General features: G+C 52.7%; 58 protein-coding genes, 1 tRNA gene and 1 other RNA gene (2 of these 60 only partly in view). 17 read left to right on the plus strand and 43 right to left on the minus strand.

Going from position 1 to position 56,530, the window contains the following annotated elements:
* From V6942_RS02350 to V6942_RS02385, 8 genes are all read right to left on the minus strand, one after another.
* Positions 1-582, minus strand: the 5' portion of a protein-coding gene (locus V6942_RS02350) for a major capsid protein E (RefSeq protein ID WP_333500776.1). It extends 456 nt beyond the left edge of the window; only the first 582 of its 1,038 coding nucleotides appear in the window; it begins with the start codon at positions 580-582; its stop codon lies off the left edge, out of view.
* 18 nt (positions 583-600) lie between these two features.
* Complete coding sequence (locus V6942_RS02355) at positions 601-978, minus strand: hypothetical protein (RefSeq protein WP_063857745.1); 378 nt, start codon at positions 976-978, stop codon at positions 601-603.
* A gap of 3 nt (positions 979-981) precedes the next feature.
* Positions 982-1,206 carry a hypothetical protein gene (locus tag V6942_RS02360; RefSeq protein ID WP_149384604.1) on the minus strand — a complete coding sequence of 75 codons (225 nt, stop codon included), beginning with the start codon at positions 1,204-1,206 and terminating at the stop codon, positions 982-984.
* A gap of 667 nt (positions 1,207-1,873) precedes the next feature.
* Complete coding sequence (locus tag V6942_RS02365; protein ID WP_149384603.1) at positions 1,874-2,212, minus strand: hypothetical protein; 339 nt, start codon at positions 2,210-2,212, stop codon at positions 1,874-1,876.
* On the minus strand, positions 2,205-2,594 hold the full coding sequence (locus V6942_RS02370) for a hypothetical protein (protein ID WP_149384602.1): 390 nt from the start codon (positions 2,592-2,594) through the stop codon (positions 2,205-2,207). The genes V6942_RS02365 and V6942_RS02370 overlap by 8 nt, the downstream gene beginning before the upstream one ends.
* A 112-nt stretch (positions 2,595-2,706) precedes the next feature.
* Entirely contained in the window at positions 2,707-2,985 is a 279-nt protein-coding gene (locus tag V6942_RS02375) for a hypothetical protein (protein WP_047054422.1), read from the minus strand.
* Between the two features lie 11 nt (positions 2,986-2,996).
* Entirely contained in the window at positions 2,997-3,776 is a 780-nt protein-coding gene (locus V6942_RS02380; protein WP_333500777.1) for a MarR family winged helix-turn-helix transcriptional regulator, read from the minus strand.
* A 102-nt stretch (positions 3,777-3,878) separates the two neighbouring features.
* Complete coding sequence (locus V6942_RS02385) at positions 3,879-4,046, minus strand: hypothetical protein (RefSeq protein WP_164530024.1); 168 nt, start codon at positions 4,044-4,046, stop codon at positions 3,879-3,881.
* A 564-nt stretch (positions 4,047-4,610) separates the two neighbouring features.
* Between V6942_RS02385 and V6942_RS02390 the strand changes: the two genes are divergently transcribed.
* The 4 genes from V6942_RS02390 (at position 4,611) to V6942_RS02405 (ending at position 8,045) form a co-directional block, all read left to right on the plus strand.
* On the plus strand, positions 4,611-5,072 hold the full coding sequence (locus tag V6942_RS02390) for a hypothetical protein (RefSeq protein WP_085016858.1): 462 nt from the start codon (positions 4,611-4,613) through the stop codon (positions 5,070-5,072).
* A gap of 1,518 nt (positions 5,073-6,590) precedes the next feature.
* Positions 6,591-7,169 (plus strand): tyrosine-type recombinase/integrase, encoded by a 579-nt coding sequence (locus V6942_RS02395; RefSeq protein WP_050863218.1) that lies wholly within the window; start codon positions 6,591-6,593, stop codon positions 7,167-7,169.
* Positions 7,163-7,381, plus strand: coding sequence for a hypothetical protein (locus V6942_RS02400; RefSeq protein ID WP_050863217.1), 219 nt, complete (start codon positions 7,163-7,165; stop codon positions 7,379-7,381). Before V6942_RS02395 ends, V6942_RS02400 begins: the two co-directional genes overlap by 7 nt.
* A 364-nt stretch (positions 7,382-7,745) precedes the next feature.
* The gene (locus V6942_RS02405; protein WP_062773082.1) at positions 7,746-8,045 is read left to right on the plus strand and encodes a hypothetical protein; all 300 of its coding nucleotides are present in this window, start codon (positions 7,746-7,748) and stop codon (positions 8,043-8,045) included.
* A gap of 1,080 nt (positions 8,046-9,125) precedes the next feature.
* Here the strand turns inward: V6942_RS02405 and V6942_RS02410 are convergent.
* The 9 genes from V6942_RS02410 to V6942_RS02450 all read right to left on the minus strand — a co-directional run bounded on the left by V6942_RS02410 (position 9,126) and on the right by V6942_RS02450 (position 17,015).
* Positions 9,126-9,416, minus strand: coding sequence for a hypothetical protein (locus tag V6942_RS02410; RefSeq protein ID WP_016154338.1), 291 nt, complete (start codon positions 9,414-9,416; stop codon positions 9,126-9,128).
* Positions 9,417-9,634: 218 nt separating this feature from the next.
* A complete protein-coding gene (locus V6942_RS02415) occupies positions 9,635-10,756 on the minus strand; it encodes a hypothetical protein (protein ID WP_063940921.1) in 1,122 nt (373 codons plus the stop codon).
* Between the two features lie 102 nt (positions 10,757-10,858).
* On the minus strand, positions 10,859-11,269 hold the full coding sequence (locus tag V6942_RS02420) for a DUF6971 family protein (RefSeq protein WP_063940920.1): 411 nt from the start codon (positions 11,267-11,269) through the stop codon (positions 10,859-10,861).
* A gap of 329 nt (positions 11,270-11,598) precedes the next feature.
* Positions 11,599-12,162 (minus strand): hypothetical protein, encoded by a 564-nt coding sequence (locus tag V6942_RS02425; protein ID WP_063940919.1) that lies wholly within the window; start codon positions 12,160-12,162, stop codon positions 11,599-11,601.
* A gap of 632 nt (positions 12,163-12,794) precedes the next feature.
* Positions 12,795-13,436, minus strand: coding sequence for a DUF4145 domain-containing protein (locus tag V6942_RS02430; RefSeq protein WP_333500778.1), 642 nt, complete (start codon positions 13,434-13,436; stop codon positions 12,795-12,797).
* Complete coding sequence (locus tag V6942_RS02435) at positions 13,429-15,042, minus strand: site-specific integrase (RefSeq protein ID WP_074170590.1); 1,614 nt, start codon at positions 15,040-15,042, stop codon at positions 13,429-13,431. Before V6942_RS02435 ends, V6942_RS02430 begins: the two co-directional genes overlap by 8 nt.
* Before the next feature lie 114 nt (positions 15,043-15,156).
* Positions 15,157-15,230, minus strand: a tRNA-Gly gene (locus V6942_RS02440).
* A gap of 80 nt (positions 15,231-15,310) precedes the next feature.
* Positions 15,311-16,003 carry an amidase activator ActS gene (gene actS / locus V6942_RS02445; protein ID WP_106925806.1) on the minus strand — a complete coding sequence of 231 codons (693 nt, stop codon included), beginning with the start codon at positions 16,001-16,003 and terminating at the stop codon, positions 15,311-15,313.
* Positions 16,004-16,112: 109 nt separating this feature from the next.
* Positions 16,113-17,015 carry a LysR family transcriptional regulator gene (locus V6942_RS02450; protein WP_106925804.1) on the minus strand — a complete coding sequence of 301 codons (903 nt, stop codon included), beginning with the start codon at positions 17,013-17,015 and terminating at the stop codon, positions 16,113-16,115.
* Between the two features lie 169 nt (positions 17,016-17,184).
* Here V6942_RS02450 and V6942_RS02455 point away from each other — a divergent pair, with 169 nt between their 5' ends.
* The 4 genes from V6942_RS02455 to idi are packed head-to-tail and all read left to right on the plus strand — an operon-like array spanning position 17,185 to position 20,595.
* Positions 17,185-18,663, plus strand: coding sequence for a UbiD family decarboxylase (locus V6942_RS02455; RefSeq protein ID WP_333500779.1), 1,479 nt, complete (start codon positions 17,185-17,187; stop codon positions 18,661-18,663).
* Positions 18,664-18,675: 12 nt separating this feature from the next.
* The gene (locus V6942_RS02460; RefSeq protein ID WP_106925802.1) at positions 18,676-19,257 is read left to right on the plus strand and encodes a UbiX family flavin prenyltransferase; all 582 of its coding nucleotides are present in this window, start codon (positions 18,676-18,678) and stop codon (positions 19,255-19,257) included.
* 22 nt (positions 19,258-19,279) lie between these two features.
* Complete coding sequence (locus V6942_RS02465; protein ID WP_106925800.1) at positions 19,280-19,996, plus strand: DUF554 domain-containing protein; 717 nt, start codon at positions 19,280-19,282, stop codon at positions 19,994-19,996.
* A gap of 53 nt (positions 19,997-20,049) precedes the next feature.
* Positions 20,050-20,595, plus strand: a complete 546-nt coding sequence (idi, locus tag V6942_RS02470) for an isopentenyl-diphosphate Delta-isomerase (protein WP_106925798.1) — start codon at positions 20,050-20,052, stop codon at positions 20,593-20,595.
* A gap of 161 nt (positions 20,596-20,756) precedes the next feature.
* On the opposite strand, the gene lysS is transcribed toward idi, so the two are convergent.
* The 5 genes from lysS to xerD all read right to left on the minus strand — a co-directional run bounded on the left by lysS (position 20,757) and on the right by xerD (position 26,843).
* Positions 20,757-22,274 carry a lysine--tRNA ligase gene (gene lysS, locus V6942_RS02475; RefSeq protein WP_182930058.1) on the minus strand — a complete coding sequence of 506 codons (1,518 nt, stop codon included), beginning with the start codon at positions 22,272-22,274 and terminating at the stop codon, positions 20,757-20,759.
* A 9-nt stretch (positions 22,275-22,283) separates the two neighbouring features.
* Positions 22,284-23,382, minus strand: a protein-coding gene (prfB, locus tag V6942_RS02480; RefSeq protein ID WP_106925794.1) for a peptide chain release factor 2 whose coding sequence is annotated in 2 segments (ribosomal slippage) — positions 22,284-23,306 and positions 23,308-23,382 — 1,098 coding nt in all. Because the reading frame shifts where the segments join, the coding sequence is not laid out codon by codon here.
* Positions 23,383-23,471: 89 nt separating this feature from the next.
* The gene (recJ, locus tag V6942_RS02485; RefSeq protein ID WP_333500780.1) at positions 23,472-25,205 is read right to left on the minus strand and encodes a single-stranded-DNA-specific exonuclease RecJ; all 1,734 of its coding nucleotides are present in this window, start codon (positions 25,203-25,205) and stop codon (positions 23,472-23,474) included.
* A 5-nt stretch (positions 25,206-25,210) separates the two neighbouring features.
* Positions 25,211-25,924, minus strand: a complete 714-nt coding sequence (dsbC, locus tag V6942_RS02490; protein ID WP_106925789.1) for a bifunctional protein-disulfide isomerase/oxidoreductase DsbC — start codon at positions 25,922-25,924, stop codon at positions 25,211-25,213.
* Positions 25,925-25,946: 22 nt separating this feature from the next.
* Complete coding sequence (xerD, locus tag V6942_RS02495) at positions 25,947-26,843, minus strand: site-specific tyrosine recombinase XerD (protein ID WP_106925787.1); 897 nt, start codon at positions 26,841-26,843, stop codon at positions 25,947-25,949.
* Positions 26,844-26,945: 102 nt separating this feature from the next.
* Here xerD and fldB point away from each other — a divergent pair, with 102 nt between their 5' ends.
* A complete protein-coding gene (fldB, locus tag V6942_RS02500) occupies positions 26,946-27,467 on the plus strand; it encodes a flavodoxin FldB (protein WP_333500781.1) in 522 nt (173 codons plus the stop codon).
* A gap of 2 nt (positions 27,468-27,469) precedes the next feature.
* Here fldB and V6942_RS02505 read toward each other — a convergent pair whose 3' ends face one another.
* On the minus strand, positions 27,470-27,883 hold the full coding sequence (locus V6942_RS02505) for a protein YgfX (RefSeq protein WP_106925783.1): 414 nt from the start codon (positions 27,881-27,883) through the stop codon (positions 27,470-27,472).
* Positions 27,864-28,130, minus strand: coding sequence for an FAD assembly factor SdhE (gene sdhE / locus V6942_RS02510; protein WP_106925781.1), 267 nt, complete (start codon positions 28,128-28,130; stop codon positions 27,864-27,866). The genes V6942_RS02505 and sdhE overlap by 20 nt, the downstream gene beginning before the upstream one ends.
* Positions 28,131-28,373: 243 nt before the next feature.
* Between sdhE and ygfZ the strand changes: the two genes are divergently transcribed.
* Positions 28,374-29,357: a tRNA-modifying protein YgfZ gene (gene ygfZ / locus V6942_RS02515; protein WP_106925779.1), complete on the plus strand. Its 984-nt coding sequence runs from the start codon at positions 28,374-28,376 to the stop codon at positions 29,355-29,357.
* Between the two features lie 163 nt (positions 29,358-29,520).
* Here ygfZ and trhA read toward each other — a convergent pair whose 3' ends face one another.
* Both trhA and yqfB read right to left on the minus strand, forming a co-directional pair.
* Positions 29,521-30,183, minus strand: coding sequence for a PAQR family membrane homeostasis protein TrhA (trhA, locus tag V6942_RS02520; protein WP_333500782.1), 663 nt, complete (start codon positions 30,181-30,183; stop codon positions 29,521-29,523).
* 158 nt (positions 30,184-30,341) lie between these two features.
* On the minus strand, positions 30,342-30,656 hold the full coding sequence (gene yqfB / locus V6942_RS02525) for a N(4)-acetylcytidine aminohydrolase (protein ID WP_106925775.1): 315 nt from the start codon (positions 30,654-30,656) through the stop codon (positions 30,342-30,344).
* Between the two features lie 51 nt (positions 30,657-30,707).
* Between yqfB and V6942_RS02530 the strand changes: the two genes are divergently transcribed.
* A complete protein-coding gene (locus V6942_RS02530; protein ID WP_106925773.1) occupies positions 30,708-31,436 on the plus strand; it encodes a MurR/RpiR family transcriptional regulator in 729 nt (242 codons plus the stop codon).
* Positions 31,437-31,556: 120 nt separating this feature from the next.
* The gene (gene bglA / locus V6942_RS02535; protein ID WP_106925771.1) at positions 31,557-32,990 is read left to right on the plus strand and encodes a 6-phospho-beta-glucosidase BglA; all 1,434 of its coding nucleotides are present in this window, start codon (positions 31,557-31,559) and stop codon (positions 32,988-32,990) included.
* A gap of 114 nt (positions 32,991-33,104) precedes the next feature.
* Here bglA and V6942_RS02540 read toward each other — a convergent pair whose 3' ends face one another.
* The 8 genes from V6942_RS02540 to V6942_RS02575 all read right to left on the minus strand — a co-directional run bounded on the left by V6942_RS02540 (position 33,105) and on the right by V6942_RS02575 (position 43,149).
* Positions 33,105-33,848, minus strand: coding sequence for an SDR family oxidoreductase (locus V6942_RS02540; RefSeq protein WP_106925769.1), 744 nt, complete (start codon positions 33,846-33,848; stop codon positions 33,105-33,107).
* Positions 33,849-33,908: 60 nt separating this feature from the next.
* Positions 33,909-36,782, minus strand: a complete 2,874-nt coding sequence (gcvP, locus tag V6942_RS02545; protein WP_333500783.1) for an aminomethyl-transferring glycine dehydrogenase — start codon at positions 36,780-36,782, stop codon at positions 33,909-33,911.
* A 120-nt stretch (positions 36,783-36,902) separates the two neighbouring features.
* Positions 36,903-37,292: a glycine cleavage system protein GcvH gene (gcvH, locus tag V6942_RS02550; protein WP_052281990.1), complete on the minus strand. Its 390-nt coding sequence runs from the start codon at positions 37,290-37,292 to the stop codon at positions 36,903-36,905.
* Positions 37,293-37,318: 26 nt separating this feature from the next.
* Entirely contained in the window at positions 37,319-38,413 is a 1,095-nt protein-coding gene (gene gcvT / locus V6942_RS02555) for a glycine cleavage system aminomethyltransferase GcvT (protein WP_333500784.1), read from the minus strand.
* Positions 38,414-38,805: 392 nt separating this feature from the next.
* Positions 38,806-40,008, minus strand: a complete 1,203-nt coding sequence (gene ubiI / locus V6942_RS02560) for an FAD-dependent 2-octaprenylphenol hydroxylase (protein WP_333500785.1) — start codon at positions 40,006-40,008, stop codon at positions 38,806-38,808.
* 18 nt (positions 40,009-40,026) lie between these two features.
* Positions 40,027-41,205, minus strand: coding sequence for a 2-octaprenyl-6-methoxyphenyl hydroxylase (gene ubiH / locus V6942_RS02565; protein WP_106925761.1), 1,179 nt, complete (start codon positions 41,203-41,205; stop codon positions 40,027-40,029).
* Complete coding sequence (pepP, locus tag V6942_RS02570) at positions 41,202-42,518, minus strand: Xaa-Pro aminopeptidase (protein ID WP_106925759.1); 1,317 nt, start codon at positions 42,516-42,518, stop codon at positions 41,202-41,204. The genes ubiH and pepP overlap by 4 nt, the downstream gene beginning before the upstream one ends.
* A 52-nt stretch (positions 42,519-42,570) precedes the next feature.
* Positions 42,571-43,149: a YecA family protein gene (locus tag V6942_RS02575; RefSeq protein WP_106925757.1), complete on the minus strand. Its 579-nt coding sequence runs from the start codon at positions 43,147-43,149 to the stop codon at positions 42,571-42,573.
* A 158-nt stretch (positions 43,150-43,307) separates the two neighbouring features.
* Between V6942_RS02575 and zapA the strand changes: the two genes are divergently transcribed.
* The 3 genes from zapA to V6942_RS02590 all read left to right on the plus strand — a co-directional run bounded on the left by zapA (position 43,308) and on the right by V6942_RS02590 (position 44,479).
* Complete coding sequence (gene zapA, locus V6942_RS02580; protein WP_064542733.1) at positions 43,308-43,637, plus strand: cell division protein ZapA; 330 nt, start codon at positions 43,308-43,310, stop codon at positions 43,635-43,637.
* Between the two features lie 41 nt (positions 43,638-43,678).
* Positions 43,679-43,862: non-coding RNA, 6S RNA (gene ssrS / locus V6942_RS02585), on the plus strand.
* A 20-nt stretch (positions 43,863-43,882) separates the two neighbouring features.
* Positions 43,883-44,479, plus strand: a complete 597-nt coding sequence (locus V6942_RS02590; protein WP_106925755.1) for a 5-formyltetrahydrofolate cyclo-ligase — start codon at positions 43,883-43,885, stop codon at positions 44,477-44,479.
* Between the two features lie 91 nt (positions 44,480-44,570).
* Here V6942_RS02590 and V6942_RS23390 read toward each other — a convergent pair whose 3' ends face one another.
* From V6942_RS23390 to rpiA, 3 genes are all read right to left on the minus strand, one after another.
* Positions 44,571-44,687, minus strand: coding sequence for a type I toxin-antitoxin system Ibs family toxin (locus V6942_RS23390; protein WP_106925753.1), 117 nt, complete (start codon positions 44,685-44,687; stop codon positions 44,571-44,573).
* A gap of 159 nt (positions 44,688-44,846) precedes the next feature.
* A complete protein-coding gene (gene serA, locus V6942_RS02595) occupies positions 44,847-46,079 on the minus strand; it encodes a phosphoglycerate dehydrogenase (protein ID WP_106925751.1) in 1,233 nt (410 codons plus the stop codon).
* A gap of 264 nt (positions 46,080-46,343) precedes the next feature.
* Complete coding sequence (gene rpiA / locus V6942_RS02600; RefSeq protein WP_333500786.1) at positions 46,344-47,003, minus strand: ribose-5-phosphate isomerase RpiA; 660 nt, start codon at positions 47,001-47,003, stop codon at positions 46,344-46,346.
* 214 nt (positions 47,004-47,217) lie between these two features.
* Here rpiA and argP point away from each other — a divergent pair, with 214 nt between their 5' ends.
* The gene (gene argP, locus V6942_RS02605; RefSeq protein WP_106925749.1) at positions 47,218-48,111 is read left to right on the plus strand and encodes a DNA-binding transcriptional regulator ArgP; all 894 of its coding nucleotides are present in this window, start codon (positions 47,218-47,220) and stop codon (positions 48,109-48,111) included.
* Between the two features lie 41 nt (positions 48,112-48,152).
* On the opposite strand, the gene V6942_RS02610 is transcribed toward argP, so the two are convergent.
* The 6 genes from V6942_RS02610 to epd all read right to left on the minus strand — a co-directional run bounded on the left by V6942_RS02610 (position 48,153) and on the right by epd (position 54,347).
* Entirely contained in the window at positions 48,153-48,905 is a 753-nt protein-coding gene (locus V6942_RS02610) for an oxidative stress defense protein (protein ID WP_106925747.1), read from the minus strand.
* 85 nt (positions 48,906-48,990) lie between these two features.
* Positions 48,991-49,626, minus strand: coding sequence for an arginine exporter ArgO (gene argO / locus V6942_RS02615; protein WP_106925745.1), 636 nt, complete (start codon positions 49,624-49,626; stop codon positions 48,991-48,993).
* Between the two features lie 270 nt (positions 49,627-49,896).
* On the minus strand, positions 49,897-50,754 hold the full coding sequence (mscS, locus tag V6942_RS02620) for a small-conductance mechanosensitive channel MscS (RefSeq protein ID WP_106925743.1): 858 nt from the start codon (positions 50,752-50,754) through the stop codon (positions 49,897-49,899).
* A 189-nt stretch (positions 50,755-50,943) separates the two neighbouring features.
* Entirely contained in the window at positions 50,944-52,023 is a 1,080-nt protein-coding gene (gene fbaA, locus V6942_RS02625; protein ID WP_106925741.1) for a class II fructose-bisphosphate aldolase, read from the minus strand.
* A 92-nt stretch (positions 52,024-52,115) separates the two neighbouring features.
* On the minus strand, positions 52,116-53,279 hold the full coding sequence (pgk, locus tag V6942_RS02630; RefSeq protein WP_106925739.1) for a phosphoglycerate kinase: 1,164 nt from the start codon (positions 53,277-53,279) through the stop codon (positions 52,116-52,118).
* A gap of 39 nt (positions 53,280-53,318) precedes the next feature.
* Positions 53,319-54,347, minus strand: a complete 1,029-nt coding sequence (gene epd / locus V6942_RS02635; protein ID WP_106925737.1) for an erythrose-4-phosphate dehydrogenase — start codon at positions 54,345-54,347, stop codon at positions 53,319-53,321.
* Between the two features lie 556 nt (positions 54,348-54,903).
* Between epd and V6942_RS02640 the strand changes: the two genes are divergently transcribed.
* Positions 54,904-56,530 carry the 5' portion of a PTS transporter subunit EIIC gene (locus V6942_RS02640; protein ID WP_333500787.1) on the plus strand. 11 nt of this gene lie beyond the right edge of the window, so only the first 1,627 of its 1,638 coding nucleotides appear in the window; its start codon is at positions 54,904-54,906; the stop codon falls past the right edge of the window.

The following is a 56,530-nucleotide window of genomic DNA, read 5'->3' on the forward strand; positions in this document are numbered from 1 at the left end:
CAGCCCTGATCCAAGTTTCACATTCTGAATGCGTCCGATCTCACTTAGTTGCTGGAACACGTTAGCGTCTGCGCTAATGTCCATCGTGTATGTGGTTTTGCTACCGCCAGCAAGGAAATCAAGATCGCCCTGTCCGGCGAATTGAGAATTAACACAAAGCCCTAACAGCGCCTCTACAAGGTCAACCTCTACCGTGTTACTCACCTGTGCATACTGTGCATCGCTGAAATCGTTAATAGCGAGGGTAATTTGATCAGCAGTGTCAACCACGCCTCTCGCTTTAAACTGTGCCAGATCAAGACTTGAAACACTGTTCAAAGAATTCGTATACTTGAGTTGGTAAAGAGAATTGGTAAATTCTGGACGTTCTGCACTGTTCCAATCGCTTTGGGCGTAAGGCATCTTTTCAGGAGCAACGAGATTTTTCACATCGGTGATTTTCTCAAGAGCGATAGAGTTTACATCGTGATGTTCAACACGGAATAACCCAAGATTAGTTACAATCTGGTTTAGTTGAGTAGAGAATGTAAATGGGCTGGCAAAATCGTACATGTTGCCAGAAAATAGATCTGAATAAGCCATTATTATTATTATCCTCGATTAGGTTGTGCGTAGGGCTACTGTGTCGTAGTCAGTGAAAGTAAAGCCAAGAGTTGCTAATTGCGCTTGAGCCAGAGATTTATTCAGGCTTCCAAATTCAACACCAATCAGGGCTAAAATAGTATGTTCTGGAGAAGCTACAATAAACGCTTTATCGCCAGCGTTTGCAGGTTCTACGACAACATACGCAATGTCACCAGGGGCGGCAGCTTTCGCGCCTGTAGCGTCTACAAGGTCGCCAACAATAAGATCGGCAGGAATACCGGATTCCACACGGATCAGCTTATCCTGCATAATTGCATCAGAAGCATGGGCGATAATTTTATAACGGGCGTGGCTGTTATTCCCGTTCAGAGTTTGAAATGTTCCAAATTGCATTGGTTATTTTCCTTTTGCTATTAGTTTTAATCGTGTCTCAAGCCCTGATGAAGGGTGAGGGGTATTTGATTTTGTGATCGTGGCTGTAGGCCAGAATTTCTCTGTAGCCTGTCGAATCTCTTCGACACTTACGCCTAATACATGCGCCGCCTGTTTCATCATCTTTTCAGAGAGAATAAGAGAAGTGCCTTTGTGAGTAATCACACGGTCATAGTTCATAAGAAACATGAAGAAGTTTCCTTATTGTAACTTTTTTGTTTACAGCAGATAAATAGAAGGGCTACCTAAGTAGCCCTGGAGAGAATGCCCCTTGCTAAAGAAAGCATTATTAACGTCATTTTTCAGGAGAAATGAAGTTAAGAATACAATCTAATAAAAAGACCCCCGTTTTATTATCTTAGGAGATTTAAAAAGATCGGGGGTACTTTGCATCTGTTAAACGTGAAGCCCTTCACGCTGGCAATAACAGATCTTGATTTCATTATCTATTAGCTGACACTTTCGGGAGTGTTATTAATAGAAGATTGCCAGCTTAACGTAATTCCTGAACCTCTCACAATTCAAGGGTAGTTAAGTCTGACTACATTCATCCTAACGGAATGAATGAGGGGTAAAGAGCGAACGCCCTTTCTGAAAAAGTCGGAGATGCGCGGGTGATTGCATGTAAAGCCAACACAACGAGACATTACATCCCACGCATTCCTTCGGAACTAAACAAAAAAGAAGAAGAAAGAACCAACACTTTCAAAAAAAGCATTCAAAAGAGAGTGCCGCTATGGGAAACGGCATTCAGGAGGGAGAAGTGATTCGAATACTATCCCTACTTCTTATTCTATAACATTTCTGTTAATTTGTCAATACCTAAACCGACATTTTATTCACTTTACTTGCATTTTCATTCACCCTCGCTTACAGCGTATTTCTCTGCAATGCTAACGGCAAGCTCTCCCAGCTCAAGCGTGATGTATTGCAGGGAGCAAGCAAGCTCTTCAAGGGTATTTGCTACTCGCCACGCCTGATCAGCGGTGATGGTGCTGCCGTCACGCTCCACCAAACGAGCTACAGAGGTTTGAAGGTGCTCAAGGGCTGTGATGGCTTGCTCAGTATGTCTGACAGCGTTCAGGAGGCTCTCAGGCGTTACTGTAATGTATGTTTTATTCACTTCCTGTAGTAGCGGGAGATGATAATTATCTTCGAAACTAAGAAGTAGAGATTGAATTGTGTCGTTAGTCATTATAATTTTCCCTATCGTCATTAAATAAAAAATCTAAATCGGCAGTGTGACCACTCAGGCCGTTAGTTTGTGAATACCCGACATAATCGGAGTAATGTTCAAATCCGATAATTTGCCAGGGTTTAAGCTGGCTACTATCAATTATGTATTCTTTTCTTTTTCGAGGTTTCCAGAATACGCCAGGCGTAGTGCTAATTATTTCTTGCAAGGCGTTGTATTCATCACCGCAAGGTACAGAGGGAGGGTGTTCTAAAATAGTTGTTTTTAGTGAGCCTGGAATAGATTCTCTTGAATAATCTTTTAGCTTATGGCTGTATTTACGTTTTGTTGCTCTTACTGCTTTTTCAATTCTGACAATGTTACTGCGTTCTCTTTTTCCCATTCATTCCTCGTAAAGGGGGAAACTCTGTGTTTTCTCGTTAATGTCCATACTGCGTAAAATGCAAATAGCCAATAGATAGCGATGATCATAAAAGTTTCCCATTGATTGTTATTTAGTCATTTGAATAAATGATCTCATAATCCGAGATCATAGATTTAACTGTTACGTCGAAATAGCCAGCTTCTTTAAAATCGATAACACCGAATGATTTTAAAGCGTGAAGCCAGAACATCACGCCGCCTTGCGAACATCCAGATCGTTCGATAATGTCACCAAGTTGGATTTTTGTCGGTTTGGATTTATAGAAGTAATGCAGGGTTTCTAACACACGCTTTCCAGCGTCATTAATCTGAATACGGTCAACACCGTATTTCACTAAGTATTGGATCATAATCCTCCTGGTTAAAATGGTAGATCTTCGAATTCGCCGCAGGTTTCATTCGTTGATACGGTTAAAATAATCTCACGTCCAAGATGTTTGGTCGCTGTCTGTGAAATAAGTTGGTAGGCTGCTTCCTCATCGCCCATTGTCTCTGTTAGCGCCCATTTCAAAGCGGCATCAATGGGATCGCCATTCGGTTTGAAGATAGCTACACCGCCCCAGGGAAGGTCTGGCTTGTCCTGCTGAGTGGGGATCGTTGGTGTTGGTGCTGGCGGCTCCAGGTATTCTGGAGCATCCCAGACAAACGGAAGATCATCAAAATCAGGAACTGAATGCTCCTCTGCGGCCTTCACTGGCTCAGGGGCTGGCACTTCGTCAGACGCTGCTACAGGCTGCGCTGTCGGCGCTTCTGGTGGGGTAATGTGAGCATCAGTTAGCGGAAGTGCTCGTAATTCCTTATTCCTCCTACCAGGTATTTTAGTTCTCGTAATGAGTCCTATTAATTCCATCTGTTCGATCAGATCGTTTGTTTTTCCACGAGATAAATCACAAACCTTTGCAAGCTCGGATTGCTCTTCATAACAAACACCACCGGATTTCTCCCAGTCTGCTACGTAACAATACAACTTTTGCATCCTGGCGCTGAACTTCACTCTTCCTTTTTCAAGGTGTGGGGAGTAGATAAAAGGGATTTCTTTGAAGTAGTGGGGAATGTTGAGAGTGCGCTCTCTCGTTACACCATCTTTATCGGTGTATTGGTATTTTGGATCTGCCTTAATCTGGGCGAGGGTTTTTGCCATTGTTGTTTGCTCCTATGTATGCTCAGTAAATTACGAATGCTCCTCATTTGGTTTTCTCCGCTTCTCATTCGTGGGGTGGGTTTTGACGCTGAAACGTGGTTATTACGCGCCAGCTTTCGAGTATTTGACCGCCAGACTTTGGCATTCTTCAAGAAGGAGTGCGCTTACGCTCATTTTTCGGCGCTTCGCTTCTCTGAACAGAATCTGAAATGTCTCATCCGGTATCATTAACGATGTGGACGGTGGTAGTTTGGTTTTCTTCTCGATCATTCTTGTTCTCCTTCTGGGTTATTTAGTGGTCGAAGTGCGGATTTCATCCCAGCGCTTCAATACTTCTGTGAGAAAGGCTTCCCTTTCGTGGTATCCACGAGCGCGGCAAGCGTTGCGTAGTGCTCGGATGCGGTAACGGTTGGTGGTTCCGTCTTTCAATTGTTGAAGTGTGTCTTCAACGTCAAAGTATCTCAGTGTGGCCTCCTATGGTTGGCGTATATAAAAAACACCTTGCAGCCTGACGGCTCAAAGTGCGTTGATGGGTAAACAAAGTTTTGTGCTATAAGACTACTTTAACATTTTTATAAACTTTTGTCAACCCCTCAACGGTGATTTCTCAAAATAATTTTGATCTTTTTCAACGCGTTGCATTTTTGCTTTGCGATTAGTGCTCTTTATACACAAAATCAACGATGGAAATCAATCTGTTTTTGTGGTAGTTTTGCCAACCAGAACGGAATGCTTGGGAAAACCCAAGACACCACATTAACAAGTGATTAAAAAATGAACGATAACAACTCAACCAAGAGGACTTATTGACTAAAAAACAGACAGGAGGACTTAATGAATCATTCTCAGCCACACCTCAGCACATCTCACACGCCACATACAATTGAACTCACCACCGAACAGATGTTTGACAGCCTGGTGCCCTATTTCACCGAAGTAACGCATCCACAAAAGCGCGGTAAGCACCCCAAAGTACTGACCATTACCACCGATCATAAACGAGTGTGGGCGTATCTCAGAGAGTGTGAGGACGATACAGCCGGATGTGTGATGTTCGATCTGAGTTGTACAGCCCGTAATCTCGGCATGACTCAGAAACGAGTGATGACCGTCATTGGCGATCTGGATAATGCTGGCTGGATACTCTGCCGAGACATTGGCTCGCCCGGTGCTGGAACCTATCAGATCACCATCCAGGACATTGAAACCATCGTTTCATTATGTAGCACCATCACGTATGCCCAGCCAACTATACTAACGATGGATGTGCTGAGAGGCTCACGCCTGGTTCATTAACTACAATAGTCCTAAAACGCTCTGTAAAGCATTCTAAGAGCTTTTATTGCATAGGTAGTCATCTTGCATTTCTTACCCTCTTTAAATCGATTACAGCACCTCTGAGGCGTTCTGTTTGCACTTATGCCGCCCTCTGGCACTTACTCCCGAAACCAATAGCACAACTACAGAGGGATAACGGTAGTTATCAGGATAGTAGGTGTTGGTATTGGATTGAGGCTGGATGAACTGGAGCCATCAGCGAACAGTGAAGCCTTAGCCACTGACTTACTGAAACCTTGCATGGGTGAACGTTAGTTCATGAATGGATGGTTGAAGTTAGTCAGCTTATCAGATGGACAATCAACGGTAGTTGGTTGGTCAGATGGTAATTCCGCGCACAGCGCAATGGTATTCGCCCACGGCGAAAGCGATCTCTTGCCGATGGCAAATAATCGTTCGTGCCTGACTCTCGTCAGAAACGAAGTTTGCACGAGTCCAGAAGGTAAAGAGTACGCTTGCGCTTGTTCCATGAGCGGTACGAGGCTGACCGAGGAGCCAACCAAAGGCGAAACAGGTCACTTGCCCGGAGAGTACCGAGCAGGGACAACAGCAAAAGTATTAAAAGATAGTCTTATTAATTAGTAGTCTTATTTAATCTTATAGTGTGCCGTTTCGTTACTTTAAAAGTACCAAAACGTTACTTTCGTTGTGATCTCGAGTACCAAAACGTTACTTTCAGCCCTTCACCCAACGGCAGACCGTCGCCCTGCTCACTCCGAATCGCACATGCAACAATCCTAAGAACAGCCAGAGGCAAATCTTAGATTATTCCTATCAAACCCCTACATTAATAACGTCAAAACCTATCTTAAATGACAGGTAAAGATCCAGGGTAAATGTAAGCTAAAGTAGATTGTTCACTTTCATTGTCAGAATGATCAGTTTAGCCAAACCGTTGTGTAGTGCTGAATACAGCGCCATTTGTCATGAAAACTACTTTGCACCCGTGCCAGATTCGTTGAACGAGTCTTCTCGCCTTATTGTTATAATGTAACAATTCTTTTTTCATGCCAAAACCCCCATTATTGAGAACCATTCTCAAAAACTCAATTCACATCACCACAGATGAGAATAGCTCTCACTTACAGTGCGAATCCCTCACGATTCGATACACTTTAGTAAAGTGTATTCTGTAACTCATTGATTTAAATGAATCAGAACACTTTTCCATCACTTCACGGTGCAAACAGGGGTAACTCCCCGTCATCGAAAATAAATCTCTTGACAGAACCACTGTTTCATGAACCATGAGGTGATGTGTGTTTTTATTTATTTTTCAATCACTTACCGATATTCGAGCGGGACGGCTGACAGAATTGGGTGGCCTTCGATCAGGTCGTTCAATTGCTCTCGCAACCGCGCACACCTTTTGATCATTTTGTGCTCTTCTTAAACTCACGTATCGTACAACCTATTGAAAATGATCAATTTATGATCAATGATGATTTCAACGAAACGAGCATAAGGAGGGTAAAGATGAAAGGTATTAGCCAGGCGCTAAAGAGTGCAGATGAAGTTAAGGCAGTGGCGGCAGAGCTACAGCGCAACACCACCACCAACCTGTTTTATTGCCTGTGGGTGTTTATGTATGAATCAGGCTTGCGTATCTCTGACGTGCTCAAACTTCGGTACGAAGATGTAGAAGGGCAATCTCACCTCAAGGTGAAGCAGGAGAAAACCGGAAACGTGGTGAGACCAAAGGTGACAGCCGCGATGCTGTCAGTGGTGGCACAACGCAAGGCAGAGCAAGCCGATATGCCAGTGAAGACGGATTTCATCTTTAGCAAGGGCGATCTCCGTAGCAAAGGCAACGCCGTAACCCGTAACACGGTATTCACTGAATTTGGGAAGATGGGACGTAGAGCAGGATTCTCTAACGTTGGATGCCATACGCCGAGAAAAAGTCGGGGGCGAATTCTTCATCAAGCTGGGGTGCCGATTGAAACTATCGCCCATTTCCTGGGGCAGACAGATCCACGTTCAACCATGTATTACATCGGGTATGGTCAGGACGTGCAGGACGATTTAACAGAGGAGTTTTCTTTAGAATGGTGATCAACATGAAAGGCTTAATTGTGCTCACGCTGGCGCTATTGCCTGCCCTCGCACATGCCGGACAAATTACGATGACCAACCCAGAGGAGGAACAGACGGAGAACGGAAAAACGCTTTGCACGTATCAGAACAGCAATTACCTGTTCACCTACGTAACTAAGGGGAAATGTCCCTATACGAAAACCTTCAATACAGAGGATTCGGAAGAGTGAAAAAGGAAGAAGAGCTAATCACCAGCTTTATCTGGTGTGGTGCTACGGTGTGCGTTTATACGCAGGTAGTAAAGTTTGCAGGGACGACGATACAGCGTCACCTGTTACCAACAAACCTTAGAAGAGCAGTTGATCAGCAAGTGGCAGGGGCCGCCAACCACCAAGAAGCCAGCCCCCGCCGTATTCAACAATCCCAACGGAGAGTTAGAGATGCCGAATCAGCACATTATGGCGTTAGCGCTCGCGCTGTGCAACGTAAGCAACGGTAAAACCGTCCGAATCCCTGCCATGACAGGAAGCCAGCTTCATTTGCTTATGATGTGGCTACGGGCTTTGAAATAACCATAACGAACGAGGAGATAAAATGGCGACATACAATTCTTATTCAATCAAGCAAGACATTGAACTCTATCAAGAAGAGTTGCAGGAAAAACACCCACGGCTATCTGAGAAACGGTTAGATGCGATCCTTGAGGTGAAAAGTGCAATAGCGCTACGTTTTAAAGACATTGCCGACAAGGACGAAGCAGCGAAAGAGCACATTGCTGTATGCAACATTATCCGAGCCAACAAAGAACTAAGTAAGGCTGATTTCTCGAAGTTTATGGACTTTGCGCAAATGTACTGGCGACAGTATCAAAGCGAATGTGCTCAAGAAGCCTAACCAATTTCTTGCCGGGGGCGCAATGCCCCTTTTTCTTTAGGGTATTACTCCCCGTTGGTTTTATCCCCGTCCTCTTGCCGCATAGATTCGATAAACTCCCGTTGCGCCTGTGTGAGTTCAAGCTCATCCAGCAAGCGATCTAACTCGTCTTTGGGTGATTCCTCTTGATTCTGTCTCTTCCCGATAGCCATACTCACCCTTGATTTATTCAGATTAATCTTAGGTTAACCAGGGTGCAGAAAATGCGCAACTCACAGATTTTAGAGAATAGAAGCCATAATGCCCGTTGGTGGTAAGACAACGTGCGGAGCCGTTAGGCGACTTCATCAGGGAGTGTCAGACAGTGAAGTTTATCAGGATGACCATGTACCCGAAGGAGCGAGGCCGAACCGCTGGCAGAGCCGGATCTGTAGCTACCGGAGCATCACCACCATAAAACCTGTTTATTCCCTGCAACGTCATCTCGACGTGTGGCATGTGGGAGCATCGGCAAAAAATGCGCTTCACTGTAAGGTTATGAGAAGTGCGATCCGTCGCTGCCTGGTGTAGGCTTTGCGTTCATTGTTGGACTATCGCGGTAAGAACTTGAAACCACCGCCGACGATTGGCTAAACTCTCATTTCACCGAGTAACCATTCGTGACAAGTGTCAAAGTAGTGAACTATGGTAGAACGCCTCAGCATGTTAGTAAGCACTACTGCGTAACATGCTGGCAGAGCAGCATTTTAGAATGCTTGCTCCACAAGGGGAGATTCTGGAGCGGGCGAAGGGAATCGAAGCATCGAAGACAATCACTCACTAACCATTTGTTTCATAAAGAATCATGAATCCTTTTGGTTACAGTAATGGTTACACATTGAGTGATCTCTGGTCAAGGCTGAATGAACGTAATGTTCCCCTCGGAGGAATAGAACCAAGCTGAGAAGTGCTGTAATGTCCTAATGTTTAAACATCAAGAGATGGTAGCCCCCACTGCTCAGGGAACAACTTTGAGAGGGCTACAGGGGGAAGTCGTTAAACTTTATATATTAGATACCTGCGGAGATTTTTGTGAGGAATTTTAAGCACAAGAACCATCTGCTAGTGCCACCAGCCCCCACCGACCGCAAAGTGAAGACCAGTTAGCACCAGAGCAATGGCGATTGCGGCAGTAAAGAGAACGCCACAAACCGACGATAATCTATTGAAGACAATACGGTACACGATGCCCAGCAAGAACAAAGCCCCGGAGGCCCACCAAAAGGCACTCACTGCCCTAGCAAGCGCCCGATATGTTGACCACTGTACCCCACCATAGATGTAACCAGCCATACAACCAGCAGCCAGTAATAGTAAAGCCATCCCGATAAATGACCCGATACCTTTCAACATGTTGATATTCCTTTAAATAACCATAAAAACGGAGTCTAAAGGATAGCCCGGATGCGGGCATACTGATGATCGTTTGTCTCGATCGGTAAACTGAAATTGATCGCTAGTATCTATCAATCACTTTAGAGTATCTGGCAGACCAAGTGGACGCAGAGGACGAACACATACAACTCCTGTAAGTTCATGGGGTCCTCCGTATGTTCACTCAGGGTTTATAGCTACTCTACGGCAGTAAAACGAATAACATGGACCAACGGGAAAGAGGCGTCTGTCTCAACGTCGAATGCTCCAGTTTTCACCTTAACGGAACCGGTAGCCAACACATCGACCACGCTGATTAACTCAAGGTCATACCCAGCGGTATTGCTATTACGAGTCACTTTTACATCCACGGTCTTAGCGCCTTTAGTTGACCTGAAAGAGATAGAAGCGAACCGCTTAGGCAGGAGATAGACACCTGTATCATCACCCGCATAGCCGCATACTGTGCAGCCCAGCAGGTCGCTAATATCTTCATGGCCTGCGCGTTGAGCGGCTCGGTCCAAAACTGCCTCTAGTTTCTCAGGGACCAATACAGCGTAATCGCTCAGTGTATTACCTAACTCAACCGGAAGATTCAGCGCTAAGATGTCCAGAAGGTCCTCAGCTTGATCAGACGGTTTACCACCTAGCGGGACTGCTTCGATGACTTGTAGGTCTGGCGTATCTTTCAGGACATCGACAACAGCGGCAAACATCTGGCGGCAGTATTGAACCTGCATATCACCTACCGTCTGGATTAATGCCCCTTCGGTCCAACCGCCCATCATATCGAAGTCAGATACATGAGTAGCAGCAGAGCACAGAATGCCTGTCTTATTGGTCTCAGGGTTCAACACTGGGGTGACAGTTACACTTGCCCCGGTGATGGCTGTAGTAGACGGAGCATCCTTAGCTGGGTTAAACGCACCATTATGCTTAAAGCGGACGGTACGATTCTGGAGAGCCTGACGGCGGATAGGCGTAGGGTCAGTACCGTATGGGCGAAACTCACAGGGGAAGACATGCTCCATTACAGCAGTGCGGAAATCACCATCATTGAAGGTCTCGTCCAAAGAGTCCTCCAGCGCCTGAACGTAATCATGTGAGTCATTCCCGAAGGCCATCGGACGACCTGAGCGGTCCGTGAAGCCTACGTTGAGAACCTGGGCGTCTTGACCGTTGGTCATCTGAACATAGTCAGTGCGTGAGGTGTCAGTACCCCATACCGACCCCCTAATGATTTGACCGTCTTTGTCTCGCTGGGGCTGACGTAAAGAGGCCAGTGATGACGCTTTGTTAATTTGATTTGTAATAGCCATGGTAAATATCTCCTTAGTATATGAATGCGTTACGTAAAAAGTAGCTGGTGACGGCCCTTGGTCTTATCTCAGAATCCAAGCAGCGTCACCGAAAGTGATCAGTTAGTACCCGAAAGCGGCCCCTTTATTGCCGAAGCGTTTAATCAGGTCTTCGTCACGTGCTCTACGCTCAGCGGCAGCTTTAGCAATCTCTGCTGGCGTTGCATGAATAGCAGCCATACGCTCTTGATGTTCCTCAGCCTCTTTACGTCGACGCTCAGCTTCTTGGCGCTCCTGTACATTACTTTCAGCCCACCAACGGGAATACTTTCCGTAATCAGAGGCATTAAGACCAATGGCATGAATATCGTTAAGAATACGATTTGATTTAGCCATGTCAGACCCGGTGGAATTGAGCATGGTTGTAACGACAATCTCAGTGAAATACTTTGTAGATAGCTCCTGACCGAATACCAACACGGTCTCTTTATCAGCACTCAGAGTGATATTTAATTTACGATATGAAATAGGCATAATATTTATCTCCTTTTGAAGTCTGAATTGATTGAACTTATCGGTCGACCACAGGGCGTAATAATCCCTACGGTGTCTCCCCGCATTTCGGTCAGTTCAAAAGGTTATTTGAGGTAGTGTTAATTAATGATGGCGATGATGAAAGTCTTTAGGGGATAATCCAGCAGCTACCGCCATGAGACATAAGGCGGCCTTTGAATAGACAGGACGCTCACCCAGAGGTGGTAGACCCAGAGCGGACACAATGGAAGCTGTATTGATTGTCATCAGTCGCAACGCCTTACGGCCCTCTATTGTCTGAGAGTCAATTTTGACGTGGTCGATAGCTATCATATATTCACCACTCTGGCGTACCAGACGCTACTACGGGGAATCATGGATAGACCTTGGGGTTTCGTCAGGTTACCGCTAAGCACAGCCCTGTAGATACGCTCAGGCTTTCTACCGTCAACACGTTTACCTATCTTGTTAAGAGTTTGCATCGCTTCTCGATAGTCGTCCTTATGGCGTTCCAATAGTTCAGCTTCAGCATGATAACCAAGTTCGACCATCTTATTAGCGACTGCCTCAGCAACTTCCGGCATCTCAAGAATAGCCTCAAAGGCTGCGTAGACCATATCCTCAAAATCTTCGGAGACCCATCCGGCATACTTTAGGGTAGCCTGTTTGTCTGCATAGGTTATGCTTTCAATACCAATCTTCTCGACGTGCATTTTTTGCATGTCGGTGAGTCTCTTAGTCACTTTACCGCGCCACTGAGAAGGTAACTTATTGTTAGGCAAGCTGAGGACCTTCCATATTTCGGTAAGATTCCACATACCTGACTCATTGGCCTTGAAGCTGTGACTTTCAATAGTGATAATATGGCCTGCATGTTTATGTCGATTACTCATTGCTTGATTACCTCATTTTAAATATGCACCCTAAGCCGCACCCTACTGACCTACTCAAAGTCCCCAAGCAATAGGGAGACCAGCAGGACAAAGGATGCACATTTAGAATGTCTTTGAGATTGATAGGGTTGTGTCTTGCGGAGACACTGTTAGTTATTAAGGAGTTAATAATGACAAGATTAATGAAGAGACGACTCTAAGTACTCTTAAAGTTAGTCTTTAAGACTCTTATTATTATCTTGTGTAAACAAGTAATATAACTTTAAGGTCTTTAAGTAATACTTTAAGTTTAGCCCCTGTAGACCAGAGACCATAATTAATATGATTTCTATTATTGGCTATTCACTTATCGACTGACCCAGAGCACACACCAAGCACTCACTTTAAGTGAACGCTTGGTGTCTGTAATTGGTCATCCCGCCCCTGAAAGGATGCGATAAGTTACGGTTAGAGCTACCTTGAAGTAGCAGTTGTCATAGAGGGAAAACTTTTTGTCTTCTCTCTCCTTATAGTGAGTCGTTATTAATTCTGTTGACTTCACAATAAGTGTATGAATGAGAGTTAAGGCATGAGTACGAGCTAATCGTCGATTCCTCAGAGGCCTTCTCTCTCTCTACAGTGAGTCGTTAACCCTAAGCGCTCTTTTTGTCCCGATTTTCGATGCCCTGCCGTGGTCCCTCAGGCATACTCTGGAACATCGCCTCGATTTCTTTTGGTCTTGTGATTCGGTCATCGACAATGATATTCAACAGCTTAAAGAGGCCATGCGTTAACTGTGGGTCATCATCAAGGTTAATCTCTCCGGGATGGACCGCCTGATTCCCTACGATACGACAGATGTCTGCTGCTTGTTGAATGCGATGAGGTAATCCTTTCTCAACTAGTGACTTAATGTCAGCGTTAATGTTGCTCCCCGGCTCACCTAAATGGACCATCAGTTTCTGAAGACACAGGCGGAGAAGTGCAGCGGCCCCTTTTGGAGATAGGTTGACGATGCTTCTGGCTTCCATGTAGTCAAGCAAACAGTCGTTAGGCATGTCTGGGTTAGGCATATCAACATTACCTGAAGCTGGAACCATCAAAGTCTGCTGATGCCAATATGCCAATTTATTACAATGTCGACATAGTGATGCTTCCATCACTGTTTCCTCAGTCTCACGCGCGTAATCATACGGCTTATATATCAGAGGATAAAAATCCTGATGAGCAAAAACACCACAATATGGACAATTAAACTCAGATTTTCCAAATGTTGCTGGATAATATTCAGCCATTTAATCCTGTCTCCTTGTAGACATCCATAAGCACACTTTTTAACCTATTCACCTCAACCTCTTTAGCGTAACGGTCGTAAGTTATAGACCCAGAGCTATGACCCATAATAGCCTGAGCATACGCTAATTCGACACCTTGTTGTTTTAACTGGGTCGCAACTGTATGCCTGAACGAATGGAAAGCCAGCCCGTCACGCTCAGCAAGAACCTTAGGTAACAGCGTACGGTTAAACCATTTACTCACCTGCTCACCGTAACCGTTCTTCATCAAGCGCAAACCATCAAAGACCATAGCGTCATCACCAGCAACGCCTCTACGGGTCTCTACAAGTGCCACAAAGTCAGCCAATGCGAAACCATAGGCCCCATCAACCAGAGGAACACAGCGATCACTGTGGGCGTTCTTGATGCTCTTACCCAGCAGGCTGCTATCGTCTTCATTGATATGGATATAGACAGCCCCAGCCTCAGTGGCCCTAACGTCTTTAACCTGAAGCTGAGCCACCTCGTTAAGCCTTGCCCCAGTGATGGCAGCCAAAGCGGTAACGTAGTAGTGATAAGGTTTACCTGAAGCCTTCTGAGAGTATGACTTAGCGGCGACCAGTAGTTGCCCTACCTGCTCCGTAGAAAAGGCGTTACGGGCCTCAGAGGCTTTACGCTGGGGAACCTTTAGCTCCAGCCCCTCAGTCATATTCTTTTTAATCAGGTCATTACGGACAGCCCACTTAAAGACAGCCGCCATTTTGATGAGATACTTATTGTTGATGGTAACGACATCCAGACAATCAGTCTTATCATCACGGCTTAGCAGGTCAGCCAATGAGGCATCCTTGAAGCGCTGCTTACGGTTCTTAGGTAACTGCTGGAGCACATCACGAACTCTGAGCATGTCTGCTCTACTGGCTTCAGCATTGAGACCCAGATGGTCGAATATTTCGATTAACGCAGCGTGTGACGCTTTGTTTTCCCTTAAGGTGGCGGGCTTCCAGTTCTGAGCGTTCTCCGCTTCGTATTGCTCAAAGAGGCACGCTACGGTGACGCTAGGCGTGACTTCTGGTTTTACTTCTGGAGCACTAACAGATAAGGACACAGAGGCTTGGTCATCTTGCCGATCAATATCATCAAAACGATCGACGTAATCTATCAGAGGCCGACTGTCTCCCGCATCGATACGCTTCATACAGGCCTTAAGCACTCCCAAAGCCTCGTGAATGTAACGATGCTGGTCAATGCTAAGGGGTTCACAGGCTAGTGCATCAACAAGGTTCCCACCAAGTTCTGAATAAAGCCCGCTATATGTTTCCCTCATGTCAGGCTCGAAGAGGTCAGAGCGGCCCGTCGATAGTTCCCACTCAGCGATGTCCTTAAGGTGGCCCCTCATCTCCTCATAGGTAGCGTTGGGTCTGTCTGCGTGTATTGCCTTGAGTGCTGCCTTGATGTGCCTTGAGTGAGCCATAGCGGTACGTCTATCCTTGGTCCGTAATGATACTGAGGTCATTCTATCATTGTTTGATTGTCTGACCCGAAGACGGAAGTAGTAGACGCCGTTACGCTGGTAGAGATAGGAGACGGCTGGAAGTTTGTGACTGCTGGATAGCTGAATCATATGTCTGTATGCCCTGAAAGGGTTACACAGTGGGTTACAGTAAGTAACTCTGCAAGGAGGCTTTAAGCCATATCCCAAGGGATTCAGTAGGTTAGAATACTTTAAGAAGTGTCATGGAGCGGGCGAAGGGAATCGAACCCTCGTATAGAGCTTGGGAAGCTCTCGTTCTACCATTGAACTACGCCCGCAAAGGTGTGCGAGGAGCATTATAAACGTTACTCCTCGTCTGGCAAGCTATCATGTTGCTAAGTGACGATAAAATAACCGCTTAGCACTTCGGCGGGCTGCCCTGTGGCGGCAAATAGCGTAGCGGATCGATAGCCGTCGCCCGGTAGCGAATCTGGAAATGCAGCCGCACCGAGTCCGCATCCGAACTGCCCATCGTGGCAATTTGCTGCCCTATCTTCACGCTCTGACCGTTATTCACCAGCAGCTTATCGTTGTGTGCGTAGGCGGTGATGTAATCCTCGTTATGCTTGATCATCACCAGGTTGCCGTAGCCGCGCAGCTGATTGCCAACGTACACGACCTTCCCGGCTCCGGCAGCATAGACCGGCTGACCGCGGCTGCCGGCGATATCAATACCTTTGTTTCCGCCTTCCGAAGTGGTATAGGTCATCACGACCTTACCGCTAGCAGGCCAGCGCCAGCAGCGTTGCCCCACCGGCGGCCATGAAGACTGGGGCACTGCGGAGGAGGGAACCACTTTCGCCGTTTTGCTGGCGGTCGATTTTTTCGCCGAGGAAGCCGCGCCGCTCACCTTCAGCTTTTGCCCGACTTCAATGGTGTACGGCGGAGAAATACCGTTCATTCGCGCCAAATCTCGCACGCTGGTGCCCGTCATACGCGAAATACGCGACAGCGTATCGCCGCGCTTTACGGTATAAACCGAACCGCTGTAGCTGCCTTCTGACGAGTTTCCGGCGCAGCCGGACAGCGCCAGGCCGATAGCCAGGCACATTGACAGTCGTAATGGGGAAGAGATTTGGCTTCCTGCTCGCAAAACGTATCCTCAGGTCATCAACGATCGGGACACCTATGATAGCAGGCTCACGCAGGATGCCAAACCATCAGGAAAGTGAATGATTGCCAAATGGGAAACCTTCCGCCACCAGCTCCATGACCTGTGGGCACCAGTTGGCTGCGGGTATTTTTACCATGGCCGGATAAAAAATCTGCGGCGCAGGGAAGACGTCTACCACGTAGCATTCATGCAGCTTCTCTGCACACACCTCGGACGACGGCAGCAGCGTCGCCGCCGCCAGCCCCGACTCCAGCCAGTCGATAATCACCCCCGGCTGGGTGATGTGCATAATCACCTTCGGGTTCACGCCCGCTTTGCGGAACAGGTCGATCAGCATCTCGTAAGTGCCAGAGTCTTTCGCGCGGTGCAGCAGTACCAACGGCAGCTCGCCCAGTGCATTGTAGTCAAACGGGTTAGCCGGCGCTTGCGGCAGGCATTTTTTGTTGATCACGGCCACCAGCTTCACCGGATCAAACGACACATAGTCGAAGCCTTCGCTGCGATAGGGGCGCTGGATAAATGCCAGATCGATCGCGCCCTCATTAAGCAACATCTCCAGGTGGCTGGAATCGGTGACGGAGATATTCACCTCGATTTCGGGGTAGCGCTGATACAGCGCCAGCAGCAGCGGTTTGAAATAGGACTGAAACAGATGGCTCATCCCAAAACGAAACTGCAGGCGATCTTTCTGAGCGATCTCCATGGTTTCACGGGCCGTATCTTCGACCTGCCGCAGAATCTCACAGGCCTTACGGTAAAGGAAAAAACCCGCTTCCGTTGGCTCTATGCGGTTGCCGTGGCGCAAAAACAGCGGCGTTTGCAGCTCGTCTTCCAGCTCCTGAATACGTTTGCTCAGCGGCGGCTGAGCCATGTTCAGAACCTTTGCCGCCTGGCTTATTGATCCCTGTTCTACCACCCGACAGAAATAGCGTAACCGTTTTAAATCCATATCGCCCCCGCGCCTGAAATGACTTGCCCTAGTGTACGCACGATGCCGCGCCGGGTGTAGCCACATCTTTTTGATCTACCGAGACCAGGCTAAACGGTATTTGCCCCTTCCCGGTGTAGGGAATAGGGTGATCGCAGCAATTCTTACCGATGATAAACAGGAATACACCGTGAAAAATAACACGACCGTACGCGATCTGCGCTCCGCGCTCGCGCTACTAAAAACGCTGCCTGGTGAATACGTTGAAACCGACACCGAGGTTGATCCACACGCTGAACTGTCCGGCGTTTACCGTTACGTTGGGGCCGGCGGCACCTGCCAGCGCCCGACGCGTAAAAACGGCCCGGTAATGATGTTCAACAAAATTAAGGGATTCGATGATATCAGCGTCGCAATTGGTATCAACGGTTCTCGTAAACGCGTCAGCCACTTCCTGAACTGCCCGCCGGAAAAACTGGGCCACCTGCTGAAAGACTCCGTCCAGAGCCCGATTCCACCGGTGCTGACCACGCAGAAAGCGGTCGCTCAGGAAGTGGTTCACCTGGCCACCGATGCCGATTTCGACCTGCGCAAACTGCTGCCTGCACCGACCAACACCGAAGAAGATGCCGGTCCTTACATCACCATGGGCCTGTGCTACGCGTCCAATCCGGAAACGCACGAATCCGATATTACCATTCACCGCCTGTGCGTACAGAGCCGCGATGAGCTCTCCATGTGGCTGACCCCGGGCCGCCACATTGACGCATTCCGCATGAAGGCCGAAGAACTTGGTCAACCGTTGCCTATTTCAATTAGCATCGGCGTTGATCCGGCAATTGAAATTGCCGCCTGCTTTGAACCACCAACCACGCCGCTGGGTTTTGATGAGCTGAGCATTGCCGGTTCCCTGCGCGGCCAGGCCGTTGAAATGGTGAAATGCCTGACCATCAATGAAAAAGCCATCGCGCATGCCGAAATCATCATTGAAGGTGAGCTGCTGCCTGACGTCCGCGTCCGCGAAGACCAGAACACCAATACCGGCCGCGCGATGCCGGAATTCCCTGGCTATACCGGCGAATCAAAAGATGCGCTGCCGGTGATTAAAGTCAAGGCGGTCACCCATCGCCACAGCCCAATCTGGCGCACTACCGTAGGTCCAGGTGAGGAACACGTCAACATGGCGGGTATCCCAACGGAAGCCAGCATTCTGGATATGGTGGGCCGTGCAATGCCGGGCAAATTGCTGAACGTCTTTGCCCACTCTGCGGGCGGCGGCAAACTGCTGGCGGTGATGCAGTTCAAAAAATTCTCACCGGCTGATGAAGGCCGCCAGCGCCAGGCCGCGCTGCTGGCATTCTCCGCCTTCCCGGAACTGAAACACGTGATTCTGGTGGATGAGGACGTGGATATTTTCGATAGCGACGATGTGCTGTGGGCAATGCAGACCCGCTACCAGGGCGATGTCGATACCATTACTATCCCTGGCGTACGCTGCCACCCGCTGGACCCGTCTCAGGTACCGGAATACAGCCCAAGTATTCTGCAGCAGGGCATGTCCTGCAAAACGATTTTCGACTGCACCGTACCGTTCCACCTGAAACATCACTTTGAACGTTCTAAATTCAAAGAAGTTGACGTGAAACGCTTCCTGCCGGACTTCGAGTAAGAGGAACAGACAATGACACCACGCATCATCATCGGCATTAGCGGCGCTTCCGGTTTTCAGTATGGAGTGAAGGCGCTGGAACTGCTTCAGCCCCTTCCGCTGGAGGTTCATCTGGTCGTCTCTAAAGGCGCGGAAAAAACCTGCGAGCTGGAAACGGACTACCGTCTGGACGAGGTGATGGCGATGGCTGACGTCGTGCACCCAATTGGCAATCTGGGGGCGGCTATCTCCAGCGGCTCCTTCAAAACGCTGGGCATGCTGGTCGCGCCCTGCTCCATGCGCACACTGGGCGCGATAGCGCATTGTCTGACCGATAACCTGCTGACACGCGCGGCCGACGTGGTGCTCAAAGAGCGCCGCCGTCTGGTACTGCTGGCACGTGAAACACCGTTAAACCTCGGCCATATTCGCAATATGGCCGCCGTGACGGAAATGGGCGGGATTATCTTCCCGCCGGTTCCGGCTCTCTATCAACGTCCGCAAACTGCGGACGACATTATTACGCATAGCGTCAACCGCGCGCTCGACCTGTTCGACATCGACGTGGATAACATCCCGCGCTGGGGCGAAGGTTCGCTGCGCCACGACGGCTAGAGCGACAAAGGAAATCCTCACCATGTTAATCGGTCCTTATGTAAACGGGTCCGCCGTGATTATCGGCGGGCTGATTGGTGCCCTTGCCGGCGGTAAGCTGCCGGATCGGGTCAAAACGGCGCTGCCGATGACCTTCGGTCTGTGCTCCGTAGGCCTGGGTATTACGCTGGTCCTGAAAGTGAAATACATGCCGGCGGTTGTGCTGGCCATGATCGTCGGCGCCCTCCTGGGCGAACTGATGCATCTGGAGAGCGGCATTGGTAAAGCCGCGGGGTCAACCCGAGGGCTTATCAATAAAGTCTTTCCCCCGGTTCAGGGCCTCAGCCATGAAGAGTTCACTGAGAAATTCGTCGCGATTCTGGTGCTGTTCTGCGCCAGCGGCACCGGCGTATTCGGGGCGATGACGGAGGGGATGAGCGGCGATCCGTCGATTCTGTACATCAAGACCATTCTCGATCTATTCACCGCCGGGATTTTTGCCACCCTGCTCGGCTTTGCGGTCATCACCATTGCGATTCCGCAGTTGATTATCCAGCTGGCGCTGGCGATGCTGGCGGTGTTCCTGATGCCAATGATTACGCCGTCGATGATGGCCGATTTTTCCTGCGCAGGCGGGCTGCTGATGGTTGCAACGGGGCTGCGTATTTGTAACATCAAGCTCTTCCCGGTTGCCAACATGTTACCAGGGCTTGTTTTGGTAATGCCTTTTTCCCATTTATGGGCTACGCTGGTTGCCTGAGTATATGACCCGGTGGGTTTATGCCGGGTCATCTTTTATTTTCAGGAGTTGTCATGGCAGGCGAACACGTCATTTTGCTCGATGAGCACGATAAACCTTCCGGTATTCTGGAGAAGTACGCCGCTCACACCCTTTCCACTCCGCTGCACCTTGCCTTCTCCTGCTGGTTATTCAACGAACGCGGCCAACTGCTGGTCACCCGCCGCTCTTTAAGCAAAGTCGCCTGGCCCGGCGTATGGACCAACTCGGTATGTGGCCATCCGCAGCAGGGCGAGACCTTTGAGCAGGCGATTATTCGCCGCTGCCGCTTTGAGGTGGGCGTTGACATTGCCGATATCACTGCTGTTGCTACCGAGTTTCGCTATCGCGCCGTCGCACCCAATGGCATCGTGGAAAACGAGGTGTGTCCGGTGTTCGCGGCGCGCGTCACCAGCCCCGTTCAGGCAAACCATGACGAAGTTATCGAATATCAGTGGGGCGAACTCGACGCTATTTTTGAAGCGCTGAAGCTGACGCCATGGGCCTTTAGCCCATGGATGGTGATGGAAGCGGCCGATGACAACGCGCGTCAGGCGCTTATTGCCTTCGCAGGCCGCTGAGTCGTTTCACAACCGTAGGCCGGACAACGCCATCCGGAAATCTGAGATGGTTCGCCTGATGGCGGCTTTGCCTTATCAGGCCTACGCAATACCGTTCATTTCGTTTCGCGCAGACATAAAAAAACCCGGCCAGGCCGGGTTTTTGCTTTTCGCTATTGCGATTATTTCACCGGACGCATCGCCGGGAACAGGATAACGTCGCGGATGGTGTGGCTGTTAGTAAACAGCATGACCATACGGTCGATACCAATACCTAAGCCCGCGGTCGGCGGCAGACCATGTTCCAGCGCGGTAACGTAGTCTTCGTCGTAGAACATCGCTTCGTCATCGCCCGCTTCTTTGGCGTTAACCTGATCCTGGAAGCGCTGCGCCTGGTCTTCGGCATCGTTCAGCTCGCTGAAACCGTTACCGATTTCGCGGCCGCCGATAAAGAATTCGAAGCGGTCGGTGATTTCCGGGTTCACGTCGTTACGGCGCGCCAGCGGAGAAACCTCTGCCGGATACTCGGTGATGAAGGTCGGCTGAATCAGATGCGCTTCTGCCACTTCTTCGAAGATCTCGGTCACGATGCGGCCCAGACCCCAGCTCTTCTCAACGTGAACGCCGATGCTTTCAGCAATCGCCTTCGCAGAGTCGAAGTTATCAAGGTCAGCCATGTCAGTTTCCGGACGGTATTTCTTGATCGCTTCGCGCATGGTCAGTTTTTCAAACGGCTTGCCGAAGTCGAAGGTCTGATCGCCGTAAGGCACTTCAGTATGGCCCAGAATATCCTGCGCCAGGGTGCGGAACAGCGATTCGGTCAGTTCGATCAGATCTTTGTAGTCCGCATACGCCATGTAGAGTTCCATCATAGTGAACTCAGGGTTATGACGAACGGAGATACCTTCGTTACGGAAGTTACGGTTGATTTCGAACACGCGTTCGAAGCCGCCAACCACCAGACGTTTCAGATACAGTTCCGGCGCAATACGCAGGTACATATCCAGATCCAGCGCATTGTGGTGGGTGATGAACGGACGGGCTGATGCGCCGCCAGGGATCACCTGCATCATTGGGGTTTCAACTTCCATAAAGCCGCGGCCAACCATGAACTGGCGAATACCGGCCAGGATACGGGAACGGACTTTAAAGGTATGGCGGGATTCATCGTTAGAGATGAGATCCAGGTAACGCTGACGATAGCGCGCTTCCTGATCCTGCAGACCGTGGAATTTGTCCGGCAGCGGGCGCAGCGCTTTGGTCAGCAGACGCAGCTCGGTGCAGTGAATAGACAGCTCGCCGGTTTTGGTTTTGAACAGCTTACCTTTAGCGCCCAGAATGTCGCCAAGGTCCCATTTTTTAAACTGTTCGTTGTACACGCCTTCCGGCAGATCGTCACGCGCAACGTACAGCTGAATGCGACCGCCGACGTCTTGCAGCGTAACAAAGGAGGCTTTACCCATAATACGGCGAGTCATCATACGACCCGCAACGGAGACTTCGATATTCAGCGCTTCGAGCTCTTCGCCTTCCTTACCATCGAATTCAGCGTGCAGTTGGTCAGAGGTACGGTCGCGACGGAAATCGTTCGGGAACGGGATGCCCTGCTGACGCAGTGCAGCCAGCTTCTCGCGGCGTGCCTTCATTTCGTTGTTAAGATCGACTACCTCGTCAGCGCCTTGTGCGTTTTGTTCAGACATGTTGGTTCCTCATAACCCTGCTTTCAAACTTGCTTCGATAAATTGATCCAGACTTCCGTCCAGTACCGCCTGCGTATTGCGGGTTTCAACCCCGGTGCGCAGGTCTTTAATGCGGGAATCGTCCAGGACATAAGAACGAATCTGGCTACCCCAGCCGATATCAGATTTGGTGTCTTCCATCGCCTGTTTTTCTGCGTTCTTTTTCTGCATTTCCAGTTCATAAAGCTTTGCTTTCATCTGCTTCATGGCCTGGTCTTTGTTTTTATGCTGGGAACGGTCGTTCTGGCACTGCGTCACAATCCCGGTCGGGATGTGGGTAATACGCACCGCAGATTCAGTACGGTTAACGTGCTGACCGCCCGCGCCGGAGGCACGGTAAACGTCGATACGCAGATCCGCCGGGTTGATGTCGATATCGATATCGTCATCCACTTCCGGGTAAACAAACGCGGAGCTAAAAGAGGTGTGGCGACGGCCGCCGGAATCGAACGGGCTCTTACGCACCAGACGGTGAACGCCGGTTTCGGTACGCAGCCAGCCGTAGGCGTAATCGCCGGAGATTTTAATGGTCACGGATTTAATCCCGGCCACTTCACCTTCGGACTCTTCGATAATTTCAGTTTTAAAGCCGCGCGCTTCTGCCCAACGCAGATACATGCGCTCAAGCATGCTTGCCCAGTCCTGCGCTTCAGTACCGCCGGAACCGGCCTGGATATCAAGGTAGCAATCGGCGTTGTCGTACTCGCCGGAGAACATACGACGGAATTCCAGCTGTGCCAGCTTATCTTCCAGCGTATCCAGCTCGGCAACGGCTTCGTTGAAGGTCTCTTCGTCGTCGGCTTCTACAGCCAGTTCCAGCAGGCCGGAAACGTCTTCCAGACCCTGCGTCATTTGATCGAGGGTATCGACAATCGCTTCAAGGGAGGAACGCTCTTTACCCAGCGCCTGCGCGCGTTCGGGTTCGTTCCAGACATCCGGCTGTTCCAGCTCGGCGTTTACTTCTTCCAGACGCTCTTTCTTAGCATCATAGTCAAAGATACCCCCTAAGAACGTTGGCACGCTCCGTGAGGTCCTGAATGCGATTATTTACCGGGTTTATTTCAAACATGGTCTATTTTCTTTTAATGGACGAGAAAAATGCGGTTATAAGAGCGGAATCTTAGCGGATTCCGGCCCTTAATTACAGTATAAGAGATGCTAAATTGGCCACAGATGTTCGATGATCAGCTGTAAGCTGCGGTTGCCACGAAACTCGTTGATGTCCAGCCTGTAGGCCAGCGTCACTTCACGCACGCCGTTATCCGGCCAGGCGGCGGTGTCAACGTTAAAAGCAATACCGTCCAACAGCGGGCCGCCGCCGACCGGTTCAACCATTACCTTCAGGTGACGTTCACCCACCAGCCGCTGTTGCAGCAGGCGGAAACGGCCGTCAAACAGCGGTTCCGGGAACATTTGCCCCCATGGCCCAGCTTCGCGCAGCGCCTGCGCCGTCTCCAGCGTCATCTCTTGCGGGCTGAGTTCTCCGTCAGAAAGAATCTCGCCTTGCAGCAGCGCCGGATCCAGCCATTCGGTTACCAGCTCGCCAAAGCAGCGCTGAAACTCTTCAAATCGCGCTTCTTCCAGCGAGAGCCCGGCCGCCATCGCGTGACCGCCAAACTTCAGCATCAGCCCCGGGTATAGCGTATCCAGACGCTCCAGCGCATCGCGCATGTGCAGCCCCTGAATGGAACGCCCGGAGCCCTTAAGCTGGCCGTTGCCAGCCGGTGCAAAGGCGATCACCGGGCGGTGGAAACGTTCTTTAATGCGCGAGGCCAGAATACCCACAACCCCCTGATGCCACTCGGGATGATACATCGCCAGCCCGCCCGGCAACTCGGCGCGGCTGCGCTCAAGCTGCTCGCACAGGGTCAGCGCTTCCGCCTGCATCCCCTGTTCAATCTCTTTACGAGTCTGGTTTAAGGCGTCCAGTTCGTTCGCCAGTACGCGCGCTTCACCGAGGTTATCGCACAGCAGCAGCGCGACCCCAACCGACATATCGTCGAGGCGCCCGGCGGCGTTCAAACGCGGCCCAAGCGCAAAGCCCAGATCGCTGGCCACCAGCTTGGCCGCGTCGCGGTTGGCTATCTCCAGCAGCGCCTTAATGCCCGGGCGACACACGCCCGCCCGAATGCGGCTCAGGCCCTGCCAGGTCAGAATACGGTTATTGACGTCCAGTGGCACCACGTCGGCCACGGTGCCCAGCGCCACCAGATCGAGAAACTCAACGATTTTCGGTACAGCAATACCGCGAGACTCAAACCACCCTTTCTCTTTCAGATGGTTGCACAGCACCAGCATCAGATAAAAAGCAACGCCTACGCCCGCCAGCGATTTAGACGGGAACGGGCAGTCCACCAGATTTGGGTTAACCATCGCATCGGCGTTGGGTAATGTTTCACCCGGCAGGTGATGATCGGTAACCAGCACGGAGATCCCCAGCTCATGGGCACGATCGACCCCCGCATGGGAAGAGATCCCGTTATCGACCGTCATGATCATTTGCGCGTCGCGCGCGTGGGCCTGATCGACCACTTCCGGGCTCAGACCGTAGCCGTCTTCAAAACGGTTCGGCACCAGATACTCGACGGCGCGACAGCCCATGGCGCGCAGCGACAGCACGCTCAGCGCGGTGCTGGTGGCGCCATCGGCATCGAAGTCGCCCACGACCATAATGCGCAGGTTGTTCTCAAACGCATCATGCAGCATTTCGACGGCCTTCTCGACGCCGGTGAGCGTACGCCAGTGCAGCATACCCTTCAGCCCGCGTTCGAGTTCGTCCGGCGATTTTACGCCACGGCTGGCGTACAGCCGACGCAGCAGCGGCGAAAGCGCGTCGGGCAACGTGATGGCATCATCCACCACCCGACGGCGAAGTTGAGTCTGTTTTTTCACGCGAATTATTTACCGCTGGTCTGTTTCTGATGTTCGTCGAGGAACGCTTTCATCTCTTTCGGACCCTGATAGCCCGGCACCATGAAGCCATCGCTCAGCACGATTGCCGGGGTACCGGTTACGCCAAACTGCACGCCCAGCGCATAGTGGTTGGCGAGGTCGATATCACAGCTTGCCGCCTGGACGCCTTTGCCGTTCATCGCGTCATCGAACGCTTTATTCCGGTCTTTGGCGCACCAGATAGATTTCATGTCCTGCTCGGCCTGGCTTTGCACACCCTGGCGCGGGAAGGCCAGATAGCGCACGGTGATCCCCAGCGCATTGTAGTCTTTCATCTCTTCATGCAGCTTGTGACAGTAGCCGCAGGTGATGTCGGTAAAGACCGTAATGACATGTTTTTGCTGCGGCGCTTTGTACACAATCATCTCTTTTTCCAGCGCCTTCAGGTGAGTCATCAGCAGGGCATTGGTCACGTTAACCGGCTGGGCGCCGCTGACGTCGTACATCGGCCCCTGGATAATATGTTTGCCGTCATCGGTGACGTACAGCACGCCACTGTTGGTCAGCACGGTTTTCATTCCTGCCACCGGCGCAGGCTGAATGTCGGTGCTCTGCACGCCAAGCTTCGCCAGCGACTGCTTGATAGCGGCATCGTCAGCGTGCGCCAGACCGGAGAACGCCGCGGCCAGCAGGGTAAACATCATTAAACCTTTTTTCATATCCAATCCTTTTAAATCAGCATCATGCACGCGGATGGTGCTGTTGATGAAGTTGACGCAGCCGCTCGGTGGCGACGTGCGTATAAATTTGAGTGGTCGATAAATCGCTGTGCCCTAATAGCATTTGCACCACGCGCAGGTCCGCGCCGTGGTTGAGCAGATGCGTGGCAAATGCATGGCGTAACACGTGCGGCGAGAGCTTTTCGCTGTCGATTCCCGCCAGTTGAGCATAGTGCTTAATACGGTGCCAGAACGTCTGTCGGGTCATCTGCTGGGCCCGCTGGCTGGGAAACAACACGTCAATCGCCACGCCGTTCAGCAGCCACGGGCGGCCATGCTCCAGCCATTGTTCAACCCAGTAAATCGCCTCTTCGCCCAGCGGTACCAGCCGTTCTTTATTGCCCTTACCAATAACCCGCACCACGCCCTGACGTAGGCTGATATCGCTCATCGTCAGGCCTACCAGCTCCGACACGCGTAGCCCGGTGGCATACAGTACCTCAAGCATAGCTTTATCGCGCAGCTCCAGCGGCTGATCGACCAGCGGTGCCTGTAGCAGGCGCTCGACCTGTGCTTCGCTCAGATCTTTTGGCAGCCGCTGGGGTAGCTTGGGCGAGGCCAGCAGCGCGCTGGGGTCGTCCGGGCGAATTTTCTCACGGTAGAGATGCTGGAAGAAACGACGCATCGCGCTTAGCAAACGCGCTGAACTGGTCGCTTTGTAGCCGCCCTGCTGCCGCTCGGCGAGAAGGTTTTGCAGATCGTCGCTTTGTGCATTCTCCAGCGTCAGGCTGCGGTGCGCTAGCCATTCTACAACCATCGTCAGATCACGACGGTAGGCGCTAAGGGTGTTTTCCGCCAGATTTCGCTCCAGCCACAGCGCATCGAGAAACTGTTCGATTCGTGCAAGATCCTTATCCACTTCGAGCCCTCTGCGTGTTAAATCAGCACCATTATGCCTGAAACAAGCCCCTTTCTGGTACACTGACGGCATCGTCATCGCAAGAATCGAGAGCAGTACGTCATGAATATCGGTCTTTTTTATGGTTCCAGCACCTGCTACACCGAGATGGCCGCGGAAAAAATTCGCGACATTATCGGCCCGGAACTGATCACATTACACAATTTGAAAGATGACTCTCCGGCCTTAATGGAGCAGTACGACGTGCTCATTTTAGGCATCCCAACGTGGGATTTCGGTGAGATTCAGGAAGACTGGGAAGCGGTCTGGGAGCAGCTTGATACGCTGAATCTGACAGGCAAAATCGTCGCGCTTTACGGCATGGGCGACCAGCTTGGCTACGGCGAGTGGTTCCTCGATGCGCTGGGCATGCTGCACGACAAGCTGGCCACGAAAGGAGTGAAGTTCGTGGGCTACTGGCCGACCGAAGGCTATGAGTTTACCAGCCCGAAACCGGTTATCGCCGACGGCCAGCTGTTCGTAGGCCTCGCGCTGGACGAAACGAACCAGTACGATCTTAGCGACGAACGCATTCAAAGCTGGTGCGAGCAGATACTCGGCGAAATGGCCGAGCAGTTCTCCTGAAGCTAGTCTTTGGTGGCCGCGGGCTGCTGCATAAGTATCCGCCGCAGGTCGCGCCACTCTTCCGGATTCATGCTGTCCGCCGCGAGCCATAAATGCTGACGCCGCCCGCCAGGACGGCGAATCCGCAACATCATGCCGGAATTCAGCATCCACGGAGCCCCCTGAATATCCCACTCCTGATTACGCCAGCGCAGCCGGGAATCCATCAGTAGCTTAATTTCCCCCTGGTGGGAATGAATGCGCCGCTGGCTGCGAACGCAGTCAAACACCACCAGCGACAGCAAAATAAGCCACAGAGGGGTATAGCTCAACGGCCAGGGCATCAGCAGCACAAAAGCCGCCACCAGGCCGTGGAGCAATAAAGAGAGCCACTGTGAGCGCCAGGAGACGCGTAAATCAGATTGCCACAGGACCACGTTCCCGATTCCGTGTCTGAATAAGTTGCACCATGCGCTGGAGGTTAGCGTCAGCCGGTTTGCCGTGATTCATCAGCCAGTTGAAGAGGTCAGGATCGTCGCATTCCAGCAGACGAATAAAGAGTGCTTTATCTTCGTCGCTCAGCGTGTCGTACTCGTGCTCAAAGAACGGCATGATGGAGATATCGAGTTCGCGCATACCGCGGCGGCATGCCCAGTGGATACGGGCTTTATTATTGATGTCCATAATTTCCTTCCAGCATTACGTTGAGTCTAGTTTAACGTGTTTTTTGCAGTTACTTTACTGGAATCTCACGTTCCGCGCGCCATATTCATAAAAAAACCATGATAAATGAAAGGGATTCATATTATTACGAGCGGCTTCGCAGAACGCGCGGACGGCACAAAACGGCCATTAAAAGCGCTTGCAATGGCGGGCATCTCTTTTACCATGAGGCAATAAGCGCGTTACTCAATTCAGGATATCAATATGGCTTTTACTCCTTTTCCTCCGCGTCAGCCTGCCGCCTCCGCGCGTTTACCGCTGACGTTAATGACGCTTGATGATTGGGCGCTGGCGACCATTTCCGGCACCGACAGCGAAAAGTACCTGCAAGGCCAGGTGACGGCGGACGTCGCGCAAATGGATGCGCATCAGCACCTGCTGGTCGCCCACTGCGACGCCAAAGGTAAAATGTGGAGCAACCTGCGCCTGTTCCATTATCAGGACGGTTTTGCCTGGATTGAGCGCCGCAGCGTACGTGAAGCGCAGCTGACTCAGCTGAAGAAATACGCCGTTTTCTCGAAGGTGACCATCGCCGCCGCTGACGATCGGGTGCTGCTGGGCGTCGCCGGTTTCCAGGCGCGCGCCGCGCTGGCCAATCTTTTTGCCGAACTGCCGAGCGCCGAAAAGCCGTGTCTCCAGCAAAATGAAACTGCCCTGCTGTGGTTTGATCACCCGCAGGAACGTTTCCTTCTGGTCACCGATGCCGCCACCGCTGAGCGCGTAACCGATGCCCTGCGCGGCGAAGCTCAGCTCAATAACAGCCAGCAGTGGCTGGCGCTGGACATCGAAGCTGGTCTGCCGGTTATTGATGAAGCCAACAGCGCGCAGTTTATTCCGCAGGCCACTAACCTGCAGGCGCTGGGCGGCATCAGCTTTAAGAAAGGCTGTTATACCGGGCAGGAAATGGTCGCTCGTGCGAAATTCCGCGGTGCCAATAAGCGCGCGCTGTGGACGCTAACAGGAAAAGCCAGCCGCGTACCGCAGGCCGGTGAAGATTTAGAAATGCAGATGGGCGACAACTGGCGTCGTACCGGTACCGTGTTGGCCGCCGCACAGCTTGAAGACGGCCAGTTGCTGGTGCAGGTAGTGATGAATAACGATATGGAAGCCGATAGCGTGTTCCGCGTGCGCGACGATGCGTTTACGCTGAGCATCAAACCGCTGCCGTATTCGTTAGACGAAGAGTAACACAGGAATATGTCATAGGCCTGATAAGCATAGCGCCATCAGGCCATTCGGCGCAGGTTGCCGGATGGCGGCGTTGCCTTATCCGGCCTACACGACCCCGCGCGTCCGGATATCCCGTAGGCCTGATAAGCGCAGCGCCATCAGGCCATTTGGCGCACATTGCCTATGCGTGTTGCCCCACATACAAATAAATCGCCAGGAAATGGCAGGCACTACCGCCCAGCACAAACGCGTGCCAGATGGCGTGGTTGTATGGAATGCGTTTGCAGACGTAGAAAATCACGCCCAGCGAGTACACCACCCCGCCTACCGCCAGCAGCGTGACGCCGCCAATCGCCAGCTTCACCGCCAACTGATACACCACAATCAGCGACAGCCAGCCCATCGTCAGGTAGGTCACCAAAGACAGCACCTTAAAGCGGTGCGCAATGGTCAGCTTAAACAGGATCCCCAGCAGCGCCAGGCTCCAGATAACAATCATCAAACCTCGCGCCAGCGGCGAGTCCAGGCCCACCAACAGGAACGGCGTATAGGTACCGGCAATCAGCAGATAAATGGCGCAGTGGTCAAATTTTTTGAGCCAGACTTTCGCCCGCTGCGAAGGAATGGCGTGATACAAGGTTGACGCCAGAAATAGCAGAATCATACTGCCGCCATACAGGCTATAGCTGGTTATCGCCGTGGCGCTGGCGTTGGCGTCAACCGCCTGAACCAACAGCAAAACCAGCCCGACGATCCCCAGGACCAGGCCGACACCATGACTAATGCTATTAGCAACTTCCTCAGCCAGAGAGTAACCATGCTGAATGAGTGGTTTCTTATCCATTACGCGCTCCGGGCGAACGACAAATCAAGCAACGGCACTAGCGTAACTGAGAATAGTTCCAGTGAACACCTGTAAGCTAAAATAAAAAGATGATTTTTTGTAAATCCAATATAATCAATATGTTGTATATTTTATTCACCTAACAGATGTACATGATTTTACTCAATGCATTTAAATTCAATGACATAAAAAGTGTCTTCGCCGGGATAGATATCGGCAATAACCTGTTTCAGCTGCGGTAGCGTCATATTTTCCTGCTCAGCGTGGCGCTCGGTCAGCGTGTCCATGGTAACGGTCGACGTGGCCAGAACTTCAATCGTGCAGAAATAGCCGTCGTCTTCATAGCGCCCGACGCGCAAAATATCACCGGTTTTAAAATGAGATTCGGCCGCATCGCGCAGCGTGATGGTCTTGCGCCCGGCAACAATGTCATTCTGAAAGCGCTGAAAAAAAGTGATGTCGTTAGGCTGCATGGTATTATTCCCTATAGGTTTTCAAATTAACGAGTATCCGCCACCGTGAGCATGTTCTCCCACGCCGCTATTGCCAGCCTCAATAATCTTGAGATGATGGTCTACCAGTACGTGATCAAAAATCGCGACACGGTGATGTACATGACCATACGCGAGCTGGCCGACGCAGCGGGCGTCTCCACCACCACGGTCATGCGCTTTTGCCGCAAGCTTCACTGTGAAGGCTACTCGGAGTTTCGCGTACGCTTCAAGCTCTATCTGGAGCAAGATGAGCCCCAGCAGGCTAATTTCGGTGCCAGTGAAATTATCAGTTTTTTCAAAGGCGTCAATAATGATGAGTTTGATAAACTGCTCGATCGCGCAGTCGAGGTTATTCTCGCCTCTGAACGTATTATATTCGTCGGAGCAGGCACTTCCGGTTCACTGGCAAAATATGGTGCACGTTTCTTTTCTAATATCGGGAAATTCAGCAACCATATCGACGATCCTTATTTTCCGGTGACTAACGACATGGCTAAAAACGCACTGGCGATCGTCCTTTCCGTTTCTGGTGAAACCGAAGAAATCCTGCGTTTCGCCAGCCAGTTCAGCCTGCATCGCTGCAAGGTTATGTCGATTACCAGCCATGAACACTCGCGCCTGGCGAAACTTGCTGACTTCAATATCTCCTGGCACGTACCGCAAACGCGTATTGGCGGTGTTTACGATATTACGACACAGATTCCGGTTATTTATATTCTGGAATCATTAGGCCGAAAACTGGCGAAGAAATTAGCATAAAAATACAGGGTGTTTTTTTGATGTAACATATACCCTACAGGGTAATTTGTTATATCGTGACATTTAATATTGCTTTGTTAGACTCAGATTTATTAAACACAATCAATGAGCATAGCAAAGATGAAAAAACTGACCTTACCGAAAGACTTTTTATGGGGCGGCGCAGTGGCAGCGCACCAGGTTGAAGGTGGCTGGAATAAAGGCGGCAAAGGCCCCAGCATCTGTGACGTGCTTACCGGCGGCGCTCACGGCGTTCCGCGCGAAATCACTCAGGAAGTGGTGCCGGGTAAATACTACCCTAACCATGAAGCCATCGACTTCCACGGTCATTACAAAGAAGACATCAAGCTGTTCGCGGAAATGGGTTTCAAGTGCTTCCGCACCTCTATCGCCTGGACGCGGATCTTCCCGAACGGCGATGAAACGCAGCCGAACGAAGAAGGGCTGAAGTTCTACGACGACATGTTCGATGAACTGCTGAAATACCATATCGAACCGGTTATCACCCTCTCCCACTTTGAAATGCCGCTGCATCTGGTTCAGCAATACGGCGGGTGGACCAACCGTAAAGTGGTCGATTTCTTTGTCCGTTTTGCCGAAGTCGTCTTCGAGCGCTATAAGCATAAGGTCAAATACTGGATGACCTTCAACGAAATCAACAACCAGCGCAACTGGCGAGCACCGCTGTTCGGCTACTGCTGCTCCGGCGTGGTTTATACCGAACATGAAAACCCGGAAGAAACGATGTACCAGGTGCTGCACCACCAGTTTGTGGCCAGCGCTCTGGCGGTTAAAGCCGCACGCCGTATTAATCCGGAAATGAAGGTGGGCTGCATGCTGGCGATGGTCGCGCTCTATCCGTTCTCCTGTAAGCCGGAAGACGTAATGTTTGCCCAGGAATCCATGCGCGAACGCTATGTCTTCACTGACGTCCAGCTGCGCGGCTATTACCCAAGCTACGTGCTTAATGAGTGGGAGCGTCGCGGATTCAACATCAAAATGGAAGCGGGCGATGACGTTATTCTGCGTGAAGGTACCTGCGACTACCTCGGCTTTAGCTACTACATGACCAACGCCGTGAAGGCTGAAGGCGGCAGTGGCGATGCGATTTCCGGCTTTGAAGGCAGCGTACCGAACCCGCACGTCAAGGCCTCAGACTGGGGCTGGCAGATCGATCCGGTAGGTCTGCGCTACTCGCTGTGTGAACTGTATGAGCGCTATCAGAAGCCGCTGTTTATCGTGGAAAACGGCTTCGGTGCCTACGATAAAGTAGAAGAAGATGGCAGCATCAACGATGACTACCGCATCGACTACCTGCGCGCGCACGTTGAAGAGATGATCAAGGCGGTAACCTACGATGGCGTTGACCTGATGGGCTATACCCCGTGGGGCTGTATCGACTGCGTCTCGTTCACCACCGGGCAGTACAGCAAGCGTTATGGCTTTATCTACGTCAATAAGCACGATGACGGCACGGGCGATATGTCGCGTTCCCGGAAGAAGAGCTTTGAGTGGTATAAAGCAGTGATTGCCAGCAACGGCGAGAATCTGTAAGCAGGTTTCCCCTCACCCTAACCCTCTCCCCAAAGGGGAGAGGGGACCGATAGTGCAAATGCTGACGTTCGGTTTTCGCCCTCGCCCCTTTGGGGTGAGGGAAACGGCACCACACTACTTCCCGCCCGCCAGCTCAATAAAACTTCCCGTCACGTACGACGCCTTCTCACTCAACAGCCAGACAATCGCCTGCGCCACCTCTTCCGGCTGGCCACCGCGCTGCATTGGCAGCACCGACTTCACACGGTCAACGCGCCCCGGTTCCCCACCATCGGCATGCATTTCGGTGTAAATAAATCCAGGGCGCACACCGTTCACGCGGATTCCCTGCGCCGCCACCTCCAGTGATAACCCTGTGGTCAGCGTATCAATCGCCCCTTTCGACGCAGCATAATCCACGTACTCCCCCGGAGAACCAAGGCGCGCAGCCGCCGATGAGACGTTCACAATCGCCCCGCCCTTTCCGCCGTGGGGTATCGCCATGCGCTTTACCGCTTCCCGACAGCACAGGAAATAGCCGGTGACGTTGGTGGTTAACACCCGATTAATGCGTTCAGCGGTTAACGCCTCTACGCGGCTTTGCGTAAACAATATCCCGGCATTATTAACCAGTGCCGTCAGCGGCTCCGGCTGCGCGTCGAGCTGGGCAAACATCGCCTCCACCTGCGCTTCATCGCCAATATCCGCCTGAACGACAAAGGCCTTGCCACCCTGCGCAATAATCGCCGCCACCACCTCGCTGGCGGCGGCTTCGTTGCGATGATAATTCACCGCTACCGTATACCCTTCCTGCGCCAGCTGTAATGCCGTCGCCTTGCCGATTCCCCGGCTAGCGCCGGTGACCAATGCCAGTGCCATACGTTTCTCCCAAAAAATAAAGGCGCCGCAGCGCCTTTAAAAGATAGTGCAATCAAATGATTACTGGTATTCAGTCATGGGTACACAGGAGCAGAACAGGTTACGGTCGCCGTAAACGTCATCAAGGCGTTTCACCGTCGGCCAGTACTTGTTCGCCGCGCCCGCCGGGAAGACCGCCAGTTCACGGCTGTAGCCGTGGTTCCACTCCGCCACCAGCTCATTCTGCGTGTGCGGCGCGTTGACCAGCGGGTTATCTTCCAGCGTCCATTCACCCGCTTTTACGCGGTCAATTTCACCACGAATCGCCAGCATCGCGTCAATAAAGCGGTCGAGCTCGGCTTTGCTTTCCGATTCAGTCGGTTCGACCATCAGCGTGCCCGCTACCGGGAAGGACATGGTCGGCGCATGGAAACCGTAGTCAATCAGGCGCTTAGCAATATCCAGCTCGCTGATGCCGGTTTCTTCTTTCAGCGGGCGGATATCCAGAATACATTCGTGCGCCACGTGGCCCTGGCTGCCGGTATACAGCACCGGGTAGGCGTCTTTCAGGCGCGTAGCAATGTAGTTGGCGTTAAGGATCGCCACCTGGCTTGCCTGTTTCAGCCCTTCCGCACCCATCATGCGGATGTACATCCAACTGATGGGCAGAATGGACGCGCTGCCGAACGGTGCAGCGGATACCGCGCCCTGACGGGTCAACATACCTTCAATATGCACCACGCTGTGGCCCGGCACGAACGGCGCCAAATGCGCTTTCACGCCGATAGGGCCCATACCCGGGCCGCCGCCACCGTGCGGAATGCAGAAGGTTTTGTGCAGGTTGAGGTGCGAGACGTCCGCGCCAATAAAGCCCGGAGAGGTGATACCAACCTGGGCGTTCATGTTCGCCCCATCGAGATAAACCTGGCCGCCGAACTGGTGCACAATTTCGCACACTTCACGGATCGTTTCTTCATAGACGCCGTGGGTGGACGGATAGGTCACCATAATGCAGGACAGGTTTGCCGCGTGCTGCTCTGCTTTCGCGCGCAAATCCGCCAGATCGATGTTACCGTTTTTATCACAGGCCACGACCACCACCTGCATCCCCGCCATCTGCGCGGAGGCCGGGTTAGTACCATGCGCCGAACTTGGAATCAGGCAGATATCACGATGACCGTCGTTGCGGCTTTCGTGGTAGTGACGAATCGCCAGCAGGCCCGCATACTCGCCCTGAGCACCGGAGTTCGGCTGCATGCACAGCGCGTCGTAGCCGGTCAGTTTCACCAGCCACTCGGAAAGCTGACCGATCATCTGATGGTAACCTTCGGCCTGATCAATTGGGCAGAATGGGTGCAGCTCGGCAAATTCAGGCCAGGTGATCGGGATCATTTCCGCCGCGGCGTTCAGCTTCATCGTGCAGGAACCCAGCGGGATCATCGCCTGGTTCAGCGCCAGATCTTTACGCTCCAGAGAGTGCATATAGCGCATCATCTCAGTTTCGCTATGGTAGCGGTTAAAGACCGGGTGGCCGAGGATCGCATCGTCACGCAGCATCGCCTGCGGAATTGAGCGACTATCCAGCGCCACGTCTTTATCGAGGGTGTCGATATCCAGACCATGGTTGTCGCCAAGGATCACGCTAAACAGCGCCAGTACGTCTTCGCGGGTGGTCGTTTCATTCAGCGTGATGCCCACTGCGTTATGAATATCGCTACGCAGGTTGATTTCCGCAGCCTGCGCACGCGCCAGGACCGCGGCTTTGTCTGCCACTTCCACACACAGCGTGTCAAAGAAGTGCGCATAGCGCAGCTTCTGCCCTTTTTGCTGCAGGCCGGTGGCCAGAATATCGGTCAGACGATGAATACGGTTCGCGATACGCTTCAGGCCCACCGGGCCGTGATAGACCGCGTACAGGCTGGCAATGTTAGCCAGCAGTACCTGCGAGGTGCAGATGTTGGAGTTCGCTTTCTCGCGGCGAATATGCTGCTCACGGGTCTGCATCGCCATGCGCAGCGCGGTATTGCCCGCCGCATCTTTCGATACGCCGATAATACGGCCCGGCATGGCGCGTTTGAATTCATCTTTCGCGGCAAAGAATGCCGCGTGCGGGCCGCCGTAGCCCATCGGGACGCCGAAGCGCTGAGCAGAGCCGAAGACAATGTCTGCGCCCTGTTTGCCCGGTGCGGTTAACAGCACCAGCGCCATAAAGTCAGCCGCGACGCTGACCACCACCTTGCGGGATTTCAGTTCGGCAATCAGCGCGCTGTAATCATGCACTTCACCGGTCGTACCAACCTGTTGCAGCAGCACGCCGAAGACATCCTGATGTTCCAGCGCCTTGTCGGCATCGTCGACAATCACATCAAAACCGAAGGTTTCCACACGGGTGCGCACCACGTCCAACGTTTGCGGATGAACGTCTGCCGCCACAAAGAAACGGTTGGCGTTTTTCAGCTTGCTCACACGTTTAGCCATTGCCATCGCTTCAGCTGCGGCGGTCGCTTCATCCAGCAGGGAGGCAGAAGCCATGTCCAGACCGGTGAGATCCAACGTTACCTGCTGGAAGTTCAGCAGCGCTTCCAGACGGCCCTGCGACACTTCCGGCTGATACGGCGTATAGGCGGTGTACCAGCCCGGGTTTTCCAGCATATTACGCAGGATCACCGGCGGCAGCTGTACAGGCGCATAGCCCATGCCAATGTACGACTTAAAGCGCTTGTTACGACCGGCAATCGCCTTCAGCTCCGCAAGCGCGGCAAATTCTGTGGTGGCGTCACCTACCTGAGGCGGCGTAGCAAGCTGGATATCTTTCGGCACGATCTGTCCAATCAGTGCGTTTAATGAATCCGCGCCAACCGTTTTGAGCATCTCTTGCTGCTGCTGGGCATCCGGCCCGATGTGACGTTCAATAAACGCGCCACGGTTTTCAAGCTGGCTTAAAGTCTGTGTCATGTGCGATGTTCCTGAAACGTGCGGTGAATCGTGATTGTCTAACTGACCTGCCCGGTGGCGCTTCGCTTACCGGGCCTACACGATGCAGGCCGGATAAACGCAGTGCCATCCGGCACAACCTTACTCGTCTTCTAATAATGCTTCGTATGCGGTCGCATCCAGCAGCGCGGCCACTTCCGCTTCGTCGCTGGCTTTGATCTTGAAGATCCAGCCGCCCGCATACGGCTCACTGTTGACCAGCTCCGGCGAGTCACCCAGTTCGTCGTTCACGGCAACGATCTCACCGCTGATTGGCGCATAGATGTCGGATGCCGCTTTAACGGACTCCGCTACCGCACAGTCGTCGCCCGCGCTAACGGTCGCGCCCACTTCCGGCAGGTCAACGAAGACCATATCGCCCAGTAATTCCTGCGCGTGCTCGGTAATGCCAACGGTATAGCTGCCGTCCGCTTCTTTGCGCAGCCACTCGTGTTCTTTACTGTATTTCAGTTCTGCTGGTACGTTGCTCATCAAAAAATCTCCAGAATAAAAAGGGCTTACGCGACGGCCTTGCCGTTACGCACAAAAATAGGTTTTGTCACTTTGACCGGCATTTCGCGGTTGCGGATCTGCACGATCGCCGTCTCGCCGATCCCTGCCGGGACGCGAGCCAACGCAATACTATGGCCTAAGGTTGGCGAGAAAGTCCCGCTGGTGATCACACCTTCGCGCGCATTGCCGTTCGCATCGGTAAAACGTACCGGCAGTTCGCCGCGCAGTACGCCTTTCTCGGTCATCACCAGACCAACCAGCTGCTCGGTGCCTTTTTCGCGCTCCAGTTCCAGCACGTCGCGACCAATAAAGTTGCGGTCAGCGGGCTCCCAGGCAATGGTCCAGCCCATGTTAGCCGCCAGCGGGGAAACGCTTTCATCCATTTCCTGACCGTAGAGGTTCATACCCGCTTCCAGACGCAGCGTATCGCGCGCGCCCAGCCCGCATGGCTTCACGCCCGCCTGAACCAGCTGCTGCCAGAAATCTGCCGCCTGTTCTTTCGGCAGCGCAATTTCATAGCCAGCTTCGCCGGTATAGCCGGTCGTCGCGATAAAGAAGTCACCGGCCTGCACGCCAAAGAACGGCTTCATGCCTTCAACCGCATGGCGCTGCGCGTCGCTAAACAGCGTGCCCGCTTTTTCCTGCGCGTGCGGCCCCTGCACCGCGATCAGCGACAGGTCGTCACGAACGGTGATATCAATGGCATAGGGTTCAGCGTGTTGGGTAATCCAGGAGAGGTCTTTTTCGCGAGTGGCAGAGTTAACAACAAGGCGGAAGACATCATCGGTGAGGTAGTAAACGATAAGGTCATCTATCACGCCGCCTGACGCATTTAGCATGCCGCTGTAGAGCGCTTTGCCCGGCTTAGTCAGCTTCGCGACGTCGTTTGCCAACAGATAGCGAAGGAACTCGCGGGTGCGCGGGCCGTGTAGGTCAACGATGGTCATATGCGACACATCGAACATCCCGGCATCGGTACGCACCGCGTGATGCTCATCAATCTGCGATCCATAGTGCAGCGGCATCATCCAGCCGTGGAAATCTACCATGCGCGCGCCACATAACACGTGCTGGTCATACAAAGGCGTTTGTTGAGCCATCATGTCCTCGTTGAATATATCGCACCACAAAACCCAACGCCGACGCCTGTCCAGGCACCGACGCAAACGTTCTCTTTTCCCTGAACTTACCACCGAACACCGTGGTAAACCATCATGAAAAAAGGGGCATCACATTAGCTTATGGCTAAAAGGCGAGAAAAAGCATACAGAGGAATCAACTGGTAAAAAGCGAATTACACCACATTTAATTAACAACAATGGTTAATAATTCAGCATAAGATAATATTTCCTGCGAAAAACAGGGCGACTTTCCCGTAACATAAAAAATGACGGATTAATAAATCTAATGCGAAAAAAGAGGTGAAATTAGAATTTTTCAAATGAGGGGAAAGGCTCCCGGTAGAACCACCGGGAGTAAAAGTGTGAGCGACTTAACGAAGCCACTCCGGCAGGTCATTCAGGCCCATCGCTTGACGAATAAGCTGCGGTTTGACGCCGGGTAGCGTATCCGCGAGCTTCAGGCCAATATCGCGCAGCAGCTTCTTCGCGGGGTTTTCACCGGCAAACAGCTCGCGGAAGCCCTGCATTCCCGCCAGCATCAGCGCAGCGCTATGCTTACGGCTGCGCTCATAGCGACGCAAATAGAAATGCTGGCCGATATCTTTCCCCTGCGTATGCAGGCGCTTGAGCTCGTCAATCAGCTCGGCGGCATCCATAAAGCCGAGGTTCACACCCTGCCCGGCCAGCGGATGAATGGTGTGCGCGGCGTCACCCACCAGCGCCAGACGGTGCGCGGCAAACTGCCGCGCGTAGCGACCGGTAAGCGGATAGACCTGACGCTCGCTTTCCACGCGGCACAGCCCTAAACGGTTATCGAAGGCAATATTCAACGCTTTGTTAAACTCAGCTTTGTCAGCCTGCTGCATCCGCTGCGCCTCTTCCGGCGACAGCGACCAGACAATCGAGCAAAGATGGGGATCGCTGAGCGGTAAGAAGGCCAGAATACCATCACCGTGGAAGCTCTGGCGCGCAACGGCTTCATGGGGGGCATCTGTACGAACGGTGGCGACCAGCGCATGATGGCGATAATCCCAGAAGGTCAGCGGAATATCGGCTTTACTACGCAGCCAGGAGTTGGCGCCATCGGCTCCCACCACCAGACGCGCGGTCAACATTCCGCCGTCTTTCAACGTCAAAAACGCTTCGTTTTCGCCCCAGACCACTTGCTGCAGTTCCGCGGGGGCCATCAGCGTGATATCCGCGCTGCGCTCGGCTTTCTGCCACAGCGCGTGATGGATAACCGCATTTTCAACGATATGTCCCAGATGGCTGTAGCCCATGCTGCGATCGTCAAACGCAATGCGGCCAAAGCTGTCTTTGTCCCACACTTCCATGCCGTGATAACGGCTGGCACGCTGCGCGACAATCGCCTGCCAGACATCGAGCTTTGACAGCAGCTTTTCGCTGCCGGCATTAATAGCGGACACGCGAAGCGCAGGCGGCGCATCGGCGGCGAGCGCCTGCGGCAGCGATTGCTCCAGCACCGCCACCCGCAGGCCGCTGCCCTGTAAACCGCAGGCTACCGCCAGCCCAACCATACCACCGCCTACGATGGCAACATCAACACTTTGCACATTAACTCCTTACAGCTCTTAACGGGCGACCCAGCCCAGCGTCCGCTGCGCCAGCACATCGCGTGCAGGGGTAAATAATTCCATCGCCATCAGCCCCGCATTGCGCCCCGCAACCAGCGGCGCCCAGCGGTTAGCAAACAGGTGCACCAGCCCATCGGTTACGCCAATGGTAGCGGCTTTATCTTCTGCCCGCTGGCGCTGATACTGGCAGAGCAGCGCATAATCGCCGATATCTGCGTGAGCAGCGTTGGCCTGCGCCAGATTCTCCGCCAGCGTCATCACATCGCGCAGACCAAGGTTAAAGCCCTGCCCGGCGATCGGATGCAGCGTCTGCGCGGCGTTCCCCACCAGCGCCAGACGATGGGACACCGTGCGTGTAGCGGTGGTCAACGATAGCGGATAAACGCTGCGTGCCCCCGCGTGGGTAATACGGCCTAAGCGCCAGCCAAACGCGCGCTGCAGCTCGTCGCAGAAGCGCGCGTCGGACCAGCCCAATACCTCATCATGTTTCGAGCGGGGGTGGCACCACACCAGCGAACAGCGGTTTTGCGACATCGGTAGCATCGCCAGCGGCCCGTATTCAGTAAAGCGTTCAAATGCGCGCCCCTGATGTGCAACAGCGGTGGTGACGTTAGCAATCACCGCCAGTTGGTTATACGGCTCTTGCTGCCAGTGAATGCCGCAACGTTCGCCCAGCATAGAGCGTGAACCGTCAGCGGCCACCAGCAGCTTGCCGTGTAGCGTGTCACCATTATCGAGCGTAACGCTGACGCCGTCGGCACGGCGCTCAACCTGCGTCACCCGCGAGGGGCAATGTAGCGTGACGCCGCGCGCCTTGCGTAGCAGGCTAAACAATCGCAGCCCGACTTCGTGCAACTCGACCACGTTGCCCAGCGCAGCCAGCCGATAATCGGCCGCGTCCAGCGTGACGAACCCGGCATGGCCACGGTCGCTCACATGAACGGTGGTTATCGGCGTAGCGCAGTCGGCAATCGCCTGCCAGAGATCGATCTTCGACAGCTGCTGGCAGGTTCCCGCCGCCAGCGCAATGGCCCGAGCGTCAAAGCCCGGATGCCGCGCGGCGTTGATATCTGCCGCTTCAATCACGTGCACCGGGAGACGGCCCGACGTCAGATGCGATACCGCCAGCGCCAGCGTCGCGCCGGTCATCCCGCCGCCGACAATAATCAGGCTCATGGCTGGCGCGCCGCCGCCATCAGCGCTTCGATAGCATCGGCGTCCTTCACCACGCTGGCCGTGAGGTTTTCATTGCCGTTTTCGGTAATCAGAATGTCGTCTTCGATACGAATACCAATGCCGCGATACTCCGCCGGGACGTCCGCATCCGGCGCGATATACAAACCCGGTTCAACGGTCAGTACCATGCCCGGCTCCAGCACGCGGGAACGCTCTGCGCCGTACGCACCTACATCATGCACATCCAGCCCCAGCCAATGGCTCAGACCGTGCATAAAGTACGGGCGGTGGGCATTGTCGGCAATCAGTTGGTCGACTTCACCGTGGAGAATCCCCAGTTTCTGCAGACCGGTAATCATGATACGTACCACTTCCGTGGTTACTTCCTGAATGGACGTACCGGGGCGATACAGCTCCAGCGATTTGTACAGCGATGCGAGCACGATATCGTAGATAGCGCGCTGGGCAGGCGTAAACTTACCGTTTACCGGGAAGGTCCGGGTGATATCGCCGGCATAGCCTTTGTACTCACAGCCAGCATCAATCAGCACCAGATCGCCATCACGCAGCTCCGATTCATTTTCGGTGTAGTGCAGAATGCAGCCGTTTTCACCGCCGCCCACGATAGTGTTGTAGGACGGATAGCGCGCGCCATGACGCGTAAACTCGTGCAGGATCTCGCCTTCGAGCTGGTATTCAAACATCCCTGGGCGACATTTTTCCATCGCGCGGGTATGCGCCAGCGCGCTGATTTCCCCGGCGCGACGCAGGATGTCAATTTCTTCGCCGTCTTTGAACAGGCGCATTTCATGCACCATCGGACGCCAGTCAATCATCGAGTCCGGCGCGGTCAGGTTCTGGCGCGAACCTTTGCGCAGCTTATCCAGCGCGGTGAAGACTATCTCATCCGCCCAGGCGTATTCGCCCTGCGCGTGATAAATCACGTCGAGGCCGTTCAACAGCTGGAACAGCTGCTGGTTGACTTCGCTGAACGCCAGCGCGCGGTCTACGCCCAGTTTTTCCGGCGCGGCATCCTGCCCAAGGCGACGGCCGAACCAGATTTCTGCCGTCAGATCGCGAACACGGTTGAACAACACGCTGTGATTGTGGGTGTCATCGCTTTTAATCAGCACCAGCAAGGCTTCCGGCTCATTGAAGCCCGTGAAGTACCAGAAATCGCTGTTCTGGCGATAAGGATACTCAGAATCCGCACTACGAGTGACTTCTGGCGCGGCAAAAATCAGCGCCGCGCTGCCAGGCTTCATTTGCGCCAGCAGTTGCTGACGGCGGCGGAGAAACGCTTGCTGTGTCATGACATCTCCTTTCAATCCCTTCGCGCTCCGACATGCAGAGCAGGTGTTATGATTAGTGTAATGTTGGCTTCTGGACTTCCGGGGCCGTCGGCTGCGGATGCGTGAAGGTATCGTGGCACAGCAGCGCCGCTACGCGAACGTATTCGATAATTTCTTCCAGCGACATTTCCAGCTCTTCCTGATCTTCATCTTCTTCATAGCCAAGCTGTGCAATATTACGCAGATCGTCAATCGCTTCGCCCGTCTCACCTTTCACTTTATCCAGCTTCGGCTGCACCATGCCCAGCCCCAGAAGGAAGTGATTCACCCAGCCAGAGAGCGCATCGGCGCGGTCAAAGACGCTGACGTCATCGCCGTCAGGCAGATAAAGCTGAAAAAGGAAGCCATCATCTTCCAGCGAGTCGCTGGTCGCTGAATGCATGGAACGCAGCGATTCGGCCAGCTCGTGGCCAAACGCCAGTCCTTCGTTAGTCAGGTCGTGAACCAGCGGCTGCCATGAGCTATCTTTGTTTCCGCCGCAGAGCAGACCGCTGATCAGACCGTGCATTTCCGCAGGCGTCAGGCCTACCCCTTGTTGGTTTAACAGCTGGTTCAGTAGGGTGTAACCAGGCATTTCGTTCTGTATAGACATGCGCATTCGTCATTGTTGGGTGGAATTCATGGTATGCTACCACTTTGGACCCTGGAGACACCAGAAAAGGGCTTGTATCTTCTTACCAGGGTAGCTATAGTGTCGCCCCTTCACATCCTGAGAGTGAAGGACGCGCAGTCAATCAGCAGGAAGGTGGCATGTCTGCACAACCCGTCGATATCCAAATTTTTGGCCGTTCACTACGTGTGAATTGCCCGCCTGAACAAAGAGATGCTTTGAATCAGGCCGCGGACGATCTGAATCAGCGGTTGCAAGATCTGAAAGAACGCACTAGAGTCACAAATACTGAGCAGCTGGTTTTCATCGCCGCGTTGAACATCAGCTACGAGTTAACTCAGGAAAGGGCAAAGACGCGTGACTATGCTTCAAGCATGGAACAGCGCATTCGGATGCTTCAACAGACCATTGAACAGGCATTGCTTGACCAGGGTCGCATATCCGATAAGTCTGCACCCAACTTTGAATAACACTTTGCAGTTTACTGTGGTAGAGTGACTGTGAAGACAAAATTTCTCTGAGATGTTCGCAAGCGGGCCAGTCCCCTGAGCCGATATTTCATACCACAAGAATGTGGCGCTCCACGGTTGGTGAGCATGCTCGGTCCGTCCGAGAAGCCTTAAAACTGTGACGACGCATTCACCTTGAACCAAGGGTTCAAGGGTTACAGCCTGCGGCGGCATCTCGGAGATTCCCCTTCTACCTACCCGGTCTTATGACGCACTCATCTGAGCAACAAAACTCCCGACAACATATTCGCCAGGTCATCCGGCAACGTCGTCGTGCGCTCACGCTCCAGCAACAAATTTTGTACGGCGAACAGGCCGCCGATCGCATGATGGCATGGCCTCCCGTTGTGATGGCAAAAACCGTGGCGCTGTTTCTGTCTTTTGATGGCGAACTCGACACACAGCCGCTTATTGAGCAGCTGTGGCGCGCGGGTAAACGGGTCTACCTTCCAGTGCTTCATCCGTTCAGCCCCGGTAACCTGCTGTTTCTGCATTATCATCCGCACAGCGAACTGGTGGTCAACCGCCTGAAAATTCGGGAACCAAAGCTCGACGTGCGCGATGTGCTACCGCTCGATCAACTGAATGTGCTGATTACGCCGCTGGTCGCCTTTGATCAACAAGGACAGCGGCTGGGGATGGGCGGTGGCTTTTACGACCGTACGCTGCAAAACTGGCGTCAGCATGGCATCCAGCCCGTCGGCTATGCCCACGATTGTCAGTTAGTTGACGCATTGCCGATTGAAGAGTGGGATATTCCCCTACCCGCCGTGGTCACGCCGTCGAAAGTGTGGCAGTGGTAAGCATTTTCTGCCGATTGACATCGATTCTTTTTTGACCTAAATTCCTCGGTAAAGGGTGAGGGAGGCGAACCTCCCTCCTGCGTTCATACTGTTAATATGCTGGGTGAGCGATGATTAACAGAATCAGCAGTATGATGACGAGTCTCATCATTGTCCCTTTCCTTTCAAGGCCCCTGCTTCGGTAGGGGCTTTGCCGTTTCAGCCCCATGCTGAGCCCCCATCGTAAATCCCTTTTGCTAAGACACAATGTGCGGCGGCGCCTTTAATCACCGTTTGCGGCGAGGCGCGTAAAGTGAATGTACGCGTTGCAAAAAAGCGAAAAAAACGGGCAGACCAATGGCCTGCCCGTTTTATCAGTGCGGGAAAATCAGTACAGCAGACGCGCGCGAACGGTGCCCGGAATCGCCTTCATGCTCTGCAGCGCTTTCTGCGCCACGTCCTCTTCGGCTTCAATATCGATAACCACGTAACCCATCTGCGGAGTCGTTTGCAGGTACTGTGCCGCGATGTTAACCCCCTGCTCCGCGAAAATCTGGTTCAGCGCGGTCAGCACGCCCGGGCGATTTTCGTGAATATGCAGCAGACGACGACCGCCGTGCAGCGGCAGCGACACCTCCGGGAAGTTAACGGCAGACAGCGTCGAGCCGTTATCGGAGTACTTAATCAGTTTACCCGCCACTTCCAGACCGATGTTCTCCTGCGCTTCCTGGGTTGAACCGCCAATGTGCGGAGTCAGGATAACGTTGTCGAACTCGCACAGCGGCGAGGTAAACGGCTCGCTGTTGGTCGCCGGCTCGGTCGGGAAGACGTCAATGGCCGCCCCAGCCAGGTGCTTACGCGCCAGCGCGTCACACAGCGCAGGGATCTCAACCACGGTTCCGCGAGAGGCGTTGATCAGCAGCGAACCCGGTTTCATCAGCGCCAGTTCTTCTGCGCCCATCATATTTTTAGTCGAGGCGTTTTCCGGCACGTGCAGGCTCACCACATCGCTCATGTTCAGCAGGTCAGAAAGGTGCTGCACCTGGGTGGCGTTGCCCAGCGGCAGTTTGCTTTCGATATCATAAAAATAGACGTGCATCCCCAGCGATTCTGCCAGAATACCCAGCTGGGTGCCGATATGGCCGTAGCCGATGATCCCCAGCTTTTTACCGCGCGCTTCATAGGAGCCCGCAGCCAGTTTGTTCCATACGCCGCGATGCGCTTTGGCGTTCGCTTCCGGAATGCCGCGCAGCAGCAGCAGCAGCTCGCCGATGACCAGCTCCGCCACGGAACGGGTATTTGAGAACGGCGCGTTAAATACCGGCACGCCGCGCTGAGCGGCCGCCTTCAGGTCAACCTGGTTGGTGCCGATGCAGAAACACCCTACCGCCACCAGCTTCTCAGCGGCGGCAAAAATTTCTTCTGTCAGATGAGTACGGGATCGCAGACCAATGAAATGGGCATCACGGGCAGATTCCTTCAGCTGCTCGCTGTCCAGCGCGCCTTTGTGGAATTCGATATTGGTGTAACCTGCTGCGCGAAGGCTATCCAACGCTTTCTGGTGCACGCCTTCAACCAGCAGAAATTTAATTTTGTCTTTTTCCAGTGATACCTTAGCCATTTCCCCGTCCCGTCTTTGTTTTACTGATGTTGTGGTGAACGAAAGTTCACCTAAGCAACATATCAAAAAAAATTATTGCGGCAATATGAACGTTTGCGTCGGCGTCATGAAGAAGGCTCACGCAGAGGAAAAAGCCAGCATAAAATGCTGAGCGACTGGATAAACGTGGGATGTTAATCAGGCAGAAGAGTAAAATGTGACACAAGTCACCGAATACAGCCTCAATAAAAAAAATAGGGGAATTTATGCTTCCCCTATATCAGATCATTTAGTAATGGTTTTCACACCATCAGCCGTACCAATCAGTGCCACATCTGCACCGCGGTTCGCAAACAACCCGACGGTCACGACGCCCGGGATACCGTTAATGGCATTTTCCAGCGCGATAGCGTCCAGAATTTCCAGGCCGTGGACATCAAGGATCACGTTACCGTTATCGGTGACCACGCCCTGACGGTACTCCGGACGGCCACCAAGCTTCACCAGTTCGCGCGCGACGGCACTGCGCGCCATCGGAATCACTTCCACCGGCAGCGGGAAGTTACCCAGAATATCAACCCGCTTAGAGGCATCGGCAATACAGATAAATTTATCGGCTACTGATGCAATAATTTTCTCACGCGTAAGGGCCGCGCCGCCGCCTTTGATCATCTGCATGTGGCCGTTGATTTCGTCTGCGCCGTCCACATAGATGCCCAGACGGTCAACTTCGTTCAGGTCGAAAACGGTGATGCCGAGGCTTTTCAGCTTCTCGGTAGAGGCATCAGAGCTTGAGACCGCGCCCTCGATTTGTCCTTTCATCGTGCCCAGCGCGTCAATAAAGTGCGCCGCGGTAGATCCCGTGCCTACACCGACAATCGTACCCGGCTGTACGTATTGAAGTGCCGCCCAGCCTACTGCTTTTTTCAGTTCATCCTGCGTCATGATCGTTTTCGCCTGTGGTGTCATCAACTGCCGCGCATTATAGAACATATCTCAATCATAATTCGACCTGCGGGTAAACCTCTGCGTACGCCCGCCGGACAACAGCTCCAGCCTGTGACAGGTATCACAGCAAAGTGCAAAACAATTTCGTCTGTATCCAGGGTAAATTTATGTCATAGTGCAGGATATACCGACAGGGGGGTACCGCAGATCAATGAAACGTCCGGACTACAGAACACTACAGGCGCTGGATGCCGTTATCAGGGAACGAGGGTTTGAGCGCGCCGCGCAGAAACTGTGCATCACTCAGTCCGCCGTCTCTCAGCGCATTAAGCAGCTTGAGAATATGTTCGGACAGCCGCTGCTGGTGCGTACCGTACCGCCGCGCCCTACCGAGCAGGGGCAGAAGCTGCTGGCGCTGCTGCGCCAGGTTGAGCTACTGGAAGAAGAGTGGCTGGGTGATGAGCAAACCGGCTCGACTCCGCTGCTGCTGTCGCTGGCGGTCAACGCCGACAGTCTGGCGACCTGGCTGCTGCCTGCACTAGCCGATGTGCTGGCCAACTCCCCTATTCGCCTGAATCTTCAGGTTGAGGACGAAACCCGCACCCAGGAACGCCTGCGTCGTGGCGAAGTGGTCGGCGCGGTAAGTATTCAGCCACAGGCGCTGCCAAGCTGCCTGGTGGATCAGCTCGGCGCGCTGGACTACCTGTTTGTGGGCTCCAAAGCCTTTGCTGAACGCTACTTCCCTAATGGCGTGACCCGTTCAGCGCTGCTTAAAGCCCCCGCCGTTGCCTTCGACCATCTGGACGATATGCACCAGGCGTTTTTACAGCAAAACTTCGATCTGCCGCCGGGTAGCGTTCCCTGTCATATTGTGAACTCATCGGAAGCATTCGTGCAGTTGGCTCGCCAGGGCACGACCTGCTGTATGATTCCGCACCTGCAAATTGAAAAAGAGATTGCCAGCGGTGAGCTGATCGATCTGACCCCTGGCCTGTTCCAGCGGCGGATGCTCTACTGGCACCGCTTTGCGCCGGAAAGCCGCATGATGCGCAAAGTCACCGATGCCCTGCTCGCGTACGGGCATAAGGTACTGCGACAAGATTAAGCACAACGAAAAACCCCTCGCCGGGCGAGGGGTTAGGGAAATTACTTCGCGGCTGCGGGCGCTGCTGCCGGAGCCGGAGTGGAAGCCTGTTCAGGCTGAAGCTGGAATACCACATCTACCTGGTCGTCAAACTGAATGGTCGTTTGCTCGTAGGTTTCCTGAGCGGATACCGGTGCCGCATCGGCCTTCATCATGCGCACCATCGGGCTCGGCTGGTAGTTAGAGACGTGATAGCGCACGCTGTACACCGGCCCCAGCTTGCTGTGGAAGCCTGCTGCCAGCGACTGAGCCTGATGAATCGCATCATCAATCGCCGCTTTACGCGCCTTATCTTTATACGCATCCGGCTTCGCCACGCCCAGCGATACGGAGCGGATCTCGTTCAGACCCGCCTTCAGTGCGCCGTCCAGCAGCGAATTCAGCTTATCGAGCTGACGTAACGTGACTTCTACCGTGCGCACCGCGCGGTAGCCCTTAAGCACGCTTTTACCGTTTTGATAATCGTAATCCGGCTGAGTACGCAGGTTGGCGGAGCTAATGTCGTTTTTGGCGACGCCATTCTGCTCAAGGAAAGAGAGGTATTGCGCAACGCGCTGATCGGCCTGTTTCTTGGCGCTTGCTGCATCTTTAGCCGCAATATTAACTTCAATCGCCAGCGTCGCGATATCCGGTACTGCCGCCACGCTTGCTGTCCCCGACGTGACGATATGCGGGCCATCAGGCAACTCATTTGCCTGTACGGACATTGCGCTAAACCCGATTGCAGCGGCCAGAGCCATCACTTTAAACTTCACTGTTGTATCTCCTTGGTTATCACCCGACAACGGGGTCTTGCCTGCAAGCTTAGCCATTGCCGGGAGAAAGTCCATCAGATGAGGCCTAGTTCATAAGCGCGTGCAGGTGGCCAACCCCCTCTTTTGCCAGCTGAAAAGCGATAAACCACATCACGATCCCAACGACGAGGTTGATAATGCGCTGCGCCTTCGCGGTGCGCAAACGCGGTGCCAGCCAGGCCGCCAGTAGCGCAAGCGCGAAAAACCACAGGAACGAGGCGCTGATGGTGCCCAGAGCGAACCAGCGCTTAGGCACGGCCTCCAACTGGCCCCCCAGACTGCCCAGCACCACAAAGGTGTCAAGGTAGACGTGCGGGTTAAGCCAGGTCACCGCCAGCATAGTCACGATGATTTTCCAGCGCCCCTGCTTCATCACTTCCGCGGTGGCCAGTTCAATGTTGCTGCCCATCGCGGTTTTCAGCGCGCCGAAGCCGTACCACAACAGGAACGCAACGCCGCCCCAGGTGACCAGTGCCAACAGCCACGGAGAGGCCATAAGCAGCGCGCTGCCGCCGAATACACCCGCGCAGATAAGTAACATGTCGCTGACGGCACACAGCAAGGCAATCATCAGATGATACTGGCGGCGAATACCCTGGTTCATCACAAAAGCATTCTGCGGGCCGAGCGGAAGTATCATGGCTGCACCAAGTGCAAGACCTTGAAAATAATAAGATATCACGATAGTTTTCTTTAAGTAGTTCAGGAATGGCGCTGACTATAACGCGATAGAATCATTAGCGGAAATTGATATTTTTAATCAGTAATAAGTTTAGCTAATTATAAATTGAAAATACGCGCACCGATGCAGGCCGGATACGACGTTTACGCCGCATCCGGCATTAATGCGCTCGATCAGTGCCTGATGGCGCTACGCTTATCAGGCCTACCTTGGTTGGTCGCCCATAAAAAAACCGGGCATCAGCCCGGCCTTATTACTGCTTAGAAGCGGTTACTGTTGGGCAGAACTGCCAGGCTGCATATGCACGTCTAGCTGTGGATAAGGGAAGCTAATGCCGTTGGCATCGAACTCGCGCTTAATTTGCTCCAGCACGTCCCAGTAGACGTTTTGCAGGTCGCCGCTCAGGCTCCAGGCACGCACGACAAAATTTACTGACGACGGCGCCAGTTCATTTAAACGCACGGTAATATCGCGGTCTTTGAGAATACGGTTATCCGCTTCAAGAATACGGGTGAGGATCTGCTTAACTTTATCAATATCCGCATCGTAAGAAACGCCAATAATAAATTCATTACGGCGCGCAGGTTCGCGCGAGAAGTTAATGATGTTGCCAGCGATAATTTTGCCGTTAGGGATAACGACAATTTTGCCATCAACGGTACGCATGGTAGTGGAGAAAATCTGCACGCTCAGCACGGTACCGGCCACGCCGCCCAGGTCAACGTATTCACCCGCACGAAACGGGCGGAACATCACCAGCAGCACGCCTGCGGCCAGGTTAGACAGCGAGCCTTGCAGCGCTAGACCTACGGCTAAACCCGCGGCACCCAATACGGCAATAACGGAGGCTGTTTGTACGCCCACGCGCCCCAGCGCAGCGATCAGCGTGAAGGCAATCACCGCATAGCGCACCAGCGCTGAGAGGAAATCAGCCACGGTGGCATCAATTTTACGCGCCAGCATCAGGCGGTTGACGGTGTTCGAAACGATGCGCGCCGCAATCATCCCCACAATGATTATCGCGATTGCCGCAACGATATTGACCGCGTAGCTCAGCAGCAATTCCTGGTTGCGCACCAGCCATGAACCGGCGTCATTTATGCTATCGACAACGTTTAAATCTTCCATTCAATATTCCTTATGGATACCCGGATGGGAAACGAAAAACGGCCTGCAACAGTACAGGCAGGTATAAAGGGTAACCAAAAAAGGCGACTTTTGCCAAGTTGATCACGTTTTTATACCGTTCCATCACTTTGAAAAGACAATAAAAAAAGCCCACCTTTCGGCGGGCTTTCAGGCAAAAATCAGGTTTTCTTACAGAACGTCTTTCGCGTTCAGTTCAGCAAAAGCCTGTTCCAGACGCGTAATCATAGACGTCTGAGCAGCGCGCAGCCATACGCGCGGATCGTAGTATTTCTTGTTCGGCTGGTCTTCGCCTTTCGGGTTGCCCAACTGGCCCTGCAGGTAAGCTTCGTTAGTTTTGTAGTACTGCAGGATACCGTCCCAGGTTGCCCATTGGGTGTCGGTATCGATGTTCATTTTCACTACGCCGTAGCTAACGGAGTCTTTGATTTCCTGAGCAGAAGAACCGGAACCGCCGTGGAAGACGAAGTTCAGGCTGTTGTGCGGCAGGTTGTGTTTCTTAGAAACGTATTCCTGAGAATCACGCAGGATAGTCGGGGTCAGAACCACGTTACCTGGTTTGTACACGCCGTGTACGTTACCGAAGGAAGCTGCGATGGTGAAACGCGGGCTGATTTTGCTCAGTTCAGTGAACGCGTAATCAACGTCTTCTGGCTGAGTGTACAGTGCAGAAGCGTCCATGTGGCTGTTGTCCACGCCGTCTTCTTCACCGCCGGTGCAACCCAGTTCGATTTCCAGAGTCATGCCCATTTTGGACATACGCGCCAGGTATTTGGAGCAGATTTCGATGTTTTCGTGCAGGGACTCTTCGGACAGGTCGATCATGTGAGAAGAGAACAGCGGCTTACCGGTAGCAGCAAAGTGTTTTTCACCCGCGTCCAGCAGACCGTCGATCCACGGCAGCAGTTTTTTAGCGCAGTGGTCAGTGTGCAGGATAACCGGAACACCGTAGTGTTCAGCCATCTGGTGAACGTGATGCGCGCCAGAGATCGCACCCAGGATAGCCGCGCCCTGAGGAACGTCGGTTTTCACGCCTTTACCCGCGATGAACGCAGCGCCGCCGTTAGAGAACTGAACGATAACCGGAGCTTTAACTTTTGCAGCGGTTTCCAGTACGGCGTTGATGGAGTCAGTGCCCACGCAGTTAACTGCTGGCAGAGCGAAATTGTTTTCTTTTGCTACCTGGAAAACTTTCTGTACGTCATCACCGGTGATAACACCTGGTTTTACGAAATCAAAAATTTTAGACATGTTACGTAGTCCTGTATCTTCGGCCGTTAGAAAAGGTGCGAGCTCTATAAAGCGCGCTGAAAATTGGGCAGGTTTCCCTGCCCTTGAATGACTTACTTCTTAGCGCGCTCTTCGAGCATTGCTACTGCTGGCAGTACTTTACCTTCCACGAATTCGAGGAACGCGCCGCCACCAGTGGAGATGTAGGAAATTTTGTCAGCGATACCGAACAGGTCGATTGCAGCCAGGGTGTCGCCGCCGCCTGCGATGGAGAACGCGTCGCTGTCTGCGATTGCGTTAGCCACGATTTCAGTCCCTTTGCGGAAGTTCGGGAATTCGAACACGCCAACCGGGCCATTCCACAGGATAGTTTTCGCGTTTTTCAGGATTTCAGCCAGTTTCTCAGCGGACGCGTCGCCCAGGTCCAGAATCTGCTCGTCATCTTTGATGTCGTTGACAGATTTCAGGGTTGCGGTCGCGGTTTCAGAGAACTCGGTCGCTACGCGAACGTCGGTCGGAACCGGGATGTCACAGGTGGTCAGCAGACGCTTAGCTTCATCAACCAGGTCAGCTTCGTACAGGGATTTACCGACGTTGTGGCCTTGCGCAGCAACGAAGGTGTTCGCGATACCACCGCCCACGATCAGCTGGTCAGCGATTTTAGACAGAGAGTCCAGAACGGTCAGTTTGGTAGAAACTTTAGAACCACCAACGATAGCCACCATCGGGCGAGCTGGTTCTTTCAGTGCTTTACCCAGCGCGTCCAGTTCTGCTGCCAGCAGCGGGCCTGCGCACGCAACGTCAGCAAATTTGCCGATACCGTGGGTGGAAGCCTGTGCACGGTGTGCAGTACCGAATGCATCCATTACAAACACGTCGCACAGTGCAGCGTATTTTTTGGACAGCGCTTCGTCGTCTTTCTTCTCGCCTTTGTTGAAGCGAACGTTTTCCAGAACAACCAGCTCACCGGCAGCAACTTCAACGCCGTCCAGATAATCTTTAACCAGACGAACCGGAGCAGACAGTTTGTCTTTCAGGTAATTAACAACCGGCAGCAGAGAGAATTCTTCGTTGTACTCGCCTTCGGTCGGACGACCCAGGTGAGAAGTCACCATCACTTTCGCACCCTGTTTCAGCGCCAGCTCGATAGTTGGCAGTGAAGCACGGATACGTGCGTCGCTGGTTACTTTCCCTTCTTTAACTGGTACGTTCAGGTCCGCACGGATGAAAACGCGTTTACCAGCCAGATCCAGATCGGTCATCTTAATTACAGACATGGTGAATCCTCTCGTTGATACTTAAAGTTTTGTCGACGCTCAAGCGTCGAGCCTGAAACCAATAGCGGCCATTGCTAACGTGGTGTCGAGCATTCGGTTAGCAAAGCCCCATTCGTTATCACACCAGACCAGCGTTTTGATCAGATGCGCTCCACTCACCCGCGTCTGCGTGCCATCGACGATGGCGCTGTGCGGATCGTGGTTAAAATCAGTTGAGACCAACGGTAATTCCGTATAGTCAACTATACCATGAAATGCACCCTGTGCTGCTTTTTGCAGCAACTGGTTGACTTCACTTGCTTTTACAGGTTTTTTCACCGTCACGCTCAGGTCAATTGCCGTCACGTTAATGGTCGGTACGCGCACCGCAATCGCCTCAAATCGGTCACTGAACTGCGGAAAAATACGGGCGATGCCCGCTGCAAGTTTGGTATCAACCGGAATGATAGACTGGCTCGCCGCGCGCGTGCGACGGAGGTCGGGATGATAAGCATCAATCACCTGCTGGTCGTGCATCGCAGAATGAATGGTTGTCACCGTTCCGGACTCAATGCCGTAGGCATCATCCAGCAATTTGATGACGGGAATGATGCAGTTCGTGGTACAGGAGGCGTTGGACACAATACGATGTTCCGCACGCAGCTCATGCTGATTGACCCCATAGACGACGGTTGCGTCGAGATCGTTGCTGCCAGGATGTGAAAAGAGCACCTTCTTTGCGCCTGCGGCGATATGCGCTTCACCGTCTGCACGGCTACCGTATACGCCGGTACAGTCGAGCACCACATCAACCGACAGTTCACGCCAGGGGAGCGCGTCAATAGAGCGCTCGTGCAAAAGACGGATAGCATCATCGCCGACAAACAGCTGCTCGCGCTCCTGGCGAACATCCCAGGCGAAGCGCCCGTGGCTGGTGTCATATTTCAACAAATGCGCGATGCCAGCGGCATCGGCCAGTTCGTTGATGGCCACCACGGTGATTTCCGCACGGCGTCCGGATTCATACAAAGCACGAACCACATTACGTCCAATGCGGCCGAAGCCGTTAATCGCTACGCGTACGCTCATAGGTCTCCTGCAAGGTTGTCCCGACGCTAAGTGGCAAACAGAGTAATGCAGCCGCACGTTCAGGGAAACCTTACCCGCCACAAACCGTGACTGAATGGTTAAATGTCGAACAATTCATCGACTGAAACGCTTCAGCTAGAATAAGCGAAATATGGAATAAAAGGAATGTTTGTCCAGACAAACGCGCCAGTAATCTGACATACATCACATTTTTACAGGAATAATCTGCGGAGAAATTCCATGCCGCCCTTCGCTTATCCCCCTTCTCTGTAACCGGCGTCGGCAATCAACCTCAACCGCACCAGGCTAATATTATTAGCTAAAGATGACTTTATCGCTGTGCGAGTCACAGAATCCTCTTTTCGTAATGATACACTCACCAGCCAATATAAAAACGCCCGAAAAATAAGCATACGCTTTAATTAATAAATATCACAAAAATATATCAACCGAAAATATATGCATTAAAGAAATATTTCTGACGCTAATGACGAATTTCATTATTCACCCACAATTATCGCCATCATTCCGGTTTAAATATTCACAAGGATGATTTATGAAGCAGCAAATGCAAATGATTGGGCAAGCCATGCTGGTCCCCATATCAATTATTACTATTGGTTCCATGTTTATGGGATTCGGCAGTGCATTGACGAATAAAGAAACGCTGGAGGCATTACATCTCGGCGCTTTATTTAATCAAGAATCACTATGGTTTATCACGTTCAGCGTAATGAAGGCGACGGGGGACGTGGTATTTCGCAATTTACCGCTGTTCTTCTCGATCGGCGTCGCCTTTGGTCTGGCAAAAAAAGAGAAAGGCTGGGCCGCCTTTTCCGGCGCCGTTTGCTTTATGTCGATGCATTTCATCCTCAGCACATTACTTACGCTTCATGGTCTTAGTGAACAAACGACGACGGCCAGTTGGTTTATCAATCAGCGCCACCTCGACCCGGTCGCCGCGGTGCAAGAAGCCTCTATCTATACCACCGAATTAGGCATGTTCACCTACCGCATGAGCGTCTTTGGCGGCATGGCGGTCGGTCTTGTGACTGCCTGGCTGCATAACCGACTTTACAACGTAAAGCTACCGATGGTGCTCTCCTTCTTCGCCGGTACGCGCACCGTGCCTATCGTCACGCTCGTCGTCGGTGCGCTGATGGGGTCAGCGCTCTATCTCATCTGGCCGCCTATCGGCTGGATGCTGGCGCAGTTCAGTAAGCTCATCGGTGATTCCGGTTTATTTGGCACCTTCCTCTGGGCAGTGGCCGATAAATCGCTGCTGCCGGTAGGCCTGCACCACCTGATCACAACCCCCATTCGCCTGACCGAGCTCGGCGGTTCAATGGAAGTGTGCGGCAATCTGGTCAGCGGTACCACCAACATCTATATGGCCCAGTTGGGCTGTAGCGACACGCAAGAGCTGCTGGTGCGCGGCTTCCAGTCCGGACGCGTCGTCACCCACTTCGGCGCGTTGCCGGGAGCCGCGCTTGCCATGTACCACTGCTCCCGCTCTCAGCATAAAAAGGTCGTTGCGGGCCTTCTGCTGCCGGTGGTGGCAACGATGATACTATTTGGCGTAACGGAACCTATCGAATATACCTTCTTGTTTGTCGCCCCCTGGCTTTTTTATCTGGTCCACGTACCGCTCACTGGTTTAATTTTCGTTTTAACGGAAATGGCTAACGTTTCTGTCTACGGCGGCTGCCTGAAAGATATTCTGCCGGTATTGCTTCAGCCCAATAAATTAAACCTGTGGGGATATCTCTGGTTAACCCCTCTCTTTTTTGTCGTCTACTATGCGCTATTCCGCTATTTAATTACTCGTTTTAACGTGATGACCCCGGGCCGTGAAGAAGAAGTTACCGGCGGTGATGACGTGAAGCTTTTCAGCAAACAGGATTTTAAAAGTAAAAGCGCAGCATCCCCGGTTAAAGCACCGAGCGATGAATTTTCCATGCAAATTATTGCCGCTTTCGGCGGCAAAGAAAATATTGCTCAGTTCGATAACTGTATTTCCCGGCTACGCGTCGAGGTGATCGATCCTTCACGCGTCGCAGACGATGACGTGTGGAAGAAAACCCTGCGCGCCAAAGGCGTCGTGCGCGTCGGCGAAACCGGCTGGCAAATTATCTACGGCACCGAAGTGGTGATGATTGCCGGCGACTGTAAAGAACTGCTTG

Source organism: Kluyvera genomosp. 2, from assembly GCF_036759865.1.
Taxonomy (GTDB): Bacteria; Pseudomonadota; Gammaproteobacteria; order Enterobacterales; family Enterobacteriaceae; genus Kluyvera; species Kluyvera ascorbata_B.

Bases quoted from the DNA above. Each gene is read 5' to 3' on its own strand.
- V6942_RS02360 (WP_149384604.1), bottom strand. From the start codon at position 1,206: ATGTTTCTTATGAACTATGACCGTGTGATTACTCACAAAGGCACTTCT.
- V6942_RS02355 (WP_063857745.1), bottom strand. From the start codon at position 978: ATGCAATTTGGAACATTTCAAACTCTGAACGGGAATAACAGCCACGCC.
- V6942_RS02460 (WP_106925802.1), top strand. From the start codon at position 18,676: ATGACACCACGCATCATCATCGGCATTAGCGGCGCTTCCGGTTTTCAG.
- serA (WP_106925751.1), bottom strand. From the start codon at position 46,079: ATGGCTAAGGTATCACTGGAAAAAGACAAAATTAAATTTCTGCTGGTT.
- V6942_RS02425 (WP_063940919.1), bottom strand. From the start codon at position 12,162: ATGAGTAATCGACATAAACATGCAGGCCATATTATCACTATTGAAAGT.
- actS (WP_106925806.1), bottom strand. From the start codon at position 16,003: ATGTGCCTGGCTATCGGCCTGGCGCTGTCCGGCTGCGCCGGAAACTCG.
- gcvP (WP_333500783.1), bottom strand. From the start codon at position 36,782: ATGACACAGACTTTAAGCCAGCTTGAAAACCGTGGCGCGTTTATTGAA.
- zapA (WP_064542733.1), top strand. From the start codon at position 43,308: ATGTCTGCACAACCCGTCGATATCCAAATTTTTGGCCGTTCACTACGT.
- ubiH (WP_106925761.1), bottom strand. From the start codon at position 41,205: ATGAGCCTGATTATTGTCGGCGGCGGGATGACCGGCGCGACGCTGGCG.
- V6942_RS02465 (WP_106925800.1), top strand. From the start codon at position 19,280: ATGTTAATCGGTCCTTATGTAAACGGGTCCGCCGTGATTATCGGCGGG.
- idi (WP_106925798.1), top strand. From the start codon at position 20,050: ATGGCAGGCGAACACGTCATTTTGCTCGATGAGCACGATAAACCTTCC.
- pgk (WP_106925739.1), bottom strand. From the start codon at position 53,279: ATGTCTGTAATTAAGATGACCGATCTGGATCTGGCTGGTAAACGCGTT.
- V6942_RS02390 (WP_085016858.1), top strand. From the start codon at position 4,611: ATGAATCATTCTCAGCCACACCTCAGCACATCTCACACGCCACATACA.
- dsbC (WP_106925789.1), bottom strand. From the start codon at position 25,924: ATGAAAAAAGGTTTAATGATGTTTACCCTGCTGGCCGCGGCGTTCTCC.
- epd (WP_106925737.1), bottom strand. From the start codon at position 54,347: ATGAGCGTACGCGTAGCGATTAACGGCTTCGGCCGCATTGGACGTAAT.
- V6942_RS02450 (WP_106925804.1), bottom strand. From the start codon at position 17,015: ATGGATTTAAAACGGTTACGCTATTTCTGTCGGGTGGTAGAACAGGGA.
- V6942_RS02590 (WP_106925755.1), top strand. From the start codon at position 43,883: ATGACGCACTCATCTGAGCAACAAAACTCCCGACAACATATTCGCCAG.
- ygfZ (WP_106925779.1), top strand. From the start codon at position 28,374: ATGGCTTTTACTCCTTTTCCTCCGCGTCAGCCTGCCGCCTCCGCGCGT.
- V6942_RS02410 (WP_016154338.1), bottom strand. From the start codon at position 9,416: ATGTTGAAAGGTATCGGGTCATTTATCGGGATGGCTTTACTATTACTG.
- V6942_RS02380 (WP_333500777.1), bottom strand. From the start codon at position 3,776: ATGGCAAAAACCCTCGCCCAGATTAAGGCAGATCCAAAATACCAATAC.
- rpiA (WP_333500786.1), bottom strand. From the start codon at position 47,003: ATGACGCAGGATGAACTGAAAAAAGCAGTAGGCTGGGCGGCACTTCAA.
- fldB (WP_333500781.1), top strand. From the start codon at position 26,946: ATGAATATCGGTCTTTTTTATGGTTCCAGCACCTGCTACACCGAGATG.
- V6942_RS02420 (WP_063940920.1), bottom strand. From the start codon at position 11,269: ATGCCTATTTCATATCGTAAATTAAATATCACTCTGAGTGCTGATAAA.
- V6942_RS02575 (WP_106925757.1), bottom strand. From the start codon at position 43,149: ATGTCTATACAGAACGAAATGCCTGGTTACACCCTACTGAACCAGCTG.
- V6942_RS02435 (WP_074170590.1), bottom strand. From the start codon at position 15,042: ATGATTCAGCTATCCAGCAGTCACAAACTTCCAGCCGTCTCCTATCTC.
- V6942_RS02375 (WP_047054422.1), bottom strand. From the start codon at position 2,985: ATGATCCAATACTTAGTGAAATACGGTGTTGACCGTATTCAGATTAAT.
- argP (WP_106925749.1), top strand. From the start codon at position 47,218: ATGAAACGTCCGGACTACAGAACACTACAGGCGCTGGATGCCGTTATC.
- lysS (WP_182930058.1), bottom strand. From the start codon at position 22,274: ATGTCTGAACAAAACGCACAAGGCGCTGACGAGGTAGTCGATCTTAAC.
- fbaA (WP_106925741.1), bottom strand. From the start codon at position 52,023: ATGTCTAAAATTTTTGATTTCGTAAAACCAGGTGTTATCACCGGTGAT.
- bglA (WP_106925771.1), top strand. From the start codon at position 31,557: ATGAAAAAACTGACCTTACCGAAAGACTTTTTATGGGGCGGCGCAGTG.
- V6942_RS02370 (WP_149384602.1), bottom strand. From the start codon at position 2,594: ATGGGAAAAAGAGAACGCAGTAACATTGTCAGAATTGAAAAAGCAGTA.
- V6942_RS02365 (WP_149384603.1), bottom strand. From the start codon at position 2,212: ATGACTAACGACACAATTCAATCTCTACTTCTTAGTTTCGAAGATAAT.
- V6942_RS02395 (WP_050863218.1), top strand. From the start codon at position 6,591: ATGAAAGGTATTAGCCAGGCGCTAAAGAGTGCAGATGAAGTTAAGGCA.
- yqfB (WP_106925775.1), bottom strand. From the start codon at position 30,656: ATGCAGCCTAACGACATCACTTTTTTTCAGCGCTTTCAGAATGACATT.
- V6942_RS02430 (WP_333500778.1), bottom strand. From the start codon at position 13,436: ATGGCTGAATATTATCCAGCAACATTTGGAAAATCTGAGTTTAATTGT.
- V6942_RS02385 (WP_164530024.1), bottom strand. From the start codon at position 4,046: ATGATCGAGAAGAAAACCAAACTACCACCGTCCACATCGTTAATGATA.
- mscS (WP_106925743.1), bottom strand. From the start codon at position 50,754: ATGGAAGATTTAAACGTTGTCGATAGCATAAATGACGCCGGTTCATGG.
- gcvT (WP_333500784.1), bottom strand. From the start codon at position 38,413: ATGGCTCAACAAACGCCTTTGTATGACCAGCACGTGTTATGTGGCGCG.
- gcvH (WP_052281990.1), bottom strand. From the start codon at position 37,292: ATGAGCAACGTACCAGCAGAACTGAAATACAGTAAAGAACACGAGTGG.
- V6942_RS23390 (WP_106925753.1), bottom strand. From the start codon at position 44,687: ATGGGGCTGAAACGGCAAAGCCCCTACCGAAGCAGGGGCCTTGAAAGG.
- V6942_RS02415 (WP_063940921.1), bottom strand. From the start codon at position 10,756: ATGGCTATTACAAATCAAATTAACAAAGCGTCATCACTGGCCTCTTTA.
- trhA (WP_333500782.1), bottom strand. From the start codon at position 30,183: ATGGATAAGAAACCACTCATTCAGCATGGTTACTCTCTGGCTGAGGAA.
- sdhE (WP_106925781.1), bottom strand. From the start codon at position 28,130: ATGGACATCAATAATAAAGCCCGTATCCACTGGGCATGCCGCCGCGGT.
- V6942_RS02400 (WP_050863217.1), top strand. From the start codon at position 7,163: ATGGTGATCAACATGAAAGGCTTAATTGTGCTCACGCTGGCGCTATTG.
- V6942_RS02405 (WP_062773082.1), top strand. From the start codon at position 7,746: ATGGCGACATACAATTCTTATTCAATCAAGCAAGACATTGAACTCTAT.
- V6942_RS02530 (WP_106925773.1), top strand. From the start codon at position 30,708: ATGTTCTCCCACGCCGCTATTGCCAGCCTCAATAATCTTGAGATGATG.
- V6942_RS02540 (WP_106925769.1), bottom strand. From the start codon at position 33,848: ATGGCACTGGCATTGGTCACCGGCGCTAGCCGGGGAATCGGCAAGGCG.
- pepP (WP_106925759.1), bottom strand. From the start codon at position 42,518: ATGACACAGCAAGCGTTTCTCCGCCGCCGTCAGCAACTGCTGGCGCAA.